Here is a 56,277-nt window from a genome sequence, read left to right as displayed (position 1 = left end):
AGCGCACGCTGTTCGTCATCGCCGCGGTAGCTGACCTGCACGTTGCGCAGCTCGATGTGGCCATCGGCGTGCGCCATCTCGAAGCTGCCCTGCGACTCGGGCGCGACCTCGTCGACCAGGATCAGCCCGCGTTCGAGCGCGGCGAGCCCGCGTGTGATCGGGCCGGCCACTTCGGCCAGGCGCCGGATCGGTGCGATCAGCATCAGCATGGCCGTGATGTAGGCGACGAATCCGCCCACGGTGAAGCCCTGCTTGCCGCTTTGCCAGAGGGCGATCATCACCACGATCGACAGCGCGAGCGAGGCCATCATCTGCGTGAGCGGCGTGGTGGCGGCCTGGGCGATGGTGGACTTCACGGCCAGGCGGTTGAGGCGCTGGCTCAGTTGCTCGAAGCGGCGTTCCTGGGCCTCTTCCGCACCGTGCAGCCGCACGACGCGGTGGGCGAGTACGTTTTCCTCGACCACGTAGGCCAGCTCGTCGGTCGCCTGCTGGCCTTGCTGGGTGAGCTTGTAGAGGCGCTTGGAGAACACCTTCATGATCCAGGAGATGCTCGGCACCAGGAAGGCGACAATCAGCGTCAGCTTCCAGTTCAGGTAGACCAGGTAGCCCAGCAACGCGATCAGCGTGAAGCCGTCGCGCGAAAGCCCGAGCAGCGCCTGCACCAGCAGCATCGCGCCGGTCTGCACTTCGTACACCACGGTGTTCGAAAGCGCGCTGGCCGACTGGCGTGTGAACAGGGCGAGCTCGGCCCCCAGCAGACGTTCGAACAGCACCCGGCGCAGCTTCTGCATGCCTTCGTTGGCGATGCGCGACAGGGCATATTGAGAGATGAATTGCGCGATGCCGCGCACGGCGAACAGCATCAGCACGGCGGCGGGCACGAACCACAGCGGCATCTCGCCGCGGGTGAAGCCGCGGTCTAGCAACGGCTTCAAGAGGGCAGCCATCAGCGGCTCGGTGATCGCTGCCAGCATGGCCCCTGAAAGCCCCACGGCCCACCATTTGCGCGAGCTGCCGAACCAGGTCATCAGGCGCGCCAGACGGCGCATCAGGGGAGGGCGCGCGTTCTCGCTGCCAGGGGATGCTTGCATGGCGGCGGATTCTACGGGCCGCCCCGGAGCGGCTTTCTTGTGGGGCTCCTGTAGGACCGCATCGCCGGATAAACGTTTTGTGACGGTGCCGCCAAACCAGTGTGTAACATGTGGCCCGTTGCGTCGGACCGAAACTTTTTGTCCGAAAACCTCTCCGAACCGCATGAACAAGCCGTTGCCAGCTCCTATCCCAACTCCTTCTTCATCGCTATTTGCACGCCGCACTCTCATTGCGGCCCTTGCTGCCACCCCCATGATTCCTGCACTTGCCCAGTTCCGGGTCGAAGTGTCGGGCGTCGGGTTGACGCAATTGCCAATCGCGCTTGTTCCTTTCAAAGGCCAGGATTCCTCGCCGCAGAAGATATCGGCCATCGTCCAGGCCGACCTCGAGCGAAGCGGGCAGTTTCGCGGCGTCGATGCTTCGGGCCAGGCGCTGGACGAGGCCTCGCGCCCCGACCTGTCGCTGTGGCGCCAGCGCACCGCCGATTCGCTGGTGGTGGGCAGCGTCACCCGGCTCGCCGACGGCCGCTTCGACGTCAAGTTCCGCCTGTGGGACGTGGTCAAGGGGCAAGACCTCGGTGGCCAGAGCTATACCGTGCCGCAGGGCGACCTGCGCCTCGCCTCGCACCGCATCGCCGACTTCGTCTATGAAAAGCTGACCGGCGAGAAGGGCATCTTCTCGACCCGCATCGCCTACGTCACCAAGGGTGGCAGCCGCTATTCGCTGTGGGTGGCCGATGCCGACGGCGAGAACGCTCAGGCTGCGCTCGCCAGTCCCGAGCCGATCATCTCGCCGTGCTGGTCGTCCAACGGGCAGCAATTGGCGTACGTGTCCTTCGAATCGCGCAAGCCCGTGGTCTACGTGCACAACGTGGCCAGCGGCCAGCGTCGCCTGCTGGCGAACTTCAAGGGTTCCAACAGCGCACCGGCCTGGGCACCGGACGGCAACTCGCTCGCAGTCACGCTCAGCCGCGACGGCGGCTCGCAGCTCTATACGATCCCGGCCGGCGGCGGCGAACCGCGCCGTCTGACCCAGAGCGCGAGCATCGATACCGAACCGGTCTACTCCGCCGACGGCGGCACGATCTACTTCGTGAGCGACCGCGGCGGCGCCCCCCAGATCTACAAGATGAGTGCCAGCGGCGGCAACCCGACGCGCGTCACCTTCAGCGGCACCTACAACATTTCTCCGTCCGTCAGCGGAGATGGCCGGTGGTTGGCCTACATCTCGCGCATCGGTGGTGCCTTCAAACTCCAGGTGATGGAGTTGGCGAGCGGCAATGTCGCGTCCATCACCGACACCACTGCCGACGAGAGCCCGAGTTTTGCCCCCAATAGCAAGCTGATCGTCTACGCCACGCACCTGCAAGGCCGCGAAGCGCTCATGACGACCACGCTCGACGGAAAAATAAAGGCACGGCTGGCGGGACAGGCAGGAGACATCAGAGAACCGGACTGGGGTCCGTTTCAAAAGCAATGATCAGGTTTATTTGAGGAGTTCGTAATGTTGAAACGCACAATTTATTCGCTGGCCATCGTGGCTCTCATCGCTGGTTGCTCGTCAGGCACGAAGCTCAACGACACACCCGTCACCGACGGCCGCGGTACCGCAGGCCAGCAAGGCGGCGCCAGCACCGTGACCCCGGTCAATGCCGACCAGGGTGCAGCCACGGCTCAAGGCCCCATCGGCGTGGAACGCATCGTGTACTTCGACTACGACAGCTATACGGTCAAGCCCGAGTTCCAGTCGATCATCGACGGCCATGCCCGCTTCCTGAAGAGCGCGCCGCAACGCCGCATCTCGATCGAAGGTCATACCGATGAGCGCGGTGGCCGTGAGTACAACCTGGCGCTGGGCCAGAAGCGCGCCGAAGCCGTGCGTCGTGCACTGACCCTGCTGGGCGTGAGCGACAACCAGATCGAAGCGGTGAGCTTCGGCAAGGAAAAGCCGGCCGTTCAGGGTGGCGGCGAAGAGGCGTGGGCACAGAACCGCCGCGCTGAAATCCGCTACACCCGGTGATGCCACGCGCTCTGTTGCGGGGCGCGGCGCTGGCTGCCGCCTTGCTTTGCGTCTCGATGGGGTCGCAAGCCGCACTGTTCGAGGATGACGAGGCGCGTCGCGCCATCCTCGATCTGCGGCAGCGGGTCGAGGCCATGCGCCAGCAAACTGACCAGCGGCTGACCGACGAGAACGGCCAACTGCGCCGCAGCCTGCTCGACCTGCAGAACCAGATCGAGCAGATGCGTGGCGACCTGGCGCGCATGACCGGCCAGAACGAGCAGCTCACGCGCACGCTGAGCGAGATGCAGTCGCGCCAGAGCACCATCGACGACAAGCTCAAGCAGAACGAGCCGTCCAAGGTGTCGGTCGACGGCCGCGAGTTCAACGCCGATCCCAAGGAAAAGGCGGACTTCGAAGCCGCGCTCGGTGTCTTCCGTTCCGGCCAATTCGCGCAGGCGCAAACCGCCTTCGCCGAATTCGTGAAGCGTTACCCCCAAAGCGGCTACAACGCGTCGGCGCTGTTCTGGCTGGGCAATGCGCAGTACGCCACGCGCAATTACAACGAGGCCATCGCGAATTTCCGCTCGATGCTCTCGCTCGCCCCCGATCACGCCAAGGCCCCTGAAGCCGTGCTGTCGATCGCGAATTGCCAGATCGAGCTGAAGGACACGCGCGCGGCTCGCCGCACGCTGGAAGACCTCGCCAAGGCCTATCCGCAGTCCGAAGCTGCACAGGCGGGCCGCGAGCGTCTCTCGCGACTGCGCTAGTGCCGGCGGAGCCCTCCGCTTGAGCGCCACCCTTCCAGCAGCGTTCACACCAGCCGCCGCGGATGTCGTCACCGACACCGCGGCGCCTGACTTTGCGCGCCGCTTCGGCGGCTTGGAGCGGCTCTACGGCGTGGCCGGTGCCGCGCGCATCCGCAATGCACATGTCCTGGTCGCCGGCATCGGCGGCGTGGGCTCGTGGGCGGTGGAAGCACTGGCGCGCAGCGGGGTGGGGCGGCTGACGCTGGTCGATTTGGACCATGTGTCGGAGTCGAACATCAACCGGCAGATCCACGCACTCGATACGACCGTGGGGCAGGCCAAGGTCGAGGCCATGCGCGACCGTATCGCGCAGATCAATCCCGATTGCAAGGTGCTCGCGCTCGACGAGTTCGTGGAGCCTGGCAACTGGGTTGCATTGCTCGATGCAGCGCAGGCCGCGAACGGCCCGGCCACCGCCGTCATCGACGCCTGTGACCAAGTGAAGGCCAAGCTGACCATGGCCGCATGGGCACGCGCATCGCGCGCCGCGTTCATTACCGTGGGTGCGGCAGGCGGCAAGCGGCAGGCGCACAAGGTGGACATCGACGATCTGTCGCTTGTCACGCACGACCCGCTGCTCGCCCAGCTTCGGCAGCGCCTGCGCAAGGACCATGGCGCACCGCGCGAGGGCCGCAAGATCGGCGTGACCTGCGTCTTCAGCCGCGAAAGCGTTGCGCCACCCGATGCGTCCTGTGCGATCGAAGGCGACGGTTCGCTCAATTGCCACGGCTATGGCTCGGTGGTGAGCGTCACGGCGACTTTCGGACAATGTGCGGCAGGTTGGGTTCTCGACAAAATCGCGAGCAACGCCACGCTATAATCTTTGGCTTTGCCGGATTCAACGTCGGCAGAAGCAAAAAATGGTTCCGGGACGTTAGCTCAGTTGGTAGAGCAGCGGACTTTTAATCCGTTGGTCACTGGTTCGAATCCAGTACGTCCTACCACCGAACCTCGCTGAATACAAAAAGCCCGCTGTTGAACAGACAGCGGGCTTTTTTTTTCGTTCCACGCCTGCGCAACTCGAGGCGTCTGAGTGGCGCCATCGGCTGTCACGGAACTGCTCACTGCGCTCGGCTTCTTGTCGATGTTTCGTCTGCACCGGAGTACAAAAGGTCTGCTGATTCAAGCCTCGGCAACCACCAGCGCGGCATCCACCCGCCGCGCCCGGTGGTCCACGTAGTAGCCACCGAACTCGGTGTACCGCATCACCAGCCGCGCGCACGCCGTGCACCGGAACACGTCGCAGCGATTGAACGGAAAGTGCGAGACCGAGATCGGCGCATCCACCGAGTCGTAGCGGGTGCCGTGCGGATGGAATTCCTCGAAGGTCGGCTCGTCGATATCTTCGGCGCGCAGCGTGCCCACGCGCTGCAGCAGGTCGGTGGGCCAGCGGTCTTCGGTGAAGCTTTCCCACGCAGCCGTGCGATGCAGCCAGCAACCGCAAATGGGCTCGGCCGAGTGTTCTGCGGCTTCGGCGAGCTGCTTCAGTTCGTGGGCGTTCAATGGCATCTTGGTTCGGGGGAAAAAAGCGGTTCACCGAATATAGGCGTCTGCGAAATTCGTTTCTTTCTACGCCGTTGGTGTCGACCGCGGACGTCGTAGAAGGTGCTGGCCTACGCCAATGCCCGCCACCGGCTGAGCAGCCGCGGCGCGCGCACAGGCGAGGCTTGAGCCCAAGATCAACCTACGAGGAAAGGCTTTCCCATGCCCGTCAACGACACCACGCTTTCCGGCCCTGCGGCAGACGAACTGACGCCGCTGGAGATTTCCCGGGCCGTTCTCGAGGCGGAGGAAAACCCGAACGAGTTGCGGGCGATCACCCCGCTGGAGCGCGCGGCCTCCGGTGAAACGAACGAGGAGCCCCGCCGCTCGCGAATCGGCCGCTTCCTGCTGAACCCCGCGGTGCTGGGCGGCGCCGCGGTGGCCGGGGTGGGACTGATCATCGCGTTGGCGTACGGAAAGAAGCCGCGGCGTCCGCAATGGCGAACGCTGCGCTCGTTCCGGACTTGAGAGCGGCGTCATCGTCCGCTCGTCTCGATGGTTGTAGGGCGTGCTCTTTTCGGCGATGAATGAATCTGTTGCGCACCACGCGCCGTATGGAAGGCAGCCGCCACGCATTTTCGTGGCGCGCCAGTCACCCAACAGGAGCACCTTCATGCACAGCAAACTTCATCGCCTCGCAGCCGTAACTCTCGCCGTCGCGCTTTCAGCCGGCGCCTATTCGGCGATGGCGTCCAGCGTCATGGTCGGTGGCGCGCCGATGCTGCCCACCAAGGACATCATCGACAACGCGGTCAACTCCAAGGACCACAGCACGCTGGTGGCGGCCGTGAAGGCGGCAGGCCTCGTCGACACGCTCAAGGGCCCGGGTCCGTTCACCGTGTTCGCACCCACCAATGCGGCCTTCGCGAAACTGCCGGCCGGCACGGTCGATACGTTGCTCAAGCCCGAGAGCAAGAATGCGCTGACCGGCGTGCTGACCTACCACGTCGTGTCGGGCAAGCTCGATGCGGCCGAGCTCAAGAAAGAGATCAAGGCCGGCAAGGGCTCCGCCGAACTGAAGACCGTCGCCGGGGGCACGCTGATTGCCAAGAGCAAGGGCGGCAAGATCACGCTCACCGATGAGAAGGGTGGCACCGCCATCGTCACGATCCCGAACGTCTACCAGTCGAACGGTGTGATCCACGTGGTGGACAAGGTGCTGCTGCCCAAATAAAGGCCAAGCCATATCGGCCCACTCTCTCATTCCAGGAGGACCGCGGAACTGGCTTTGCCAGGCCGCAGGTGTTGCCCCCGGTAGGGGGTTGGCGAAGCGACACGAACTGCGCGCAGCCCTGGGGGCGAGCAACACGCCCTTAAAAAAACAGCCCGCACGAGGCGGGCTGGAAGGTGACCTGCTGGAGGAGGGAGGATCAGAGAGGATGCAGGTCACGGGAGAGCCCTGACTATGTACCGCAAAGCTGTACACAACCTGACCTTGCGCCCGTGCTTCCAGCGCCGCTGCATGTGCTGGTCGATCTTCCATTCCACGGCGTTGGTTCAGTCCTCGTCTTCCCATTTGCCGACAACGGTGCCGAGCACGACGAAGGCGGTGCGGATCGGCTCGTGCCTGGTGTTGAGGGGCAGCAGCCAGCGGGGGCCGTCCTGCTCCTTGAATTCCTTGAAGGTGAGCCTGTTGCCCTCGGTGAGCAGAGCGATCACGCGTTCGCCGTCGTCAGGCGTCTTGAGATTGGTGTCCACGAAGATGATCGAGCCCTCGGGATAGCTTTTCAATTCGCCGCTCGCGGCGGTCATGCTGTCGCCCTCCACCCGCAACGCATAGGTTTTTTCGGGGGTGTGATGGGCGATGCAGGGAATCCAGCAGTCGGCGGTCTGCTGGCCGGCGCCATCCCAGTTGGCCGCCTGCGACCAGGAGATCAGCGGCACCGTGCCGGGCGTGCCGGGCGTGCCGGGCGCGAAGGACGGCAGTTCCGGAGGCACGCGCACGACGCGGTAGATCGCCGCAGGTTCGTTGGCGTTGTGCTGCGCCTTGCGGATCTGGACCGGGTCCCACGGCGCCGGGCCGTCGCCGGTATCCAGCCAGTTGGGATCGGCGCGGTAGACGCGTGCCAGCGCGAGCAGGCTGATCGAGCGTGTGATGTCGCCGCGCTCAATCTTCGAGATGCTGGCTTGCTTGACGCCGGAAGCGATTTCGGCCTGCTTCTGGGTCAGTTTGGCGTATTTGCGTGCGGCCTTGGAGCTAGCCGAATTGGTCCAGGCGCTGAGAGCCATGGGCCTCACGCAGAAGCAGATCCAGGAACGCACCGGAATTCCACAGCCCACCGTCAGCAAGATCGGCCTTGGACGGGTCCGCGACGTCATGTCGCGGCACTACGTGGCGCTGCTGACCGCCTACGAGCAGCAGGTGAAGGCCGACGTCCCCGGCGCGGCGCAAGCGCCCGCGCCCTTCACCTGGCCCCGCACCAAATGACCGGGCAATGCGCCGTCCTCCAGCCTCGGGCCTGTGGCTCGACTGCGCCCTGTGCGCGCTGCTGGCACTGCTGGCGGTTGCCGCGCTGGTCCATGGATTGCTGACTGGCAGCGCCCGCTTCACCGGCATGGCGATGTTCGGCCTGGCCGGGGCATTCTGGACCGCGTGCGTGCTGTTCGACGGCGCTACGCGCCAACGGGCACGTGCGGTGCGGGAGGCGCTAGACCGAGTGTGGCGCTGACGCGCACGCAGTCCTTGATGTGCTGCTCGCCCAGGGCACGCAAGGCCGCGTAGCCCAGCGCTGCAGAGACGATCTGCCCGGCGATCGGCACGTACTTGGTGGCCTGCTTGGCCGTGAGGCGCACGCCGGCGTGCTTCGCCAGCTTGATCAGCAGGTCGCGCGTCACCAGCCGGCCGACCAGCAGCGCGCCTACGGTGGTGGCGGCCTTCTGGATACGCTCTCGCTGGTGCGGCGCGAGCTTTTCGACCTGGGTGACCGAGAGCCCGAATTCGGCGCTGATCTGCGGCACCAGCCGCGAGAGCAGAGCCGCATCGGCCGCCCAGTCGATGCCGGGCAGCGGGATCGCGCTGGCCGCCGCCGCCATCAAGGCCTTGCGGCCGATCAGGCGCCGGCTGCGGTGGATGGCCGCGATGAGTTTTTCGTCACCACGGGCCAGTTCGATGGCGGACGGCATGCAGCGTGTCTCCCGGGTTGGTCAGGCAGCCAGAGCCTCCAGCTGGTCCGAGAGGGCCAGCCAGCGTTCCTCGAGCTTGGCGATTTCGTCGTTCAGGGCCTTCAGCCGCTTGCCCGCGTCGGCGATCTCGGCGGATGGAAGGGGTTGGGTCAGGCGCGCCTCCAGCGCAGTGCGCTCGGCGCCGGCGGTAACGAGGCGTTCGTCGATCTGTGCGATTTCGCGCTTGATCGGCTTGGCCTGGTCCCTGCGCTGCTGGCGGTCCTGGGCGCTGGCCTTGGCCGGCGCCGCAGCCGCTGCGGCCACCACGGCGCTCTCGGCCTCGCGCACCGCGATCTTGGCTTCCTCGCGCAGGCGCTTGGCTTCGTCAAGCAGGTAGCGCTGGTAGTCGTCCAGGTCGCCGTCGAAATCGGTGACCACGCCGCGGCCCACGAGCCAGAACTCGTCGCACACCGAGCGCAGCAGCGCACGGTCGTGGCTCACCAGCATCAGCGTGCCTTCGAACTCGTTGAGCGCCACGGCCAGGGCCTCGCGTGTGGCGAGGTCCAGGTGGTTGGTGGGCTCGTCCAGCAGCAGCAGGTTGGGGCGCTGCCAGACCATCATCGCGAGCACGAGGCGGGCCTTTTCGCCGCCGCTCATGGTGCCCACGGGCTGCTTGACCATGTCGCCGCTGAAATTGAAGCTGCCGAGGAAACCGCGCAGCGCCTGCTCGCCGGTGCTTTCCTTGACGGCGCTGCCCAGTTCGCGGGCCATGCGCACCATGTGCTCCAGCGGGTTGTCCTGCGGGCGCAGCACGTCGAGTTCCTGCTGCGCGAAGTAGCCGATGTTCAGGCCCTTGCCTTCGGTGACCTCGCCGGCCAGCGCGCCCATTTCGCGCGCGATGGTCTTCACCAGCGTCGACTTGCCCTGGCCGTTGGCGCCCAGGATGCCGATGCGCTGACCCGCGAGCACCGAGCGGCTCACGCCGCGCAGGATGGTCTTGGGCTCGGCGTCTTCGATTTCGTAGCCGAAGCTCGCATTGGCGATCGAGAGCATCGGGTTAGGAATGTTTCCCGGCTCCTTGAACTCGAAGGTGAAGTCGGCTTCGGCCAAGAGCGGCGCCACTTTTTCCATGCGCTCCAGCGCTTTGACCCGGCTCTGTGCCTGCTTGGCCTTGCTGGCCTTGGCCTTGAAGCGGTCGATGAACTTCTGCAGGTGGGCGATCTTGTCCTGCTGCTTGGAGAACGCGACCTGCTGCTGCTCCATCTGCAGCGCGCGCATTTCCTCGAACTTGCTGTAGTTGCCGCCGTAGCGCGTGAGCTGGGCATTGGCGATGTGCAGGGTGACGTCGGTCACGGCGTCGAGGAACTCTCGGTCGTGGCTGATGACGATCATGGTGCCGGGGTACTTCTGCAGCCAGGCTTCGAGCCAGACGAGTGCGTCCAGGTCCAGGTGGTTCGTCGGTTCGTCGAGGAGCAGCAGGTCGCTCGGGCACATCAGCGCGCGGGCAAGTTGCAGGCGCATGCGCCAGCCGCCCGAGAAGCTGTTGACGGGGCCGTCGAGCTCGTGCGACTTGAAACCCAGGCCCAGGATGAGTGCCTGCGCGCGCGGCACGGCGTCGTGCTCGCCGGCATCGGCCAGGTCCGTGTAGGCGTGGGCCAGTTCCATGCCGATGTCCGCATCGTCGGGGTTCTCGGTGTAGGCGGCCTCGATGGCCGCGAGCGTGGCGCGCAGTTCGGCCAGGCGGGTGTCGCCGCCGACCACGAAGTCGGTGGCCGATTCCCCGGTTTCGGGCATGTCCTGCGCCACCTGGGCCATGCGCCACTGCTTGGGCACGTAGAAATCGCCGCCGTCTTCGTGCAGCGAGCCGTTGAAGAGCGCGAACAGCGTGGACTTGCCCGCGCCGTTGCGCCCGACGAGGCCGACCTTTTCACCGGGGTTGATGGTGACGGTGGCGCCGTCGAGCAGTTTCTTGGCGCTGCGGCGAAGAATGACGTTTTTGAGAGTAATCATGGAATAGGAACCGTAGGAGCGATTATCCCGTCCGGCCCGGGGCGTCCTGGCGCGAAGGGGCAAAAGGGGACATCGCCCGATGAAGGGGACCGCAGCCAGCGCTGCAACAAATCGGCGGAAAGGGTTTGGGCGGGCGCAGCTAACGCGCGCCGGCGCCGGCCAGCACCGTCATGGCGGCGAGAGCGACGCGAGGGCCGTCCGGGTCACGAGCAGGACCTGGTCCTCGCCCGCCGAGGTTTCGAGCCACACCACCTCGAGTTGCGGGAACGCCGCTTCGAAGTAGTCGCGCTCGTTGCCGATTTCCAGCACCAGCACCGCCTGCTCGCTCATGCGGGAAGGCGCGTCGGCGAACAGCTTGCGGATGAAATCCATGCCGTCCGTGCCGCCGGCCAGCGCCAGTTCGGGCTCGGCCCGGTATTCGGCGGGCAGGGCGGCCATGCTGGCGCTGTTCACGTAGGGCGGGTTGCACAGCACCAGGTCGTACGGCCCGGGCAGGTTGGCCAAGCCGTCGGATTCGACCAGCTTCACGCGCGCATCGAGTTCGTGCCGGGTGACATTGATTGCCGCGACCTCGAGCGCCGCTACCGACAGGTCGGCGGCGTCCACCGTCACGTCCGGGTAGGTCAGCGCAGCGATCACGGCCAGGCTGCCGTTGCCGGTGCACAGGTCGAGCACGCGCTGCGTGTGCGTGCCGAGCCAGTAGTCGATGCTGCCGTCGGCGATCAGTTCGGCGATGAAGCTGCGCGGCACGATGGCGCGCTCGTCCACGTAGAAGGGCACGCCCTGCAGCCAGGCTTCCTTGGTGAGGTAGGCGGCGGGCTTGCGCGTGGCGATGCGCTCGTCGAGCAGCGCCGCGACCTTGCCGGCATCCGCTGGCGAGACGGCGGTGTCGGCCACTGCGTCGATGTCGTCCAGCGGTAGCTTCAGGCGCCACAGCACGAGCCACGCGGCTTCGTCGAAGGCGTTCGCGGTGCCGTGCCCGAAGGCGACGCCGGCTTCTTCCAGCCGCTTCGCGCCGGCCTCGATGAGTTCGATGACGGTGCTCATCGGGCCAGCGAGGCTTCGAGCCGTTCCAGCGTGCGCCTGTAGATGTTCTTCAGCGTCTCGATCTCGGCCACGTCGATGTGCTCGTCGATCTTGTGGATGCTGGCGTTGACCGGGCCCAGCTCGACCACCTGCTTGCAGATCTTGGCGATGAAGCGCGCATCGCTGGTGCCGCCGCTGGTCGAGAGTTCGGTCGTGATGCCGGTTTCGTCGGCAATGGCCGCCTGCACCGAGGTGACGAGTTCGCCCGGGGTGGTGAGGAAGGGCAGGCCGCCGACCGTCCACGCGAGCGTGTAGTCCACGCCATGTGCATCGAGCACGGCATGCACGCGCCGCTGCAGCGATTCGGGCGTCGATTCGGTCGAGAAGCGGAAGTTGAAATCGATCACCGCATTGCCCGGGATCACGTTGCTCGCGCCCGTGCCCGAATGGAAATTGCTGATCTGCCAGCTGGTCGGCTGGAAATAGTCGTTGCCCGCATCCCAGCCGCCAGCCGTGTTGATGGCCACCAGTTCGGCCAGCGCCGGCGCCACCGCATGCACCGGGTTCTTCGCCAGGTGCGGGTAGGCGATGTGCCCCTGCACGCCCTTGACCGTGAGCTTGCCGCTCATGGTGCCGCGGCGGCCGTTCTTGATCATGTCGCCGCAGCGCTCCACGGCCGTGGGCTCGCCGACGATGCAGTAGTCGATGACTTCGCCGCGCGCGGCCAGCGCGTTGCAGACGATGACGGTGCCGTCGACGCCCGGGCCTTCTTCATCGCTCGTGAGCAGAAGGGCCAGCGTGAGCTTGGGGGCTGGCGTGGCCTGCAGGAATTCTTCGATGGACACGACGAATGCCGCCACCGAGGTCTTCATGTCGCATGCGCCGCGGCCGTACAGCTTGCCGTCGCGGTGCGTGGGCGTGAACGGGTGGCTGGTCCACTGCTCGACGGGGCCGGTTGGCACCACGTCGGTGTGGCCGGCGAACACCAGCGTCTTGCTGCCTGCCGCATCAATCGGGCGGCGCACCGCCCAGAGGTTGGTCACGCGAAAGTCGGCCGGACCGCTCTCGATGGTTTCGAGTGCAAAGCCCAACTGCGCCAGCCGTTCGCCGAGGATCTGTTGGCAGCCCGCGTCGTCAGGGGTGACCGAGGGGCGCGAGATGAGTTGTTCGGCGAGCTGGAGCGTGCGGGACATCGGGAAAAAGGTTCGTTCAGAACTTCACGTCGAGCGTGATGTCGGTAAAGGTCGGTTCGTCGACCTGGTCGGTCAAGTGGCGGTCGTCGACCTGCTGCTTGGGCGCCGCACGGTTCTGCAGGCGCCACAGCAGGTTGGTGGGCGAGTCGGAGTGGGCCAGGCCTTCTTCGCGCGTCACGCGCTCCTCGATGACGAGGCGGGCGATGTCTTCCTCGAAGGTCTGCGAGCCTTCGGCCATCGACTGCTGCATGGCCTCTTTCACCGCGGAGAAGTCGCCCTTTTCGATGAGGTCGGCCACCAGCGCGGTGTTCAGCATGACTTCGAGCGCCGGCACGCGCGCGCCGGTCGGCGTGCGCAACAGGCGCTGCGACACGATGGCGCGCAGCGCGCCGCCCAGGTCGCCCAGCAGCGTGGAGCGCACTTCCACCGGGAAGAAGCTCAGGATGCGGTTCAGCGCGCGGTAGCTGTTGTTGGCGTGCAGCGTGGCCACGCACAGGTGCCCCGACTGCGCATAGGCGATGGCGGCCGTCATGGTCTCGCGGTCGCGGATTTCGCCGATCTGGATCACGTCGGGCGCCTGGCGCAGCGCGTTCTTGAGCGCGACGTGCAGCGAGGTGGTGTCGCTGCCCACGTCGCGCTGGTTCACCAGCGATTTCTTGTTGGTGTAGGTGAATTCGATCGGCTCCTCGACCGTGAGGATGTGGCCGCTGGCGTTTTCGTTGCGGTAGTCCAGCATCGAGGCCAGGGTGGTCGTCTTGCCCGCGCCGGTCGCGCCGACCATCAGGATCAGCCCGCGCTTGTCCATGATCAGCGTCTTCAGGATGTCGGGCAGGTTCAGGTCGGCAAAGCTCGGAATGACCGAGGCGATGTGCCGCACCACCACCGCATAGGTGCCGCGCTGGCGCATGGCGCTGATGCGGTAGTTGCCGGCGCCTTCGAGGGCGACAGCCATGTTCAGTTCGCCCGTGTTCTCCAGCTCCTGGATGCGGGCTTCGGGCACCACCTCGGACAGCAGCGCGAGCGGCGCCGTTGCGGGCAGCACCTGCGCATTGATCGGCACGCAGATGCCGTTGATGCGGATCATCACCGGGGAGTGAGCCGAGAGGTAGATGTCGGAGGCCTTGCGCTCGGCCATCAAACGAAGAATTCGCTCCATCATGTTCATCGGTCTCTCTCCTCGGGTCTGTTGTTTTCTAACGGGACAAAAGCAGGGGGATCAGTCGCGCAGCAGGTCGTTCAGGCTGGTCTTGGAACGCGTTTGCGCATCGACCGTCTTGACGATGATCGCGGCGTAGGTGCTGTAGTCCTGGCCCGACTTGGTCTTCTTGGGCAGGTTGCCGCTGATGACGACGCTGCCCGACGGCACGCGGCCGAAGAAGGTCTCGCCGGTGTCGCGGTTGAAGATCGGGGTGCTCTGGCCTATGTACACGCCCATGCCGAGCACCGAGTTTTCTTCGATGACCACGCCTTCGACCACTTCGGAGCGCGCGCCGATGAAGCAGTTGTCTTCGATGATGGTGGGGCCGGCCTGCAGCGGCTCGAGCACGCCGCCGATGCCGACGCCGCCCGACAGGTGCACGTTGGCGCCGATCTGTGCGCACGAGCCCACGGTGGCCCAGGTGTCGACCATGGTGCCTTCGCCCACGTAGGCGCCGATGTTCACGTACGAGGGCATCAGGATCGCGCCCTTGGCGATGTAGCTGCCGCGGCGGGCCACGGCCGGCGGCACGATGCGCACGCCCGATTCCTTCAACTCGGCGGCCGACAGGTGCGAGAACTTGGTCGGCACCTTGTCGAAAAAGCCTAGCGAGCCGGCCTGCATCTGCTCGTTGTCCTTCAGGCGGAACGACAGCAGCACGGCCTTCTTGATCCACTGGTGCACCGTCCACTTGCCGACGCTTTCGCGGGTGGCCACGCGCAGCTTGCCGTTGTTGAGCTCGGTGATCACTTGCTCCACGGCATCGCGCACTTCGGCGGGGGCGGCGGCGGGCGAGATGTTGGCGCGGTCTTCCCACGCGGCGTCGATGATTTGTTGCAGTTGCTGGGTCATGGAGAAAGTCTCGGGTGAAAAATGGGAGCCAGGGGGGAAGGAATCGGCCTAGCGCCGGCCGTCCTTGACGAAGCTGACGATGCGCTTGGCGGCTTCCACGCACTCGGCCGTTTCGGCCACCAGGGCCATGCGGATGCGGCCCCGGCCAGGATTGGCGCTGTGCGTTGTGTCTCGCGCCAGATAGCTCCCCGGCAGAACCGTGACATTGTATTGAGCGTAGAGCGCGCGGGCGAAGGCTTCGTCGTCGCCAGCCCACACTTCGGGCACGCCGGCCCAGAGGTAGAAACTGGCGTCGGGCAGGCGCACGTCGAGCACCGGTTCGAGCAGCGGGGTGACGGCGGCGAACTTGGCGCGGTACTTGGCGCGGTTCTCGATCACATGCGCCTCGTCGCCCCAGGCCGCGATGCTGGCGGCGGCCACGATGCCGCTCATGGCGCTGCCGTGGTAGGTGCGGTAGAGCAGAAACTTCTTGATGATGGCCGCGTCGCCCGCCACGAAGCCGCTGCGCAGGCCCGGCACGTTGCTGCGCTTCGAAAGGGACGTGAGGGCGATCAGGTTCCTGAAGTCGGGCCGGCCGAGCTTCACGGAGGCTTCCAGGCCGCTGAGCGGTGGCTCGTCGCGAAAGTAGATCTCGCTGTAGCACTCGTCGGCCGCGATCACGAAGCCGTGGCGGTCCGACAGGGCAAAGAGCTTCTGCCATTCGTCCAGCGCCATCACCGCGCCGGTCGGATTGCCCGGCGAGCAGACGAACACCAGTTGCGTGCGGGCCCAGATGTCATCAGGCACGCTGTCCCAGTCGACCGCGAAATTGCGCGACGGCACGCTCGGCACGTAGTACGGCTCGGCGCCCGAGAGCAGCGCTGCGCCCTCGTAGATTTGATAGAACGGATTGGGCGACAGCACCACGGGCTGCGGCGAGACGGTGGCATCGATCACCGTTTGCGCCAGCGAGAACAGCGCCTCGCGCGAGCCGTTGACGGGGAGCACCTGCGTGGCCGGATCGAGCGCAAGGCCGTAGCGGGTCTGGAGCCAGCCGGTGAAGGCGGTGCGCAGTTTGAGGTCGCCGGCAGTGGCGGGGTAGGCGGCCAGGGCGCCTAGGCTGGCGCTCAGCGCTTCCTTGATGAAGGCTGGCGTGGCGTGCTTGGGTTCGCCGATGCCGAGGCTGATGGGGGCGTATTCGGGAACGGGCGTGACGCCCGCGAACAGTTGCTTCAGCCGCTCGAAGGGGTACGGCTGCAACCTGGAAAGCAAGGGATTCATGCGCCGGATTATCGGCGACGGGGGTGTCTGCTTCACGACGCCAGGGCCTCGATCGTGCAGTCGATGAGCGCCCGCAGCCGCGCCAGGCGCCGCAGGTCGCGGTGGTAGCCGAGCCAGACGTCGCGCCCGGGTGGGGCTTCGCCGAGGTCGATGCGCCGCAGGCCCGGGGTCTGGTCGCCCAGCGCGACGGGCAACACGGCCAGGCCGGTGCCGGCGGCGCAGAGCCGGGCCTGCACCTCGCGGCTGTTGCTCGCGAAGGCAACGCGGGCGTTGGGCAGCATGCGGCGCAGCCAGACGACGTCGGGGAAGTCGCGGTAGGCGGTGTCGAGCGTGACCAGCGCGGTGCCGGTGCCATCGCCGGGCTTCGGCGCCTTTCGCCCGTCGGCCCCGAAGAGCGCGTACTCCGTGCGCATCAGCTTGCGCTGCAGGATGTAGGGCTCGTCGAAGGGCTGGATGCGAAAGACCAGGTCGGCTTCGCGCCGCGCGAGGTTCAACAGGCGCGCGTCGGTCAGCAGTTCGACACTCACGCCCGGGTGCTGGCGGATGAACCCCGCCAGCATCGGCGAGAGCACGTACACGCCGAACCAGTCCGAGGACGACACGCGCAGCGAGCCTTCCAGCCGCTGCTCGCGGCCTTCGAGCTCGCGCTGGAAGGCGAGCGCCTGTTCCTCCATGCGCTCGGCATGGCCGAGCACCGATTCGCCTTCGGCCGTGAGCACGAAGCCGTCGCTCGTGCGCTGGAAAAGTGTGAGCGACAGGCTCGCCTCCAGCGCCTTCAGCCGCCGGCCCATGGTCGGCTGCGACAGGCCGATCTGCCGGGCCGCGGCCATCAGCGTGCCGGTGCGGGCGATGGCCAGGAAGACCTTGACGTCGCTCCACTCCATGGGGGTGTCATTCATTTGTGAATGATAAACCTGCAATTCTGTCGATTTACTTGCATTTGTGTTGATCGAACAATCGCTCCATCACTTCACAACTTCAAGGATTTCCCAATGACGACTTCCTCTTCAACCATGCGTGCCGCCGTGCTCGACGCCGCCGGCCAGCCCTTTCGCAGCGCCGAACTCACGCGTCCCACGGTCGGCCGCAACGAGGTGCTGGTGCGCATCCACGCGAGTGGCGTGAATCCGCTCGACACGAAGATCCGCGCAGGCCAGGCCGCGCACGCGCAACAGCCGTTGCCCGCGGTGCTGGGCATGGACCTGGCCGGCGTGGTGGAGGCGGTCGGCCCCGGCGTGACCAGGTTCAAGCGCGGCGACGAGGTCTACGGCATGGCCGGCGGCATCGGTGGCCTGCAGGGCACGCTCGCCGAGTACGCGGCGGTCGATGCCGACCTGATCGCGCTCAAGCCGCACAACCTTGGCATGCGCGAAGCGGCGGGGATGCCGCTGGTGTTCATCACCGCCTACGAAGGGCTTGTGGACCGGGCGAAGACGCAGGCCGGGCAGACGGTGCTGGTGCACGGCGGGGCAGGCGGCGTCGGCCACATGGCGGTGCAGTTGGCGCGCTCTCTGGGCGCGAGGGTGTTCGCGACCGGCAGGCCGGAGCAGGCCGAAACCATCCGGCGCTTCGGCGCGACGCCCATCGATTTCACGACGACATCGGTGGAGGACTACGTCGCGCAGCACACCGGCGGCGAAGGCTTCGACGTGGTCTACGACACGGTCGGCGGCGCGGTGCTCGATGCGTCGTTCGCCGCTGCCCGCCGCTACGGCGGCCATGTCGTCAGCTGTCTCGGCTGGGGCACGCACAAGCTGGCGCCGCTGTCGTTCCGCGCAGCGACCTATTCGGGCGTTTTCACGCTGCTGCCCATGATCACGGGAAAGGGCCGCGCCCACCATGGCGAGATCCTGCAAGCGGCGGCGCGGCTGGCCGAAGCCGGACAGCTCGTGCCGCTCATGGAGGCGCGCCGCTTTACGCTGGGCGAGGCCACCGGCGCCCACGAGGCCGTCGAATCGGGCCAGGCCCGCGGCCGCATCGTGGTCGATATCGCTGGCTGAACGCGGCCTGGATCGCCTCAGCAGAGCGGGTGGTTGAACTGCCCGATCATGTTGGCGAAGTTCTGGTTGTAGCGGTTGGCCGAGCTGACGATGCTGGAGCTGCGCATGTGGGCCGGCATCCGGGCCATCGCGCCAGTCTCCTTGCGGGCGAATACGCCGTCCTTGATGTCCTTGACCATCGAGCGCGACTGGCCGATGAACTCGTTGATCTGCAGCATGCCGCCGCTGCAGCTCTTGCCGCTCTGGGTCGACTGCTCGGCCATCTTCTTGCTCCAGCCCGCGGCCGAGTCGGCCACCAGCGCCAGCGAGGCTTCGAAGGCGGCGAGTGCCTTCGGATCGTTGGGCGCCGCGAACAGCGTCATGGCATCGGCGTGGTTCAACTTGCCGTGGTAGATGAGCCCGGCGCGGTAGTAGGCGGCCGTGTCCTTGGGCGCCTTCTCGAAGGCTTCCTTGGTGAGCGCCTGGTCGCGGGCGCCGAGGCCCTTGTCGAAGGCGGCTTCGGCCTCGGCGACGGTGGTGAGCGCGGCCAGGTAGTCCTTGTTCATCTGGCGCGCCTTGTCGCCGTTGTCGGCGAGGTAGCCCTTGGAGTTGGCGTAGTCGTTCAACTCGCGGCTCAGGGGCGACAGGACCTTGAGCGCGGCCGAGAACGCCTTGGCCGATTCGTCGATCTCGGGCAGCGGCGCGGCGATGGCGGCGGCGCTGTCGAGCTTCTTGGCCGAACGGTCGACCAGGATGTCGTTCTGGATGCGCAGGCTGGTCAGCGGTGCCTTGGCCTGGAGCAGCGGCACCTGGTTCTCGACGTAGTTCTCGCGCGCTTCCTGGAACGAGGTGCTCAGGCTGTTGGAAACATCGACGTAGATGTTGTATTTCTCGATGAGCTGCTGCTCGTTGCTGGACTGTCCGGCGCTGACCTGGGGCTGGGCCTGCGAGGCCTTGTCCGCCTTGTCGCCGCAGCCTGCGACGAGCGCCGAGATGGCGACGAGGGTGGCTCCAAAAAGGGTCTGGTACTTCTTCATTCTTTCTTTTCCTCCGTTAAGAAAACAGCAAAGGCAAGCCGTGGCCCGGCTCGCGCGAGACATCGTGGGGGAGGGGCGCCGCTGCCTGAGGACAGCGGTCGAGGGATCAGGCGGCGCTGCGCCGGTAGAAGGCGAGCGAGCCCGCCAGCGCCAGCAGCATGCCGCCGCAGGCGCGGTCGATCCAGCGCGTGGCCGAAATCGTCAGAAGGCGAATAGCGCGGGCGCCGATGAAGGCATAGGCCAGCATCACCAGCGTGTCCAGGCCCGCGAAGATCAACGCAATGATCAGGTACTGCGGCGCCTGCGCAGCCGTCGGGTCGATGAACTGCGGCAGCAGCGCCGAGCAGAAGATGTAGCCCTTGGGGTTGGTCACCGCCACGAGAAAGGACTTGAAGAAGATGCGCCGGCTTTCGCCCGCCGTGACCGTAGCGGCGCCATCCGCGGCCGGCAGCTGGAAACCGCCCTTGGAGCGCAGCATGCGCAGGCCCAGCCAGGCCAGGTAGACCGCGCCGACCCACTTGAGCATCGAGAACCAGAACTCCGAAGCCGCCAGCAGGGCGCCGAGGCCGAGCGCCACGGCGCCGACCAGCACGAAGTCCGACAGCACCGCGCCCAGCATGCCCGGCAGCGCCCGGCGCACGCCATGGCGCGAGCCGTTGCTCAGCGCCAGCAGCACGGTGGGGCCGGGCGTGGCGATCGCGGCGAAGGCCACGATGGCGAACAGCAGGGCGGTGGTGAGCGTCATCGTGGTGTCTCCCTCTGGATGTTCTTCAGATCTTCTTGACCAGGACCATGCTCTTGCGGTCCCAGTTGTACTTGCGCTTGCGGGCTTCGGGCAACCAGTCGGGGTTGACCTGCTGGAAGCCGCGCTTGAGGAACCAGTGCATCGTGCGCGTGGTGAGCACGAAGATGCTCTCCAGGCCCATGGACTTGGCGCGGTGCTCGATGCGCTTCAAGATGCGTTCGCCATCGCCCTGCGACTGCGAGAGCGGCGAGACGGTCAGCGCCGCCATCTCGGCCGTCTTCGCCTCGGGGTACGGGTAGAGCGCTGCGCAGCCGAAGATCACGCCGTCGTGCTCGATCACCGTGTAGTGGCCCACGTCGCGCTCGATCTCGGTGCGGTCGCGCTTGACCAGCGTGCCGTCGCGCTCGAAGGGCTCGATCAGCTGAAGGATGCCGCCGATGTCATCGACGGAGGCTTCGCGCAGGCTTTCAAGCTTTTCGTCGATCACCATGGTGCCGACGCCGTCATGCACATACACCTCGAGCAACAGCGAGCCGTCGAGCGCGAACGGCAGGATGTGGTTGCGCTCCACGCCGCCCTTGCAGGCCTTCACGCAGTGCTGCAGGTAGAAGGCGGTGTCGGTGGGTTTCTGCGCGGGCGGCAAAGAGGCGAGCAGCTTCTCGGCGGCGTCCAGCGGAAGTTCGGTGTCTATCGGGTTGTCTTCGCTCTCGGGCAGCTCGCTGTCCATGCGGATGCCCGGAATCTCGGTCAGGAAGATCAGCTTGTCGGCCTGGATCGAGATGGCCACGCTGGTGGCGACTTCTTCCATCGTGAGATTGAAGGCCTCGCCGGTGGGCGAGAAGCCGAAGGGCGACATGAGCACCATCGCGCCGAAATCCAGCGTGCGGCGGATGCCCGAGGCATCTACCTTGCGCACCAGGCCCGAATGCTTGAAGTCGACCCCGTCGACCACGCCCACGGGGCGCGCGGTGATGAAGTTGCCCGAGATCACCCGCACCGTCGAGCCGGCCATCGGCGTGTTCGGCAGGCCCTGGCTGAAGGCCGCTTCGATCTCGTAGCGCAGCTGTCCGGCGGCTTCCTGCGCGGAGTCGAGCGCCACCTCGTCGGTGATGCGGATGCCGTGCGAGTAGCGCGCCTCGTGGCCCTTGGCGGCCAGCTGTTCGTTGACCTGCGGACGGAAGCCGTGCACCAGCACGATCTTCACGCCCATGCTCTGGATCAGCGCCAGGTCTTGCGCGATGTTCTGCAGCTTGCCCGCCGCAATCGCCTCGCCCGCGAGCCCGACCACGAAAGTCTTACCGCGGTGCGTGTGGATGTAGGGCGCGACCGAGCGGAACCAGGGCACGAAGGTGAAATTGAAGACGGTGGACATGGGGCGTGATTGTGCATTCTTGGAAAGCCGTTCGTACGACTCAGGCCAATGCGCGCAGCACACAGGCGCGGCCCCGGTGGGCAGGGCCGGGCCACGCCGTGCAACAGCCGCTGCGCGCGCCGATAATCGACGGTTTGCCCGCCGCGTGCCGACGACGACTGCTTTCCCTTGACGACCACGACACCCTCCGCCCCCTTGCGCATCGAGTTCCCCGAATCGCTTCCCGTCTCCGGCAGGCGCGACGAAATCATGGCCGCCATCCAGGCGAACCAGGTCGTGATCGTCTGCGGCGAAACCGGCTCGGGCAAGACCACGCAGTTGCCCAAGATCGCGCTGGCGCTCGGCCGCGGCAAGATCAATGCCGAGCCGGGCAAGGGCCGGCTCATCGGCCACACGCAGCCACGGCGCATCGCCGCAAGCTCGGTGGCCAAGCGCATCGCCGAAGAGCTGAAGACGCCGCTGGGCGACGTGGTCGGCTTCAAGGTGCGTTTTCAGGACCGCCTGAGCCGCGACGCCTCGGTCAAGCTCATGACCGACGGCATCCTGCTCGCCGAGACGCAGACCGATCCGCTGCTCAAGGCCTACGACACGCTCATCATCGACGAGGCCCACGAGCGTTCGCTGAACATCGACTTCCTGCTGGGCTACCTGCGCGAGATTCTTCCGCGCCGGCCCGACCTGAAGGTGATCGTGACCTCTGCGACCATCGACGCCGACCGCTTCGCGCTGCACTTTGCGTCCGCCAAGGGCCCGGCGCCGATCATCTATGTCTCGGGGCGCACTTTTCCCGTCGAGCAGCGCTACCGCCCTTTCGAGGAATCGCGCGAGCACGACATCAACGACGCGATTGCCGACGGCGTCGACGAGCTCTGGCGCGATCCGCACAACGCGGGCGACATTTTGGTCTTCCTGCCCGGCGAGCGCGAGATTCGCGAGGCGGCCGACCACCTGCGCCGCCACCTGAGCCATCAGCCGCTGTTTCGCAACGCCGAGGTCATGCCGCTGTTCGCGCGGCTCTCGGGGCCAGAGCAGGACCGCATCTTCGAGAGCCACTCGGGCCGGCGCATCGTGCTCGCCACCAACGTGGCCGAAACCTCGCTGACGGTGCCGGGCACCCGCTATGTGATCGACACCGGCACAGCGCGCGTCAAGCGCTACAGCTTCCGCAGCAAGGTCGAGCAGCTGCTGGTCGAGCCGATCAGCCAGGCCGCGGCCAACCAGCGCGCGGGCCGTTGCGGCCGCGTGGCGAACGGCATCTGCATCCGGCTCTACGACGAGAAGGATTTCGACGGCCGCCCGCGCTTTACCGATCCGGAAATCCTGCGTTCATCGCTCGCGGGCGTGATCCTGCGGATGAAGTCGCTGCGGCTGGGCGACGTGGCGCAGTTCCCGTTTCTCGAAGCGCCGTCGCCGCGCGCGATCGCCGACGGCTACCAGCTGCTCAACGAACTCGGCGCGGTCGACGATGCGAACGAGCTCACCGCCACCGGCGCCGAACTCGCCAAGCTGCCGCTGGACCCCCGCGTCGGCCGGATGATTCTCGAAGCCCGCACGCGCGGCGCGCTCGAAGAAGTGCTGGTCATCGCCTCCGCCCTCAGCGTGCAGGACGTGCGCGACCGGCCGATGGAAGCGCAGCAGCAGGCCGACCAGGCGCATTCGAAGTTCGACGACGAGAAGAGCGAATTCAGCGGCTACCTGCGCCTGTGGAAATGGATCGCCGACGCACGCGGTGGTCATGGCGACACGCACAAGCTCAGCAACCGCCAATACGAGCAGTTGCTGCGCCAGAACTTCATCAACATCCGCCGCGTGCGCGAGTGGCGGGACATCCACTCGCAGTTGCTCACGGTGGTCACCGAGCACAAGTGGCGCATCAACGCGGAGCCGGCCGGCTATGAGCCGCTGCACCTGTCGATGCTCGCGGGCCTGCTGGGCAACGTCGGCTGGAAGCTCGAGGACGACGAGGCTTACCTCGGTGCGCGCGGCATCAAGTTCTACAAGCACCCGGGTGCGCATCTGAAGAAGAAGCCCGGCCGCTGGATCGTCGCGGCCGAACTGGTCGAGACCACGCGGCTCTTCGGGCGCGGGATCGCCAACATCGAGCCGCAGTGGCTCGAACAGGTGGCCGGACATCTGCTGAAGAAGCAACTGCTCGATCCGCATTGGGAAAAGAAGGGCGCGCAGGTCTCGGCATTGGAGCGCGCAACGCTCTACGGCCTCGTGGTCTACAGCGGGCGCCGCGTCGACTTCACGAAGGTCGATCCGGTCGCAGCGCGCGAGATCTTCATTCGTGAAGCGCTGGTCGCCGGCCAGTGGGAAAGCAAGTTCCCGTTCCTCACCGCCAACCGCAAGCTGGTGCGCGAGGTCGAAGGGCTGGAGCACAAGGCGCGGCGGCAGGACGTGCTGGTCGACGAAGAGCTGATCTTCGCCTTCTACGACGCGCAACTGCCCGCCGATGTGGCCAGCGGCATCACCTTCGAGAACTGGTACCGCCACGCCTCGAAGGACCAGCCGCGCCTTCTGTACCTGACGCGCGAGGAGCTGATGCGCCACCAGGCGGCCGGCATCACGACGCAATCCTTCCCGGCGACGCTGCGCCTGGGCGGCGTCGATTGCGCCGCGGCGTACCTGCACGAACCCGGCGATGCGAAGGACGGCCTTACCGTCAGCGTGCCGCTGTTCGTGCTCAACCAGGTGAGCGAGGAGCGCTGCGAGTGGCTGGTGACCGGCATGCTCAAGGACAAGATCCAGGCGCTGCTCAAGAGCCTGCCGCAACGCCCGCGCTCGCGGCTGGTGCCGCTGCCCGAGTCGGCGGCCAAACTGGCGGAGGCGCTGTCGGTGCCGGAGCTGTTCGGCACGGGCTCGCTCACCGACGTGCTGCTCAAGCGCGTGCGCGACCTGACCAGCATCGACGTCAAGCGCGCCGACTTCAAGCTCGACATGCTGCCGCCGCACATGTTCATGAACCTGCGCATCGTCGACGAGCATGGCCGTCAGCTGGGCATGGGGCGCAACCTCGGTGCGCTGAAGGCCGAGCTGGGTGCGCAGGCGCGTGGGGCGTTCCAGGCATTGGCGGGGCTCAATGTGAAAGCGTCGCCCGCGCCGAAGGTCTCGGCCGCCGATGAAGGCAAGGCGCCTGCGAAAAGTGCGGCGCCCGAGAAGGCGACACCCGCGCTGCCCGCGGGCCAGCGCTACACGGCCTGGACCTTCGGCGAGCTGCCGGAGCTGATGGAAGTGCGCCGCGGTTCGCAGTCGCTCATCGGCTTTCCCGCGCTGCGCGATGAAGGCGATGCGGTGACGATCGAGGTGTTCGACGAGCCTGCCGTGGCCGCGGCGAAGCACCGCGCCGGCCTGCGCCGCCTGTTTGCGCTGCAGCTGAAGGATGCGCTCAAGTACCTCGAGAAGAACATTCCCGACCTGCAGAAGATGGCCGTGGCCTACATGCCGCTGGGCACTTCCGAGGAGCTGCGCGCGCAGATCATCGACGTGGCGATCGACCGGGCCTTCCTGCAGGAGCCGCTGCCGACCGACGAGTTCGCTTTCAAGCGCCGGCTGGAAGAGGGGCGAGGGCGGCTCACGCTGATCGCGAACGAGGTGGCGCGCCTTGCATCGACCATCCTCGTCGAATACGCAGCCGCCGCGCGCAAGATCAAGGACACCAAGATCCAGCCCGAGGCTGTGCAGGACGCCGCGCAGCAGTTGCAGAAGCTGGTCGGCAAGCGCTTCATCGCCGATTCGCCGTGGACGCAACTGCAGCACTTTGCGCGTTACCTCAAAGCCATCGTGTTGCGCCTGGACAAGTTGCGCGCCGATCCCGCGCGCGACACCGCCAAGCTGGCCGAGCTGCGCCCGCAGGAGCAGCGCTACTGGCGGCTGGTGGCCGAGCGCAAGGGCGCGGTGGACGACCGCATGCTCGAATTCCGCTGGCTGCTCGAGGAGCTTCGCGTGAGCTTCTTCGCGCAGGAACTGCGCACGCCGCAGCCCGTGAGCGTCAAGCGGCTCGACAAGGCCTGGGCCCAGCTGCAGGCTTAAAAAAAGCCCCGCCGTTTCCGGTGGGGCCTTTCTTCATTGCGGTGTGGGCGTTGCTATATGCGGCCCATGAGCACCAGGATGATGACGATCACGACGATGAGGCCGACGCCGCCGCTCGGGCCGTAGCCCCAGGAGCGGCTGTAGCCCCAACTCGGCAACGCGCCAATCAGTATCAGGATCAGGACGATCAGCAGAATGAACGAGAGGGACATGGTTTTCTCCTGGGACGTTTGTTGTTGCGAGCTTTCATGCTCAGCGTCCCGGAACGCACGGAGCGCCGGATAGCCGCCCCTTCGGCGGTCAGGACAGTCCTACTGTGGGCGTCGGCGCTTGGCGCTTGCTTCGTCGGAGAGCAGGAAGTGCATGCCGACGGCGAACGCCAGGAACACGAGGCCCAGCCCGCCGGCGATGGTTGCGCCGCCCCAGAGGTCGAAGAAGCCATCGAGCCGGGCGTCCTTCGGATCGGCGGGGTCGAAGAACACGCCCACGGCCTCTCCCTTGTCGTAGGCGGGCGGGCTGCTGCTGCTCGATGGCGCGAACTCGACGATCTCGCCGGACGGCACCTTGAAATGCACCAACGGGCGCCATGTGTCCGAGCTGTTGCGGCGCGAACTCTCCACGCGCAGCAGTTCGACCACCTCGCCTTGCGCCCGGCTGGCCGAAGCGATGAATTTCGTGGTGTTCCGGTAGAGCGACCACGCGCCGACGAGCATCGACACGCCGACCAGGCTGAAAACGATCTTGATGACGCGCGCGGAGTTCATGCGGGCCATCCTCTCAGGGCCGCATCAAGTCGGTCAACAAGGTGCCGACGGCCGCGAGCAGCAGGCCGGCGACCAGAAAGCCAGCCGCCCCCAGCGTGGACAGCAGCGCCCGTCGCCAGGGGCGCGTGCGGAAGAAATAGACCGGAATGCCCAGCAGCGGAAAGACGCCTGCGAGCAGCGCCGAGCGGCCGGGCGGGATCACGCCGCGCGCCAAGCCCTCGGCCCGGCACCACGTGTAGCAAAGCGCCGAGATCAGGAATGCATGCGCCACGTCGAGCACGCTGTAGTCCTTGCCGCGAAGGGGCGGCATGAAGGCATCGGCCACACCCACCACAAGGAACGAGAGGCCCAGCACCAGCAGGATCCAGCGCGGCCGGTTCATCGTCATCGCGGTGCCCGGGTCCTGGCGACCGTTGTCAGAGCTTCGCGAGCCGGTCCAGCGCGGCGACGAGCGTCTCGTCCTTCTTGGCGAAGCAGAAGCGCACCACGCGCTGGTCGAAGCCGTTGCCGTAGAACGCCGACAGCGGGATGGCCGCCACGCCGATCTCGCCGGTGAGCCAGAGGCAGAAGTCGGCCTCGGAGAGATCGCTCACGGCCGAGATGTCGACGCACTGGAAATAGCTGCCTTCGCTGCGCAGCAGCCTGAAGCGCGTCTTCTCGGCCAGGCCGGCGGCGAACAGGTCGCGCTTGCGCTGGTAGAAGGCCGGCAACTCGAGGTAGGGCTTCGGCTCGGCCATGTACTGCGCAAGCGCATGCTGCATCGGCGTGTTGACGGTGAACACGTTGAACTGGTGCACCTTGCGGAACTCCGCCATCAGCGGCGCAGGCGCGGCCACGTAGCCGACCTTCCATCCGGTCACGTGATACGTCTTGCCGAAGCTGCTGACGATGAAGCTGCGCGCGGCCAGGCCCGGGAAGCGGGCCACGCTTTCGTGGCGTGCGGCGTCGAACACCATGTGCTCGTAGACCTCGTCGGCGATCACGAACACGTCGGTGGGCGCGAGCAGTTCTTCGAGCTTGCGCATCTCGGCCTCGGTCCAGACCGTGGCGCTCGGGTTGTGCGGCGTGTTGATGATGATCGCGCGGGTGCGCGGGCTCATCGCTGCAGCGATCTTGTCGAAATCGGGGCGGAAGGTGCCGGGCACGAGCGGCACGCGCACCACGCTGCCGCCGGCCAGTTCGATGTTGGGCACGTAGCTGTCGTAGCAGGGTTCCAGCACGATCACTTCGTCGCCCGGCCGCACGATGGCGAGGATGGCAGTGATGATGGCCTGCGTCGCACCCGCGGTGACGGTGATCTCGGTGGCGGCGCTGTAGCTGTGGCCGTAAAGCGCAGAGATCTTGGCGGCAATGGCGTCGCGCAGCGCCGGAATGCCCGGCATCGGCGGGTACTGGTTATGGCCCGCGGCCATGGCGGCCGTCACGTCTTCGAGCAGCTTCGGATCGCAATGGAAATCCGGAAATCCCTGCCCGAGGTTGACTGCGTTCTTCTCGGCGGCCAGCGCCGACATGACCGTGAAGATGGTGGTGCCGACGGCCGGCAGCTTGGTGGTGATTTCGGGCGTGCGTGGGGAAAGCACAGTACTCATAGTTCGTAGTCTTGTTGGTGGCCGCTCAGGGCCTTGGCGATCAGGTTGCGGTCGAGCCGGTCCGAGAGCAGCTCGGCGAACTTGAAGACGAAGTTGCGCAGGTAGGCGCTGCGCTTGAACGCGACCCGGGCAATATTCTGGCCGAACACATGGCCCATCGGACGCACCACGAGGTCGGCGTTCGACTCGTCGCGCACCGCCATCTCGGCCACGATGCCGACGCCCAGGCCCAGGCGCACGTAGGTCTTGATCACGTCGGAGTCGATCGCTTCGAGCGCGATGCGCGGCGTGAGCTTCTTCTGCGCGAAGGCGTGGTCGATGCGCGTGCGACCGGTGAACGACGGGTGATAGGTGATGATCGGCTCGAGCGCCAGGTCCTCGAGCGAGATGCGCTCCTTGGCGGCCAGCGGATGGTCCTTGGGGAGCACCAGCACGTGCTGCCATTCGTAGCAGGGCAGCGTCACGAGTTCGGCGTAGCCGTCGAGCGATTCGGTGGCGATGCCGATCTCTGCGATTTCGTCGATCACCATGCGCGCCACCTGGTCGGGCGAGCCTTGGTGCAGGCTCACGTTGACCTTCGGATAGGCCTCGCGCAGGTTGGCAACGGGCACCGGCAGCACGTAGCGCGCCTGGGTGTGGGTGGTGGCGATGGAAAGGGTGCCGCTGTCCTGCGCGCTGAACTGTTCGCCGATGCGCTTCAGGTTGCCGACCTCGCGCATGATCAGTTCGATGCTGGCAATGACATGCTGGCCCGGCTCGGTCACGCGCTTGAGGCGCTTGCCGTGGCGCGCAAAAATCTCGACGCCCAGTTCTTCCTCGAGCTCGATGATGGCTTTGGAGACACCGGGCTGCGAGGTATGAAGCGCCTTGGCCGCCTCGGTGAGGTTCAGGTTGCGCCGCACGGCCTCCTGAACAAACTTGAATTGGTGCAGATTCATATCAAATTCCGTCTTATTACGGAATTCATTATGCCTTCGCAATCTATCGAAATTGCCGAATCTTCAGGATTTGGCCGCAATTCTTGCCAGCAATTCCACCAGTTCGGGCTCTTCTCCAACGATGCGGGTGAGCGAGAAGTCGATGTCGGGCCAGGTCTTGCGCAGGGTTTGGAGCTGCAGCGGCAGGTCTTCGCGGGCATGTTTGCCCATGCCGAGGAACAGGGGAACGACGCGGACGGCCTTGGCGCCCTCGGCGATCAGGCCGGCTGCGGCCGAATGCAGGTCCGGCGTGGCGAGCTCCATGTACGCGCACACGACCTGCGCGGCAGGGTCGTCTTGCAGGAGGCGCGCGGCCACCGCCTCGATGGGCTCGCGCCAGCGCTCGTCGCGCGAACCGTGCGCCAGCAGCACGATGCCCCGCATCTGCGTTGCCATGGTCATCTTCGAAGAACCAGCCAGCTGAAGGCCGTCAACGACATCACCGAATAGATCATCCCCGGCGCCGCGGCTGTCAGCCATGGCGACCAGTTGCTGAGATTGCCGAGGTAGCCGAACACGTTGTTCAGCAAAAAGAAGCTGATGCCGATCATCACGCCGCCGAACACGTAGGTGGTGATGCCGGCCTGGCGGAAGTGCAGGTAGGCGAAGGGCAGGGCGAGCACCACCATCACCAGGCAGGACAGCGGATAGAACACCTTGCGCCAGAACTCGATTTCGTAGCGCTGCGCCGTCTGGCCGTTGGCGTCCAGGTGGCGGATGTAGTCGAACAGGTCGATGGTGCTCATGCGGTCCGGTCGAAGCAGCGCCACCGACACCATTTCGGCCGTGAGCGAGGTCTTCCAGTCCATCTGCGGAATCTTGTCCGTGGTGACGCGGGCCTTGTCGGCCGCGCTGCGCGTGTCGTAGTCCTGCTTTTCGACGTCTGCCAGGGTCCAGTGCCCGTCGAAGATGCGCGCGGACTTGGCGACCAACTGCTTGCTTACGTAGCCGTTGGCATCGAACTCGAAGATGCGCGCGTTCTGCAGCGTGCCATCGCGCGAGATCGACAGCACGTTCACCGCGTAGGAGACGTTGTCGCGCTTCTCCTTGAGCCAGGCGCCGGTGTTGCCCACCAGCGTGTAGGGGGCCTGGTATCGCGACTTGAACAGCTGGCCGGTGCGCCCCGACAGCGGCGCGATGTAATCGCCCACGGCGAAGGTGAGGATGACGAAGCCCAGGCCCAGCAGCAGCAGCGTGCGCAGCGCACGCCAGGGGCCCAGGCCGCTGGTGCGCAGGATGGTGTATTCGGAGCTTTGCGCAAGACGCGCCATCACGAAGATGCAGCCGATCAGCACGGTGATTGGCAGCAGCTCGTAGAGGTGGCTGGGAACCATCAGCGCCACGTACACCAGCGCCTGCATCGGCCCGTAAGCCAAGCTTTCGGGCTTGCCGACGGACTGCAACTCGTCGACGAAGTCGAAGAAGAAGAACAGGCTCAGGAAGCCGAGCGTCACGAAGGCCACCGCCTTCAGTGCCTCGACGTAGATCAGGCGTCTTATGGTTTTCACGAAGTGGGGTCGATCTTGGGTGGCTGTGGCTTCGGGGTCGGCAGGCCGCCGGCGATCGCGCGCGTCCTTCGCTGCCCCCAGTTGTTGTTGCGCAGCACCAGCCACGTCGTACCGATGAGGAAGACCCCGCCGTGCAGCAGGAGCAGGAAGCTGCCCATGCCGTAGCGCCCGGAGCTGACCCAGCTCTGGCCGAGGTTCAGCAGGTTGTAGTAGATGACGAAGGCGAACAGCGCGAGCAGCAGGTTGCCGCTGCGTCCCACGCGGGGATTGGCGGTGGAGACGGTCAGTGCCAGCAGCACGAAGTTGATGGCGGCCAGCAGCATGCCGATGCGCCAGCCCAGTTCGCCCAGGCTTGCGTTGCTGCGATCGCGCAAGAGCGACAGGGTGGTGCGAGCACGTACCGGTGTCGCGTCGGTGGCGGCATCCGCGCTGCCACCGGCCCGGGTGCCGTAGGTCTTGAACTCGCTGATCTTCAGGCCCGAGGTCGGCAGCAGCGGGCGCTCCAGCCGCTGGCCGTTGCTGAGCATCAGGAAGCGGTTGGGGCCCACGTCCTCGATGCGGCCGCTGCGCGCCGACGTGGTGATCTGCAGCCCGCGTTCGATGGCCCAGATGAAGACGTTGGTGGCGGTGGCGCCGTCCGGCGTGTCCTTGTCGATGAAGAAGACGCGCATCCGGCCCGACGATTCACGGAATTCGCCGGGCGTGACGCGTTCGATGTCGCTGCGCTGCTCGTACTGCTGGCGCATGCCGATGGTCTGCGAGTTGGCCCAGGGCCAGCCCACCAGCGCCATCGCGGCGATCAGGAGCAGCACCGGCCAGGCGAAGCGAAACAGCGGTTCGACGAAGTCGGTGAGTCCCCGGCCGCTGGAGAACCAGATCACCATTTCGCTGTCCCGGTACATGCGCGAGAGCGTGCCGACGATGGCGATGAAAAGGCTCAGGCTCAGGATGGTGGGCATGTAGCCCAGCACCGTGTAGGCCATCACGATGAAGACATCGGCCGGATTCACGCTGCCCTTGGACGCGAGCCCGAGGGTACGGATGAGCATCATGGTCATCACGATGGTGACCAGAACCACGAGGGTCGCTCCGAAGCTGCGGGACAGCTCCTTGCGTAGGGAAGAATGGAATAACATCGTTCGAGGAAAAAAAGGATTATGGACTTTCAACTCAAGCCCCTCACCGTCGCCCAGGCCGCAGCCGAAAAATCCGATGTCCTCATCGTGCTCGTCGGCAATGCGCCTCTCACCTCCAAGGACGCTCTTTCCGTGCTGGCCGCCAGCGCCCGAAAGGCCGGCGATCTGCCCGACAAGGCCGGCAAGCTTCTCTCACTCTACCGTCCCGACGACGTCGTGGCCCCCCGCGTCGTGCTCGCGGCCATCGGCGACGGCAAGCCCGCGTCGGTGCGCAGCGGCGTGATCGCGGCAGTCAATGCGGCCAAGGCCCATCGGCCCAAGCGGGCCGTCATCGTCTTTGCCCAGCCGGCCGACGGCGCGGCCGTGGCCTGCGCCGTCACGGCAGCTGCCGACGCCAGCTACGTCTACACGACCACCAAATCGAAGGCCGAGCCGCGCAGCATCCGCCACCTGACCATCGGCGTGGCCGATGCGACCGGCGCGAACAAGGCCTTCGACCAAGCCCGCGCCACAGTGCTGGGCATCGAGCTGGCCAAGGAGTGGGGCAACCGCCCCGCCAACCACGCCACCCCCACGCTCCTGGCCGAAGCCGCCAAGGAGCTGGCCAGGCTCCCCAACATCAAGTGCGAGGTGCTCGGGCCCAAGGAAGTCGAGAAGCTCGGCATGGGCTCGTTCGCCGCTGTGGCACAGGGTTCGGCCGAGCCGCTTCGCTTCATCGTGCTGCGCTACCAGGGCGCGCCCAAGGACCAGGCACCGGTGGTGCTGGTCGGCAAGGGCATCACCTTCGACACCGGCGGCGTCTCGCTCAAGCCCGCGGCCGAGATGGACGAGATGAAGTTCGACATGTGCGGCGCCGCGAGCGTGCTGGGCACTTTCCGCGCGCTCGGCGAGATCCAGCCGGCGATCAACGTGGTCGGCCTCGTGCCGTCGTGCGAGAACATGAACGACGGCAAGGCCTTGAAGCCCGGCGACGTGGTCACCAGCATGAGCGGGCAGACCATCGAAGTGCTCAACACCGATGCCGAAGGCCGCCTCATCCTGTGCGATGCGCTGACCTATGCCAAGCGTTTCGATCCGGCCGCGGTGATCGACATCGCGACGCTCACGGGTGCCTGCGTGGTCGCACTCGGCGGCGTGCGCAGCGGCCTTTTCGCGAGCGACGAGACGCTGGCCGCGGCGCTTCAGGCGGCTGGCGAAGAATCGGAAGACCGCTGCTGGCGCCTGCCGCTGGACGACGACTACGCCGAAGGCCTCAAGAGCAACTTCGCCGATGTGGCCAACATCGCCGGCCGTGCCGGTGGTGCCATCACCGCGGCCAAATTCCTGCAGCGCTTTGCCGATGACTATCCCTGGGCCCACCTGGACATCGCCGGCACCGCCTGGAAGAGCGGCGCGGCGAAGGGCTCGACGGGCCGGCCGGTGGGTCTCCTGGTTTCCTACCTGACGACGCGCGCAGCCGACAACGCCGCTCCCGCTTCGTCCAAAGCCAAGTCCGGGCCCACGACCTCGCCACGGAAGGCCCGGTCCCCGAAGTGACGGAAATCGGCTTTCACTTCAATGCGCCCGACAAGCTGAACTACGCTTGCCGGCTCGTTCGCAAGGCGGTGAATGCCCGCGGCCTGCGGGTGGTGGTGGTCGGCGATGCGCAGATGCTCGACGCAGTGGATGCCGCGCTCTGGCAGCTGTCGCCCGTCGACTTCGTCGCGCATTGCCGCGGCGATGCACAGGCCCACGTGGTGGCCCGCTCGCCGGTGGTCCTTTCTTCGGACGGTGCCGATGCAGCGTCGTTGCCGCACCGCGAGATGCTGGTGAACCTGGGCCTGGAAGTGCCCGCCGGTTTCGAGCGCTTCGAGCGCCTGATCGACATCGTGAGCGACGAGGCCAACGACCGGCAGATCGGCCGCTCGCGCTGGCGCCATTACGCCGACCGCGGCTACACCATCCAGCCACACGATTTCGCAAGGAGCGCTTCCTGACATGGCCAGCACGCTGCGCACGCCGCCCCGGTTCGTTCCCACGCTGACCACGGTGCTCGACATCCCGGCGGAGCCCGCGAGCCCCGAGCCGTCCGATGCACCGGCGCCACAGCCCGATACGGCCACCGCGGTCGCGTTGCCGCCCGCGGTGCAGCTCACGCAGGCGGAAATCGTCAGCCTCGAAGAGCAGCTTCTGCATCGCGTGCTGCAGCGCGTCGACCTGTCGCTGGAAGAGCGCCTGAGCGATGCGGTATCCGCCGCGGTCCAGCAGCAACTCGACGACATGGTGCCCCGGCTGCGCGGTGAAATCGAAGCTGTTCTGCGCGCGCTGGTGATCGAATCGATGGCCGCCGAGCTCTCCGAAAACACAGGGTCTACGCCAGCTTCCGGCGCATAAATCCTCGGCTAAACTGCGCCGCAGGTCGGAATGGCGTGAGGGTGCCGCTGGTCCGCGGCGCGAAACTTGCGAGTTCTGCGCGCCCGGATCACACGACCGGTTTTTATTGTTTTCAATCCAAGTTCTGGAGGTTTCCCATGCAATTGAAATGGACTGCGGTCGCACTGGCTGCACTCACGCTGGTGGCTTGCGGCAAGAAAGAAGAAGCTGCCGCACCCGCCGCTACGCCGGCACCCACGGCAGCGGCCCCCGCACCTGCAGCGCCTCCCGCCGATGCGCTGATCGTCAAGATCGGTCACGTCGGCCCGACCAGCGGTCCCATTGCCCACCTTGGCAAGGACAACGAGTTCGGCGCCAAGATGGCCATTGAAGACCTGAATGCAAAGGGCCTCAAGATCGGCGACAAGGTTGCCAAGTTCGTGCTGGTGGCCGAAGACGACGCCGGCGATCCGAAGCAGGGCACGGCTGTTGCCCAGAAGCTGGTCGACGAAAAGGTCAACGGCGTGGTCGGTCACCTGAATTCCGGCACGACCATCCCCGCTTCCAAGCTCTACAGCGACGCCGGCATCCCGCAGGTCTCGCCGTCGGCGACCAACCCCAAGTACACGCGCCAAGGCTTCAAGACCACGTTCCGCGTGGTGGCCGACGACACGCAACTGGGCGGCACGCTGGGCAAGTACGCAGTCGACACGCTCAAGGGCAAGAACATTGCCGTGATCGACGACCGCACGGCCTACGGCCAGGGCGTTGCCGAAGAATTCGAGAAGTCGGCCAAGGCCGCGGGCGCCACCATCGTGGGCCACGAGTTCACCACCGACAAGTCGACCGACTTCAACGCCATCCTGACCAAGCTGAAGGCTGCCAAGCCCGACGTGCTGTTCTTCGGCGGCATGGACGCCGTTGGCGGCCCGATGCTCAAGCAAGTCAAGCAACTCGGCCTGAACGTCAAGTTCATGGGCGGCGACGGCTTGTGCACCGGCGAGCTGCCGAAGCTGGCTGGCGATGCCATCGGTGAAGACATGGTGGTTTGCGCCGAAGCCGGCGGTGTCGACGGCGACTTCAAGCAGCCGCTGGAAGATTTCAAGGCCAAGTTCAAGACCAAGAACGGCGTCGAAGTGCAGATCTATGCACCGTACGTCTACGACGCGGTCAACGTGCTGGCTGAAGCCATGGTCAAGGCCGGTTCGTCGGAGCCGGAAAAGTACCTGCCTGAAATCGGCAAGCTGCAATACAAGGGCGTGACCGGCCCGATCGCCTTCGACGAAAAGGGCGACATCAAGAACGGCGCACTGACCTTGTTCACGTACAAGGGCGGCGTGCGCACGCAGATCGCCGTGGTGCGCTAAGCGTGTTGGCAGCCGCGCGAACCGCGCGGCTTGTCCACTCAAAAAGAAAAGGGCCTTCGGGCCCTTTTCTCATGGTGCGTTGCGGACGCAATGCCGCCGGACGTCAGAGTACGGCGAGGCCCGAGGGGCGGTCGGTGTTGCAGTACTCGATGAAGGCGTCGAGGTCGCGCGATTTGTCGAACACGGCGTCGGCCCCCAGCGCTTCACAGCGGGTTCGGATGTCCGCGGTCACGTAGTTGCTCAGCACCACGACGCGCTGGCCCGCCGAGCGAGCCTTGCAGCCGGCCAGCACACCGAGTCCGGAACCTTCCTTGAGGAACAGGTCGACGATCAGCAGCTGCCAGTCGTCGGGGTGGGCCGCCAGCCACGCCAGTGCATCCGACTCGGTCTCGGCAAAGCCGACCACATGGCCATTGACCAGATCCTCGAGTGCCGGGACCAGGTTGTCTCTGATGGTCTTGTTGTCCTCGACGAGGAACGTGATGAGGGCCATGCCTTGGTTTTGCTGTGAGAACCAATAGCGTAGCGCGCGGGATGCAGTCGCGGCGTAGGAGAAGGGAGACGGACCGCGGGAACGTGGACGGAGCGTTGTTCCTGGGCCCGTCAGTCCGAGCCGTTGGCGCGGATCTTTGCCTTGAGCTTTTCGGCCAGCGCCTGGCTTTCGTCGCGCTCGGCGGTCGCTTCGAGGCGCTTCTCGATTTCTTCGCTCAGCGCGGCATTCACCTCGGCCAGCTTCTCCGCCGACTTGGCCAGCTTCTCCTCGAGCTGGCTCGTGTGCTCGATGGCCTGCGCCACCTCGCCCACCTGAATCTCGTCAGGCAGTTCCTGCTCGAGCACTGTGCTCACCACGGCGAGGTTGTCCGACGCCCGTTGCACATCGGCGGCGACTTCTTCGCTCTTCTGAAGCGTCCTGTCGAGGGAGGTCTTGCCACGCGGCGCGGTTCGGGTCTGTCCAGCCATCGAGGCTCCTTTGCGGTTCTTGCCGGCTTGAAAGTAAAACATTTGGATCGTACCGCCAGACGAATGCATCCGTGGCGTCGATCCTAGTTGTTGCCTAGCAACGTGTCATAGGACATGCCGGAAGACAAAAAAAGCCCAAGTGCTTGTGGCGACTTGGGCTTTTTGCTGTCTGCATGTTCGTGAACGGTTACGAACAATCAATCTCTGGCGGAGCAGGCGGGATTCGAACCCGCGGAGGGCTATTAACCCTCACACGCTTTCCAGGCGTGCGACTTAAACCGCTCATCCACCGCTCCTGAGCCCACGATTATAGCAGTCGCTCAACTCGGATTCGACGGCTTGCCGGCTTGGACCATGCGCATGGCCGAGGCGATGAGCGCAGCGGTCTCGCTCATGTTGCTTGGCACGATTAGCGTAGTCTTGGAGTCGGCTGCGACCTTGCCGTAGGCATCGACCGCGCGCTCGGCCACCTTGAGCTGCACGGCCTGTTCGCCGCCGGGCTGCTGGATGGCGGCCGCCACGCGTTCGATGGCGTCTGCGGTCGCGGTGGCCACCGCGGTAATGGCGGCGGCCTCGCCCTGGGCGTTGTTGATCTGGGCCTGCTTTTCACCTTCGGAGCGGGCGATGAAGGCCTCGCGCTCACCCGTGGCGATGTTGATCTGCTCCTGGCGGCGGCCTTCCGAGGCCGCGATCAGCGCGCGCTTGCCGCGCTCGGCGGTGATCTGCGCCTGCATGGCCAGCAGGATTTCCTTCGGCGGCGTCAGGTCCTTGATTTCGTAGCGCAACACCTTCACGCCCCAGTTGAGCGCGGCCTCGTCGATCGCGGCCACCACCTGGGCGTTGATGACGTCGCGTTCCTCGAAGGTCTTGTCCAGCTCGAGCTTGCCGATCACGCTGCGCAGCGATGTTTGTGCGAGCTGCGTCACGGCCACGATGTAGTTCGACGAGCCGTAGCTCGCACGCATCGGATCGGTCACCTGGAAGTACAGGATGCCGTCGACCTGCAGCTGCGTGTTGTCCCGCGTGATACAGATCTGGCTCGGCACGTCGAGCGGGATTTCCTTCAGGCTGTGCTTGTACGCCACCCGGTCGATGAACGGGATCAGGAAGTTGGGGCCGGGCGTCATGGTGCCGTGGTACTTGCCCAGGCGCTCGCGCACCCAGGCGTTCTGCTGCGGTACGAACTTGACCGACTGGCTGATGAAGATGATCGCAATGACCAGGATGATGAGGGGGACCGAGAATTCCATGGTGCTCTTCCTTTTCTAAGCTCTTGAGTTCCGACTGACTAGATCTTGTCGACGACGAGGCGGCTGCCGATCACCTCGACGACACGGTGCTCGCCCGTCGAAGGTGCATGGCCCGCGCGCTGCACGACGGTCCATTGGGCGCCGCGGTAGCGCACGGTGGCGGTGCCATCGGCGTTCCATGCATCGACATGCACGTTCTCGCCGATGTCGAGGTTCACGTCCCGGTTGGTGCCGGCGGCCGCTGCCCGCGGGCGCTTGCGCTGGATCGAGTACCAGACCAGCACGGCACCTACGCCGATCACGGCGGCGACGATCAATTGGGTGATGGTGCCGAAGCCCAGGTGCGCCGCGATGGCTGCTGCCGCGAAGCCGGCGGCCAGCAGGAGCAGGTAGACCGTGCCCGAGAGCAGCTCGACCACGATGGCGGCGCCCGCGATCAGCCACCAGATGGTGGAATTCGCCATGTCAACTCCTCTTTTTTGCTTGTTCGATGCGCGCCATTCTGAGGCATACGGCGCCAAGCGCTTGCCCCATGTAGGGGTACTGGCCCCAGGGGCGTGCCTCATGTCGGCATCGCTCGAATGTCTTGCACCAGGCCGGCCGAATTCTTCATCTGAATTCCGTACACTTCGCGCCTCATTGCCTGTCCGGAGCCCTGCTCATGAAATTCCGCTTCCCCATCGTCATCATCGACGAGGACTTCCGCTCCGAAAACACCTCGGGCCTCGGCATTCGCGCGCTCGCGCAGGCCTTCGAAAGCGAGGGCTTCGAGGTGCTGGGCGTCACGAGCTACGGCGACCTGAGCCAGTTCGCGCAGCAGCAAAGCCGCGCCAGCGCTTTCATCCTGTCGATCGACGACGAGGAATTCACGGTCGGCCCCGACCTGGATCCGGCCGTGCTGAACCTGCGCACCTTCATCGGCGAGGTGCGGCGCAAGAACGCCGACGTGCCGATCTACATCTATGGCGAGACCAAGACCGCGCGCCACATCCCGAACGACATCCTGCGGGAGCTCCACGGCTTCATCCACATGTTCGAGGACACGCCGGAGTTCGTAGCGCGCCACATCATCCGCGAGGCCAAGAGCTATCTGGAAGGCGTGCAGCCGCCGTTCTTCAGGGCGCTGATCGACTATGCGGAAGACGGCTCGTACTCCTGGCACTGCCCGGGCCACTCGGGCGGCGTGGCGTTCCTCAAGAGCCCGGTGGGCCGCATGTTCCACCAGTTCTTCGGTGAGAACATGCTGCGCGCCGACGTCTGCAACGCGGTGGAAGAACTGGGCCAACTGCTCGACCACACCGGCCCGGTGGCGGCCAGCGAGCGCAATGCGGCGCGCATCTTCAATGCCGACCATTGCTTCTTCGTGACCAACGGCACCAGCACCAGCAACAAGATGGTGTGGCACCACACGGTGGCGCCCGACGACGTGGTGGTGGTCGACCGCAACTGCCACAAGTCGATCCTGCACGCGATCATCATGACCGGCGCGATTCCGGTGTTCATGAAGCCCACGCGCAACCACTTCGGCATCATCGGCCCGATTCCCAAGAGCGAGTTCGAGCAGAGCGCCATCAAGGCCAAGATCAAGGCCAACCCGCTCTTGGCCGACGTGGATCACGAGAAGGTCAAGCCGCGCGTGATGACGCTTACCCAGTCGACCTACGACGGCGTGATCTACAACACCGAGACCATCAAGAACATGCTCGACGGCTACGTCGATACGCTGCATTTCGATGAAGCCTGGCTCCCGCATGCCGCCTTCCACCCGTTCTACGGCGCCTATCACGCGATGGGCAAGCGCCGCGTGCGGCCGAAGGATTCGCTGGTATTCGCCACGCAGTCCACGCACAAGCTGCTCGCCGGCATCAGCCAGGCCAGCCATGTGCTGGTGCAGGACTCGCAGAATCGCGCGCTCGACCGCGACCTCTTCAACGAGGCCTACCTGATGCACTCGTCCACCAGCCCGCAGTACGCGATCATCGCGAGCTGCGACGTGGCCGCCGCCATGATGGAGCCGCCCGGCGGCACCGCGCTGGTGGAGGAAAGCATCCTCGAGGCGCTCGACTTCCGCCGGGCCATGCGCAAGGTCGAGGAAGAGTTCGGCAAGGACGAGTGGTGGTTCAAGGTCTGGGGACCCGAGAAGCTCGTCGACGAAGGCATCGGCCGCGCCGATGACTGGATCATGAAGGGCGAGAAGGACGGAAAGCCCAAGAACAAGAAAAGCCCGCGCAACTGGCACGGCTTCGGCGATTTGGCCGACGGCTTCAACATGCTCGACCCGATCAAGTCGACCATCGTGACACCCGGCCTCGACCTGGAAGGCAACTTCGCCGAGACCGGCATCCCCGCGAGCGTGGTGACCAAGTTCCTCGCCGAGCATGGCGTGATCGTGGAGAAGACCGGGCTCTACAGCTTCTTCATCATGTTCACCATCGGCATCACCAAGGGCCGCTGGAACACGCTGCTCACGGCGCTGCAGCAGTTCAAGGACGACTATGCGCGCAACCAGCCGATGTGGCGGATCCTTCCCGAGTTCTGCCAGCAGCACCCGGGCTACGAACGCCTGGGCCTGCGCGACCTGTGCCAGCACATCCACCAGCTCTACGCGCGTTACGACGTGGCGCGCCTGACGACCGAGATGTACCTGAGCGACCTCACGCCGGCCATGAAGCCCAGCGACGCATTCGCCCACATCGCACACAGGAAGACCGAGCGCGTGGAAATCGACGAGCTCGAAGGCCGCATCACGACCAGCCTGATCACGCCGTATCCGCCGGGCATTCCGCTCCTGATTCCGGGCGAAGTGTTCAACAAGAAGATCGTCGACTATCTGAGGTTCTCGCGCGAATTCAATCTGCAGTGCCCAGGCTTCGAGACCGACATCCACGGCCTCGTGGCGCGCATCGACGAGACGGGCAAGAAGCGCTACTACGCCGACTGCGTGCGCAGGGCCGGCTGATCTTGTTCAGGAGTGCGGGGCGTCTTCGCGCACCCGCATGAAACGCGCGAACCGGGGCAGGCCGCTGGCATTCGTGCCGTTGAAGCGATAGGTGACCCAGGTGCCGATGGCGGGCGGGTTCTCTCGCTCGGCATCGGTCAAGCCGCTGCCGAGTTTGAAGCGTTTGCCCTCGGGCGTTTCGACGACCAAGGCGCCGAGCCGGTTGCTGTTGCGGCCCTTGCCGGTCACGTGGCCGACCACGCGCGCCTCGGCGTCGTCGTGGGGCTTGACCTTGAGCAGGTCGTTGTTGCGCTCGCCGCGGTAGAGCGAGCCGCCGCGGTGCAGCATCAGGCCTTCGCCGCCCATCTTCACCGTCTTGTCGAGCAGGGCTTGCAGTTCGGCGTGCGTGGTGGCGCGCTCCTGCGGCACCAGGACGACCCATGGCGCATCGGTGATCGGCAGCAGCTTGCGCAGGGCCCCGAGCCGGGCGGTGAAGTCGCCGGACTGGGCCGGCATGTCGAACACCATGAAGCGCATCTCGCGCCAGGCGACGTCGTTCGGTGTCTGGCTTCGTGCGGTGGAGACTGCATGTGCAAAGCGGCCGCGGCCGGCCCACAGCTCACCGTCGAGCGGCTGCTTCGGCAGCGATGCGATGAACCATGCGGGCGCCGCGACGGGTTCGCCGCCGCGTGTCCAGAGCTGCTTGCCGTCCCAGTAGCCGCGCACGCCGTCGTATTTCTCGCTGACCCAGTAGTCGGCCAGCGACATGCCGGGCCGGTAGACGTCGGCCAGCATCAATGGAGGTGCAGCGGTGCGCGCAAGCGCCGGGGTGACCAGGGCCGCGCTCAGGACGGCGAGCAGCAGGGAACGTCGATTCAGCACGATGCGATGAAATGAACAGCGAGAAACCACCGCAAGGCGGCCGTTCGCCAAGTCCGGTGGAACTTACTCCGCCATGCCCCCGACCACGTTGCTGAAGCCGCCGTCCACATAGGTGATCTCGGCCGTCACACCGCTGGCCAGGTCGCTCAGCAGGAACGCGGCGACGTTGCCCACTTCCTCGATCGTCACGTTGCGGCGGATCGGCGAAGCGTCGGCCACGGCCGCGAGCATCTTGCCGAAGCCCTTGATGCCGCTCGCGGCCAGGGTCTTGATCGGGCCGGCGCTGATGCCGTTCACGCGCATGCCCTTCGGGCCCAGCGACGAGGCGGTGTAGCGCACCGAGGCTTCGAGCGAGGCCTTGGCCAGGCCCATGGTGTTGTAGTTGGGCAGCGCCCGCTCGGCACCCAGGTAGGTCAACGTGAGCAGGGCCGACTTGTCGTTGAGGTAGGGCAGGGCGGCCTTGGCCATGGCGGGGAAGCTGTAGGCGCTGATATCGTGCGCGATCCTGAAACCTTCGCGCGAGAGGCCGTCCAGGAAGTCGCCCGCGATGGCTTCGCGCGGGGCGAAGCCGATGCTGTGGACAAACCCGTCGAACTTGGGCCAAGCCTGGGCGAGGTCGGCGAAGAGCTTGCCGATCTGGGCGTCGTCGCCCACGTCGCAATCAAAAATCAGGCTCGAGCCGAAGTCTGCGGCATATTCGGTGATACGGTCCTTGAATCGTTCGCCGACATAACTGAAGGCGAGTTCCGCGCCTTGTTCGTGGCACGCCTTGGCGATGCCGTAAGCGATCGAGCGATTGCTCAACACACCGGTGATCAACAGTTTTTTGCCGGAAAGAAAGCCCATGAAGTTGCCTTGTGAAAATCTTGGGCAGAATTCTCGCATGCGGTTTCTCTGGGTCGGCTGGTTGTTGATGTGTGCGGTTCCCGCGTGGGCGGCGCATGGATATGCACTCTGGGACGACCTGAAGTACGGCCCCGGCTTCACCGCCTTCGACTACGTCAACCCCGACGCGCCCAAGGGCGGGGAACTGCGCCTGGTCAGCAACTTGCGCGTTTCCACCTTCGACAAGTACAACCCATTCACCATCAAGGGCTCGGCGCCGGCGTACCTCGACAGCCTGATCTTCGAGTCGCTGCTGGCCGGTTCGATGGACGAGACCGCCTCGGGCTACGGCCTGCTGGCAGAAGACGTGGCGGTCGCTCCGGACCGCCGCAGCGTCGTCTTCCGCCTGCGGCCGGAGGCGAAGTTCCACAACGGCAAGCCCGTCGAGGCGGCCGATGTGAAGCACAGCTATGACACGCTGATCGGCCCCTTCACCTCGCCGGGCTACAAGACGCTGCTGCAGGAAGTGGACGGCGCCGACGTGATCGATGCGCGCACCATCCGCTTCCGCTTCAAGACGCCGAACCGCGAACTGCCGCTCACCGTGGGAAGCTTGCCGGTCTTCAGCCGCGACTGGGGAGCCGAAAACGGCAAGGCCAAGCCCTTCGATCAGGTGGTGATGGACATCCCGATCGGCAGCGGCGCCTACAAGATCGGCCCGGTGCGCTTCGGCAAGGACATCACCTACGTGCGCGACCCCGGCTACTGGGGTCGCAACCTCGCGGTGAACCGCGGCAGCCAGAACTTCGACCGCATCACCGTCAAGATCTACAAGGACAACACGGCGCGCCTGGAGGCCCTGAAGGCCGGCGAGTTCGACATGATGAGCTTCTACTCGGCCGGCGACTGGGCACGACGGGTGACCGGCAAGCGCTTCGACACCGGCGAGCTCATCAAGCACGAGTTTCAGCACAGGAAACCCGCGGGCTTCCAGAGCTACGTGCTCAACAGCCGACGGGACAAGCTCAAGGACCCGCGCGTGCGCGAAGCACTCGGGCTGGCGCTGGACTACGAATGGATGAATCGCCAGATGTTCTACGGCGGGTACCCGCGCGTGAAGGACCTGTTCGGCAACACCGACTGCGAAGCGCAAGGGCTGCCTTCGGCAGAGGAAAGGGCCTTGCTCGAGCGCTGGCGCGGCAAGATTCCCGATGCCAGCTTCGGCCCCATGTATGTGCCGCCCACGACCGAGGGCGCAGGCCAGTCACTGCGCAACAACCTGCGCCGTGCGCGCGAGTTGCTCAAGGAGGCAGGTTGGGAATATCGCGACGGCGCGCTGCGCAACGCAAAGGGCGAGGCCATGACGCTGGAGTACCTGGACAGCAAGGAAGGCGGTGTGCGCACGGTGTCGCCGTGGGTCCGCAACCTTGAGAAGCTCGGCATTGCGCTCAATTTCTCGTCCGTCGATTTCGCGCTCTACCAGGAGCGCCTGGACCGGTTCCAGTTCGACATCACCTCCATCAATTTCGCCGGTACCAACAACCCGGGCCAGCAACTGCTCGAGATCTTCGGCAGCAAGGCCGCCAAGACGGAGAGTTCGGGCAATTACATGGGCGTGTCCACACCGGCGGTCGACGCCCTGCTCAAGGCTGTCGTCGATGCCGACACCAAGGCGGAGTTGCTGCCTGCCTGCAGGGCGCTGGACCGGGTCATCATGCACAGCCACTACCTGATTCCCCAATGGACGCTGAGCTCGCACCGTGTGGTGTACGACGACTGGCGCCTGGCTTTCAAGGCGCCGATGCCGCCGTATGCCGCCGCCGAGGGCTGGATCATGGGCACCTGGTGGGCCAAGCCCCCGAAGCCGTAGAAGAGAAGGAAACAAGGCCATGCTCTCCTATGTCCTCAAGCGGCTTCTGCTGTTCATTCCCACGCTGCTGGGCGTGCTGCTGGTCACCTTCCTCGTCATCCAGTTCGTGCCGGGAGGGCCGGTGGAGCAGTACCTGGCCGAGGCGAAGACCGCAGGCGTCGGCGGCGGGGGCGGCGGCTTCGAGTCTGGCGGTGGCTCCTACCGGGGCAATCAGGGCGTCGATCCCAAGCGCCTGGAGCAGATCAAGGCGCTGTACGGTTTCGACAAACCGCCGCACGAACGCCTGTGGCAGATGCTCGGGCAGTTCGCGCGCTTCGACCTGGGCAAGAGCTTTTTCCAGAACAAGGACGTGTGGACGCTGATCCTCGAAAAGCTGCCCGTGTCGATCAGCCTCGGGCTCTGGACCTTCTTTATCAGCTATGGCGTGGCGGTGCCGCTGGGTGTCGCCAAGGCGGTGCGCGCCGGCTCGCGCTTCGACCTCATCACCACGCTGATCGTGCTGATCGGCTATGCCATTCCGGGTTTTGTGCTGGGCGTGGCGCTGCTGGTGATCTTCGGCGGGCAGCTGCAGTGGTTTCCGCTGCGCGGGCTGACTTCCTCGAACTGGGATGAACTGAGCTGGGGCGCCCGCATCGTCGACTACCTCTGGCACATCACGTTACCGGTCACGGCCATGGTGCTCGGCAGCTTCGCGGTGACGGCGATGCTGACCAAGAATTCGTTCCTCGAGGAGATCCGCAAGCAGTACGTGCTGACGGCGCGTGCCAAAGGGCTGGGTGAACGGCAGGTGCTCTGGAAGCACGTGTTCCGCAATGCGCTCATTCCGATCATCACCGGACTGCCGGCGGCTTTTATCGGCTCCTTCTTCGCCGGGTCGCTGCTCATCGAGACGCTGTTCTCGCTCGACGGGCTGGGCCTGCTGGGCTACGAAAGCGTGATCCGGCGCGACTACCCCGTGGTGCTGGGCACGCTCTACATCTTTACGCTGATCGGCCTGGTGACCAAGCTGATCTCCGATCTCTGCTATGTCTGGGTGGACCCGCGTGTCAAATTCGACTGAGACGGCCCCGCACATCTCACCCGGGCGCCGCGCCTGGATGCGCTTCAAGCGCAACCGGCTCGGTTTCTGGAGCCTGGTGCTCTTCACGCTGATGGTGGTACTGAGCCTTTTTGCCGAAGTGCTGTCCACCGACAAACCGCTGATCGTGCGCTACCAGGGCCAGACCTATTTCCCCGTTCTGCGCGACTACTCCGAGAAGACGTTCGGCGGCGACTTCGAAACGCCGGCCGACTACCTCGACCCCTTCATCCGCGAGCGGATCACCGCGGCCGACAACTGGGCGGTCTTCGCGCCCAACACGTACGGCGCCAAGACGCTGAACTATTTCGCCAAGGCGCCGAGCCCGGCCGCCCCCTCGGCCGACAACTGGCTCGGCACCGACGATCGCGGTCGCGACCTGCTGGCCCAGCTGATCTATGGCTTTCGCGTGAGCGTGCTGTTCGCACTCGCGCTCACGGTCATCGGCACGGTGCTGGGCGTGGCGGCCGGTGCGGTGCAGGGCTACTTCGCGGGCAGGATCGACCTGGCGTTCCAGCGCTTCATCGAGATCTGGGGCTCGATGCCGGAGCTCTACCTGCTGATCATCTTCAGCGCCATCTTCAAGCCGAGCGTGACGCTGTTGCTGATCCTGCTGAGCCTGTTCGGCTGGATGGCCCTGTCCGACTACGTGCGGGCCGAGTTCCTGCGCAATCGCCAGATGGACTATGTGCGTGCCGCCCGCGCCCTGGGCGTGAGCAACCTGCAGATTATGTGGCGCCACATCCTGCCCAACAGCATGGTGCCCGTCGTCACCTTCCTGCCGTTCCGCATGAGCGCGGCAATCCTGGCGCTGACCTCGCTCGACTTTCTTGGCCTCGGGGTGCCGCCGGGCACACCGTCGCTTGGCGAGTTGCTCAACCAGGGCAAGTCGAGCATCGACGCCTGGTGGATCTCGCTCTCCACCTTCGGCGTGCTCGTCGTCACGCTCATGCTGCTGACCTTCATGGGCGACGCGCTGCGCGATGCGCTCGATCCGCGGAAGGCCGACAAGTGAGCGACATGAATCCAACAACGAATCAGCCCCTGCTCCAGGTGAAGGGGCTCCATGTCTCTTTCAGCGGCAAGGATGTGGTGCATGGCATCGACTTCCAGATCGCCGCCGGCGAAAAGCTTGCTCTGGTGGGGGAGTCGGGCTCGGGCAAGACGGTCACGGCGCTGTCGCTGCTGCGGCTGGTGCAGAACGCCGAGGTGACCGGGGTCGCGAAATTCTTCGGGGCCGAGACTTCGCCGCAGAAGGAGAAGGCACGCGACCTGCTCGCCATCCCGGAGCGCGAGCTGCGCGGCATCCGCGGCAAGGAGATCGCGATGATCTTCCAGGAGCCGATGACCGCGCTCAACGCGCTCTACAGCGTGGGCGACCAGATCGCCGAGGTGCTCGAACTGCACGAGGGGCTGTCTGCCCGCGCGGCGCAGGCGGCCGCTGTCCAACTGCTGGCCGACACCGGCATTCCCGAGCCGGCGCGGCGGGCGCGGTCGTTCCCGCACCAGCTCTCGGGCGGACAGCGCCAGCGCGCCATGATCGCCATGGCGCTCGCCTGCAAGCCGCGCCTCCTGCTGGCCGACGAGCCGACCACCGCGCTCGACGTCACCGTCCGCGCGCAAATTCTCGAGCTGCTGGCCGACCTGCAGCGCAAGTACGGCATGGCCGTGCTGCTGATCACTCACGATCTGAACCTCGTGCGCCGTTTTGCCGACCGCGTGGCAGTGATGGAGAACGGCCACATCGTCGAGCACGGCGCCGTGGCGACCGTGTTCGATGCGCCGCAGCACGCCTACACCCGCAAGCTGATCGACAGCCATCCGGAGCGCGACGTGGCGGCGGTGGCAGCGCGCGCCGACGCCGCCCCTGTGCTCGAAGCCAAGGCGCTTCGAGTGAGCTATCCGGTGCCGAAGCCTGGCTTTGCCGGCTGGTTCCGCAAGGGCGAATTCATCGCAGTGCAAGGCGCCGATTTCCGCATCGTGCCAGGCGAGACGCTGGGTGTGGTCGGCGAATCGGGCTCGGGCAAATCGACGCTGGCCCTTGCTGCGCTCGGGCTCCTGAAGCATCGGGGCGAGCTGAAGGTGGATGGCAAGGGGTGGGCGGTCGACCGCGCTTCGGACCTGGCCCTTCGCCGCAGGATGCAGGTGGTGTTCCAGGACCCGTTCTCCTCGCTTTCTCCGCGCATGACCGTCGAGCAGATCGTGGGGGAGGGGCTGCGCGTCCACGCGCCGGAACTCGACACGAAGGCGCGCCGGGCTCGCTCGCTCACCGCGCTGGCGGACGTGGGGCTGACCGAGGCGCAGTTTCCGGCGCTGCTCGACCGCTACCCGCACGAGTTCTCGGGCGGCCAGCGGCAGCGACTCGCGATCGCGCGCGCCTTGATCGTCGATCCGCAACTGCTGGTGCTCGACGAGCCGACCAGCGCGCTCGACGTGACGATCCAGAAGCAGGTGCTGGGCCTCCTGCAGCGCCTGCAGCGGGAGCGGGGGCTGAGCTATTTGTTGATCACCCATGACGTCGAGGTGATCCGCGCCATGGCGCACCAGGTCATCGTGATGAAGGATGGCGCCATCCTCGAAACCGGGTCGGTCGAGCGCGTGCTCGATGCGCCGGCGCATCCCTATACGCAGAAACTGGTGGCCGCGGCGCTGCTGGAATAGAACGAAAAGAGACGAAGAAATGTCGGTAAACAGACAGGACCGTCGCGGCGCGTGGCGCGCAGCGCTGGCCTGCATGGTCACGCTGGCGGTGGCAATGGGCCTCGGGCGCTTCGCCTTCACGCCCATGCTGCCCATCATGCTGGGCGAGGGAAAGCTGGAACTGGCCGGAGGCGGCTTGCTGGCGTCGCTCAATTACCTGGGGTATTTCCTGGGGGCGGTGAGTTGCGCGGCCATCGGGATCAAGGCGTCGAGCATGGTGCGGGGCGGGCTGGCCGCGACCGCGGCATTGCTGATCGGCATGGGCCTGCTCCATAGCTTCGCGGGCTGGGGCATCCTGCGCGCGGCCGCTGGTGTGATGAGCGCCTGGGTCTTCGTCTTTGCTTCGGGCTGGGGCCTGCGGCGGCTGGCTGAGACGAATTCGCCGACGCTGGCGGGGGTGATCTACACCGGGCCGGGCATCGGGATCGCCATGACCGGGCTGCTCGGCGGGGCGCTCGGGCGCTGGGGTTCAGAAGTCGGGTGGATCGGTCTGGGGCTGCTGGCCGTGGTGCTCATAGGGGTTATCTGGCGGGTGTTCGATGACGGCGAAGCCGCGCAGGGCGGCGGAGCGAAAGCCCCCGTGCCCGCAAGCAGCCTGACGGCATCCGGCGCGGATCGCAGCGATGCGATCTGGCTGGTCGCTCTCTACGGGCTGGCAGGTTTCGGCTACATCATCACGGCCACTTTTCTGCCGGTGATTGCGCGCCAAGCGCTGCCTGGATCGTCCTGGCCTGATTTCTTCTGGCCGCTGTTCGGCGCGGCCATCATTCCGGGCGCGCTGATCGGCGCCCGCGCACCCACTCATTGGGACAATCGGCTGCTATTGGCAGCCGCCTATGCGTTGCAGGCACTGGGCGTGGTGCTTTCCGTGGCATGGCCCACGATCGGCGGGTTCGCGTTGGGGAGCTTGCTGCTGGGCATGCCGTTCACCGCAATCACTCTTTTCGCCATGCGGGAGGCGCGCCGGTTGCGCGGCAACGCGGCGGCCGGTTTGATTGGCTACGCCACGGCGTCCTATGGGGTGGGGCAGATCATCGGCCCGTTGTTCGCGGCGCCGCTGGCCCAGCGCACCGGCTCTTTCCAGCAGCCCTTGCTGGTCGCGGCGGCGGCATTGGCGCTTGGCGCGGTGCTGTTTGCGGTGGTCTGGTCGAAATCTCGTCGTGCAATGGCGCTCTGAGCAGCAATGGCCCTTCATTTATCACACGAATAGCATATAATTCGAGGCTCACGACCAAACGGGCGGGTACCAACCGCCCGTTTTTTTTGGTCTATGCATTCTCGAACATTCGTGACGTTCACTGAGATTCGGAGATCCGTGGTGGGCGGATATCGGGACTCGGTGAATTCGGTATTTATTTAGAAGGCACTTTCGAACACGTGGCATTGCAGCAAATAGTGGAACAAACCGTGGCCGGTCTTGGCTACGACCTGGTCGAGATCGAACGCTCGGCCGGGGGATTGCTGCGCGTGACGATTGATTTGCCCTGGGTGGCCCCCACCTCCGAAGCTGTGGCTGCAGGTGTGCCGGAGCCCTTCGTGACAGTCGAAGACTGCGAGAAGGTGACGCGGCAACTGCAGTTCTCGCTCGAGGTCGATGGTGTCGACTACAAGCGGCTCGAGGTGTCCTCGCCCGGTATCGACAGGCCGTTGCGCAACGAGCAGGATTTCGAGCGTTTCGTGGGCGCGGTGATCGACATCACGCTCAAGGCGCCCATGGGCGCGGCGGCGGGCGGCCAGGTGTCTGCCACCCGCAAGAAATTTCGCGGCACGCTGGAGCGTGCTGAAAAAGCAGAAGGGGCTGATGCAGCCCCGGGCTGGCAAATCGTCTGGAGCGATGCGCCCAAGCCCAAGCCGGGTCAAAAAGTGAGCAAGAAGCGCGCGCCTGCACCTTTGCATGCGCTGGGCTTCGCATTGGACGAGCTGCGCGATGCGCGGCTCGCGCCGATTGTGGATTTCAAGGGCCGCAAGGCCAAAACCCAACCGGGTTTTTCGGATATTGACGACGGAACGAACGTTCCCGACTGACAAGAGGAGTGGTGGCATGAATCGCGAAATGTTGATGTTGGTGGATGCGATCTCGCGCGAGAAGAACGTCGAGCGTGACGTTGTCTTCGGCGCGGTCGAATCCGCACTGGCGCAAGCCACCAAGAAGCTCCACCAGGGCGATGTGGACATCCGCGTCGCCGTCGATCGCGACAGCGGCGACTACGAAACCTTCCGCCGCTGGCACGTCGTTCCCGACGAAGCCGGCCTGCAGCTGCCCGACCAGGAAATCCTCCTGTTCGAAGCCAAGGAAGAAATGTCGGACATCGAAGTCGGCGAGTACATCGAAGAAGCGGTGGACTCGGTGCCGATCGGCCGCATCGGCGCCATGGCTGCCAAGCAGGTCATCCTGCAGAAGATCCGCGACGCCGAGCGCGAGATGCTGCTCAACGACTTCATGTCGCGCGGCGACAAGATCTTCGTGGGCACCGTCAAGCGCCTGGACAAGGGTGACATCATCGTGGAGGCCGGCCGCGTCGAAGGGCGCCTGCGCCGCAGCGAGATGATCGCCAAGGAAAACCTGCGCAACGGCGACCGCGTGCGGGCCATGATCATGGAAGTCGACCTGACGCTGCGCGGCGCGCCGATCATCCTGTCGCGCTCGGCGCCCGAGTTCATGATCGAGCTGTTCCGCCAGGAAGTGCCCGAAATCGAACAGGGCCTGCTCGAAATCAAGAGCTGCGCCCGCGACCCGGGTTCGCGCGCCAAGATCGCCGTGCTCTCGCACGACAAGCGCGTCGATCCGATCGGCACCTGCGTCGGCGTGCGCGGCACCCGTGTCAATGCCGTCACGAACGAACTCGCCGGCGAGCGCGTCGACATCGTGCTGTGGAGCGAAGACCCGGCCCAATTCGTGATCGGCGCCCTGGCACCGGCCAACGTGTCCTCGATCGTGGTGGACGAAGAAAAGCACGCCATGGACGTGGTGGTCGACGAGGAAAACCTCGCCATCGCCATCGGCCGCGGCGGCCAGAACGTGCGCCTGGCTTCCGACCTCACCGGTTGGAAGATCAACATCATGGACGCCAACGAATCCGCTCAGAAGCAGGCGACCGAAACGGATGCCAGCCGCAAGCTCTTCATGGAGAAGCTCGATGTCGATGAAGAAATCGCCGACATCCTGATTGCCGAAGGCTTCAACAGCCTGGAAGAAGTCGCGTATGTGCCGATTTCCGAAATGCTCGAGATCGAAGCATTCGACGAAGACACCATCAATGAGCTGCGCTCGCGTGCCAAGGATGCGCTGCTGACCATGGAAATCGCCAAGGAAGAGGGCGTCGAGGCCCAGTCGCCGGTATCGCAGAACCTGCGCGACCTCGAAGGCCTGGACCCCGAGCTGATTCCCAAGTTGGCCGAAGCGGGTGTGAACACCCGTGACGACCTCGCCGACCTCGCGGTCGATGAACTCACCGAGATCACCGGCCACAGCGCCGATGACGCCAAAGCCCTCATCTTGAAAGCCCGCGAACATTGGTTCGCCGGCCAAGAGTGACGGTCATGGAGGCACGAAACCAATATGTCCAGTACCACTGTCGCCGAGTTCGCGAACGAGCTCAAGAAGACTCCCGAAACCTTGCTTGACCAGCTCAAGAGCGCAGGCGTGCCCAAAGCGGCACCCACCGATGCACTCACCGAGGCTGACAAGCAGCGCCTGCTTGGCTTTCTCAAAGCCAGCCACGGCACTGCAGAGCCCGAGCGCAAGAAGATCACGCTGACCAAAAAGTCGACCAGCGAGATCAAGCAGGCCGATGCCACCGGCCGCGCCCGCACCATCCAGGTGGAAGTGCGCAAGAAGCGCACCTTCATCCAGCGCGACGAAGGCCATCCGGCCGAGCCGGTGCAGCAAGCCGCCGAGGCGCCCGCCGCCGCGCCGGCCGCACCCCGCGTCGACGAGGCCGAGCTGGCCCGTCGCGAGGAAGAAGCACGTCGCCAGGCCGAACTGATCCGCCGCCAGGAAGAAGAGCTGGTCGAGAAGCGCCGCCTGCGTGAAGAAGCCGAAGCCCGCGATCGCGAGCAGGCTGAAAAGGCCGAGCGCGCCGAACAGGCCGAGCAGGAAGCTGCACGCATCGCCGCCGAGAAGAAGGCCGCTGCTGCTGCCGCTGCAACGCCGGCGAAGGAAGCCGCCAAGCCGGTCGAAGCGCCTGCTGCAGTTGCTGCGGCCGCTGCTGCTGCCGCTGCCGAACAGCAAGCCGCCGACACCAAGCTGGCCGCACAGACTGCCGCCACGCAAGCCAAGGAAGACGCAAAGGCCAAGGCCGCCGCCGAATCGAAGGCCCGTGCCGATGAGGAAGCCGCCCGCGCCAAGGACCTGGACGAGCGTCGCCGCAAGGCCCTCGCCGAGGCCGAAGCCATCCGCGCCATGATGAATGCACCGGCCCGCGTGCTGGTGCCGCACAAGGCGCCAGAGAAGCCGCAGCCCGAAAAGGCCGCGGTCAAGGGCACGCTGCACAAGCCGGCCACGCCCGCTGCGCGTCCCGGCGCGCCAGCCGCCCCGGGTGCTGCCGCGGCCCCTGGCGCCGCCGGTGCCGGCAAGGAAGTCAAGTCGGCCAAGCTCTCGTCGAGCTGGGCTGGCGATCCTGCCAAGAAGAAGGAAATCAAGACCCGCGGCGATGCCAGCGGTGGTGTCGGCCGCGGCAACTGGCGCGGAGGCCCGCGCGGCCGTCGCGGCAACGATCGCGGTGGTCACGAGGAGCACGCACCGGCCGCACCGGTCGAGGCGCGCATCCTGGAAGTGCACGTGCCGGAAACCATCACGGTGGCCGAACTCGCGCACAAGATGGCCGTCAAGGCCGGCGAAGTCATCAAGCAATTGATGAAGCTGGGCCAGATGGCGACCATCAACCAGTCGCTGGACCAGGACACCGCCATGATCCTGGTGGAGGAAATGGGTCACAACGCGGTGGTTGCCGCGCTGGACGATCCGGAAGCCTTCACCGACGAGGACGTGTCGGCGCAAACGGCAGAAGCCCTGCCGCGCGCCCCGGTCGTGACCGTCATGGGTCACGTCGACCACGGCAAGACCTCGCTGCTCGACTACATCCGCCGCGCCAAGGTCGCAGCGGGCGAAGCCGGCGGCATCACGCAGCACATCGGTGCCTACCACGTCGAAACCGAACGCGGCATGGTGTCGTTCCTCGACACCCCGGGTCACGAGGCGTTCACCGCCATGCGTGCCCGCGGTGCGCAGGCCACCGACATCGTGATCCTGGTGGTGGCGGCCGACGACGGCGTCATGCCCCAGACCAAGGAAGCCATCAAGCACGCGAAGGCGGCCGGTGTGCCGATCGTGGTTGCGATCAACAAGGTGGACAAGCCCGACGCCAACCTGGACCGCGTGAAGCAGGAACTGGTGGCCGAAGAGGTCGTGCCTGAAGAGTACGGCGGCGACGTGCCGTTCGTGCCGGTGTCGGCCAAGACCGGCCAGGGCATCGACGATCTGCTCGAGCAGGTCCTGCTGCAGGCTGAAGTGCTGGAACTCAAGGCGCCGGTGGATGCCGCCGCCAAGGGCCTGGTCATCGAAGCGCAGCTCGACAAGGGCCGCGGCCCGGTTGCGACGGTGCTCATTCAGTCCGGCACGCTCAAGGCGGGCGACGTGGTGCTGGCCGGTTCCACTTATGGCCGCGTGCGCGCCATGCTGGACGAAAACGGCAAGACCATCAAGACCGCGGGTCCGTCGATCCCGGTCGAGATCCAGGGCCTGACCGAAGTGCCGCAAGCGGGCGACGAGTTCATGGTGATGGCCGACGAGCGCCGTGCGCGCGAAATCGCCACCTACCGTGCTGGCAAGTTCCGCAACACGAAGCTGGCGAAGGCCCAGGCCGCGAACCTGCAGAACATGTTCACCGACCTCTCGGCCGGCGAAGTGCAGACGCTGCGGATCATCATCAAGGCCGACGTGCAGGGCTCGCAGGAAGCGCTGGCCCAGTCGCTGCTCAAGCTGGCGACCGAAGAGGTCAAGGTGCAGATGGTGTACGCCGGCGTCGGCGGCATCAGCGAAAGCGACATCAACCTCGCCATCGCCTCGAAGGCCATCGTGATCGGTTTCAACGTGCGTGCCGATTCCGGTGCGCGCAAGCTGGCCGAGAACAACGGCGTGCAACTGAACTACTACAGCATCATTTACGACGCCGTGGACGAGATCAAGGTTGCGATGTCGGGCATGCTGGCTCCGGAGCGCCGCGAAGAGATCATCGGCTCGGCCGAGATCCGCACGGTGTTCGTGGCTTCGAAGATCGGTACGGTCGCAGGTTCGTACATCACCTCGGGCTCGGTCAACCGCAGTGCGCATTTCCGCCTGCTGCGCGACAACGTGGTGATCTACACCGGCGAAGTCGACTCGATCAAGCGCATGAAGGACGATGTCCGCGAAGTCCGCGAAGGTTTTGAGTGCGGTATCAAGCTCAAGAACTACAACGACATCAAAGAGGGCGATCAGCTCGAATTCTTTGAAATCAAGGAAATCGCCCGGACGCTGTAAGCGTTCGATGCGAGAGCGTTCATGCCCAAAAGAAAAGCAGCAGCCCCCAACCGCGCGTTCAAGGTCGCCGATCAGATCCAGCGGGATCTGACGGAGTTGATCGCGCGCGAGTTGAAGGACCCGCGCGTGGGCATGGTCACGGTCCAGGCGGTCGAGGTCACGCCCGACTATGCGCACGCGAAGATCTACTTCAGCATGCTCACGGGCGACGTCGAAGAGACCACTGCAGCGCTCAACCAGGCCGCGGGGTTCCTCCGCAACGGCCTGTTCAAGCGCCTCCATATCCACACCGTGCCGACGCTGCACTTCCTGTTCGACCGCACCACCGAGCGTGCGGCCGACATGAACGCGCTCATCGCGCAAGCCGTCGCTTCCCGCTCGAAAGACGAATAGCGATGAATGCGCCACGCACAAGGGTGCAGCGGCGCCCTGTGCATGGGGTGTTGTTGCTCGACAAACCGCTGGGACTCTCCAGCAACCAGGCCTTGCAGAAGGCCAAGTGGTTGCTGCGCGCCGAAAAGGCGGGCCATACCGGCACGCTCGATCCGCTGGCCACCGGCGTGCTGCCGCTGTGCTTTGGCGCGGCCACCAAGTTCAGCCAACTGCACCTGGACGCAGACAAGACCTACGAAGCCACGGCACGCCTGGGCATCAAGACCTCGACCGGCGATGCCGAGGGCGAGGTGATTGCCGAGCGCCCGGTACATGTCACCGCCGAAGACCTGGCCCGCGCCGAGGCGCAGTTCACCGGCCCGATCCGGCAGGTTCCGCCGATGCACAGCGCCCTCAAGAAGGACGGCAAGGCGCTCTATGAATACGCCCGTGAAGGCATCGAGATTGAACGCGCACCGCGCGACGTGGTGATCCACGCCTTGAAGGTCACACAGGCCGCCTCCGAATCTGCGGGCAACGCGATCCGCATCGTGGCCTCCGTGAGCAAGGGCACCTACATCCGTACGCTGGGCGAAGACATCGGCGAGGCGCTGGGCTGCGGCGCGCACCTCACGTCGCTGCGCCGCACGGCCACCGGCGGTTTCGGCGTGGCGCAGTGCATCACGCTCGAGGCGCTCGAGGCCATGGACGAGGAAGAGCGGCTGGCGCAGTTGTTGCCTGCCGAGTCCCTGGTCGAAGGCCACACGATCGTCACGCTCGGCAGCGAAGATGCGGGGCGCTTTTTGTCCGGCCTGCGCCGCCGTGGAACCTGGCCCGACGCCGACCACGTGGCGGTATTCGGCGACACGCCGCCAGCCTTTCTGGGCACGGCGCACATCGCTGCCAGTGAACTGATTCCGGGGCGCTTGCTGAACCCCATCGAAATTCAGCAAATTCTTTTGAACGCACAACAGACAGAAGCGACACCATGAGTACCAAGCAAATCCGCAATATCGCCATCATTGCCCACGTGGACCATGGCAAGACCACCATGGTCGACCAGCTGCTGCGCCAGTCGGGCACCTTCGCCGAGCACGAGAAGGTCGTCGACACGGTGATGGACAACAACGCCATCGAAAAGGAACGTGGCATCACGATCCTGGCGAAGAACTGCGCCGTGACCTGGGAAGGCACGCACATCAACATCGTCGACACCCCGGGCCACGCGGACTTCGGCGGCGAAGTGGAACGCGCGCTGTCGATGGTCGACGGCGTGGTGCTGCTGATCGACGCGCAGGAAGGCCCGATGCCGCAGACGCGCTTCGTGACCAAGAAGGCGCTGGCCCTGGGCCTGAAGCCGATCCTGGTCGTGAACAAGGTCGACAAGCCCGGCGCGAACCCCGACAAGGTGGTCAATGCCGCCTTCGACCTGTTCGACAAGCTCGGCGCGACCGACGAACAGCTCGACTTCCCCGTGGTGTACGCCTCGGGCATCAACGGCTGGTCGTCGCTCGAAGAAGGCGCGCCCGGCGAGCAGTGGGGTCCCGACATGTCGGCCCTGTTCAACACCATCCTGAAGCACGTGCCGGCACAGAAGGGCGACCCTGCAGCGCCGCTGCAGCTGCAGATTTCCGCGCTCGACTTCTCGACCTTCGTCGGCCGCATCGGCGTAGGCCGCATCAGCCAGGGCACGCTGCGTCCGATGATGGACGTGGTGGTCATGGAAGGTCCGGACGGCAAGGCCGTCAAGGGCCGCGTCAACCAGGTGCTGACCTTCCAGGGCCTGGAACGCGTGCAGACCACGGAAGCCGGTCCCGGCGAGATCGTGCTGATCAACGGCGTGGCCGACATCGGCATCGGCGTGACCATTACCGACCCCGCCAATCCAGCGCCGCTGCCCATGCTCAAGGTCGACGAACCGACCCTGACCATGAACTTCTGC

54 protein-coding genes and 2 tRNA genes (2 of these 56 only partly in view) are annotated in these 56,277 nt (G+C 65.6%); 27 read left to right on the top strand and 29 right to left on the bottom strand.

Going from position 1 to position 56,277, the window contains the following annotated elements; genetic code table 11:
* Positions 1-1,091, bottom strand: partial view of a lipid A export permease/ATP-binding protein MsbA gene (msbA, locus tag M2282_RS00780; RefSeq protein WP_280806907.1) — the 5' portion only. It extends 694 nt beyond the left edge of the window; the window shows 1,091 of its 1,785 coding nt (coding positions 1-1,091); its start codon is at positions 1,089-1,091; its stop codon lies beyond the left edge, outside the window.
* A gap of 253 nt (positions 1,092-1,344) precedes the next feature.
* Here msbA and tolB point away from each other — a divergent pair, with 253 nt between their 5' ends.
* From tolB to M2282_RS00755, 5 genes are all read left to right on the top strand, one after another.
* Positions 1,345-2,571 (top strand): Tol-Pal system beta propeller repeat protein TolB, encoded by a 1,227-nt coding sequence (gene tolB / locus M2282_RS00775; protein ID WP_280806906.1) that lies wholly within the window; start codon positions 1,345-1,347, stop codon positions 2,569-2,571.
* 24 nt (positions 2,572-2,595) lie between these two features.
* Positions 2,596-3,111, top strand: coding sequence for a peptidoglycan-associated lipoprotein Pal (gene pal / locus M2282_RS00770; RefSeq protein WP_280806905.1), 516 nt, complete (start codon positions 2,596-2,598; stop codon positions 3,109-3,111).
* Positions 3,111-3,860: a tol-pal system protein YbgF gene (gene ybgF, locus M2282_RS00765; protein ID WP_280806904.1), complete on the top strand. Its 750-nt coding sequence runs from the start codon at positions 3,111-3,113 to the stop codon at positions 3,858-3,860. The genes pal and ybgF overlap by 1 nt, the downstream gene beginning before the upstream one ends.
* Before the next feature lie 19 nt (positions 3,861-3,879).
* A complete protein-coding gene (locus M2282_RS00760; RefSeq protein WP_280806903.1) occupies positions 3,880-4,719 on the top strand; it encodes a tRNA threonylcarbamoyladenosine dehydratase in 840 nt (279 codons plus the stop codon).
* 48 nt (positions 4,720-4,767) lie between these two features.
* Positions 4,768-4,843 (top strand) — tRNA-Lys (locus M2282_RS00755).
* 178 nt (positions 4,844-5,021) lie between these two features.
* Here M2282_RS00755 and M2282_RS00750 read toward each other — a convergent pair.
* On the bottom strand, positions 5,022-5,402 hold the full coding sequence (locus tag M2282_RS00750) for a hypothetical protein (RefSeq protein ID WP_280806902.1): 381 nt from the start codon (positions 5,400-5,402) through the stop codon (positions 5,022-5,024).
* Positions 5,403-5,603: 201 nt separating this feature from the next.
* Between M2282_RS00750 and M2282_RS00745 the strand changes: the two genes are divergently transcribed.
* Both M2282_RS00745 and M2282_RS00740 read left to right on the top strand, forming a co-directional pair.
* Positions 5,604-5,909 (top strand): hypothetical protein, encoded by a 306-nt coding sequence (locus tag M2282_RS00745; RefSeq protein ID WP_280806901.1) that lies wholly within the window; start codon positions 5,604-5,606, stop codon positions 5,907-5,909.
* A 145-nt stretch (positions 5,910-6,054) separates the two neighbouring features.
* Entirely contained in the window at positions 6,055-6,615 is a 561-nt protein-coding gene (locus tag M2282_RS00740; RefSeq protein WP_280806900.1) for a fasciclin domain-containing protein, read from the top strand.
* Between the two features lie 323 nt (positions 6,616-6,938).
* On the opposite strand, the gene M2282_RS00735 is transcribed toward M2282_RS00740, so the two are convergent.
* Positions 6,939-7,670 (bottom strand): helix-turn-helix domain-containing protein, encoded by a 732-nt coding sequence (locus tag M2282_RS00735; protein ID WP_280806899.1) that lies wholly within the window; start codon positions 7,668-7,670, stop codon positions 6,939-6,941.
* On the opposite strand from M2282_RS00735, the gene M2282_RS00730 reads away from it, so the two are divergent.
* Both M2282_RS00730 and M2282_RS00725 read left to right on the top strand, forming a co-directional pair.
* A complete protein-coding gene (locus M2282_RS00730; RefSeq protein WP_280806898.1) occupies positions 7,669-7,869 on the top strand; it encodes an XRE family transcriptional regulator in 201 nt (66 codons plus the stop codon). The two genes, M2282_RS00735 and M2282_RS00730, sit on opposite strands and share 2 nt — an antisense overlap.
* A gap of 7 nt (positions 7,870-7,876) precedes the next feature.
* Positions 7,877-8,110, top strand: coding sequence for a hypothetical protein (locus M2282_RS00725; RefSeq protein ID WP_280806897.1), 234 nt, complete (start codon positions 7,877-7,879; stop codon positions 8,108-8,110).
* Here the strand turns inward: M2282_RS00725 and M2282_RS00720 are convergent.
* From M2282_RS00720 to M2282_RS00685, 8 genes are all read right to left on the bottom strand, one after another.
* Positions 8,055-8,564, bottom strand: coding sequence for a hypothetical protein (locus M2282_RS00720; protein WP_280806896.1), 510 nt, complete (start codon positions 8,562-8,564; stop codon positions 8,055-8,057). The two genes, M2282_RS00725 and M2282_RS00720, sit on opposite strands and share 56 nt — an antisense overlap.
* A 21-nt stretch (positions 8,565-8,585) precedes the next feature.
* Positions 8,586-10,553 carry an ABC-F family ATP-binding cassette domain-containing protein gene (locus M2282_RS00715; protein WP_280806895.1) on the bottom strand — a complete coding sequence of 656 codons (1,968 nt, stop codon included), beginning with the start codon at positions 10,551-10,553 and terminating at the stop codon, positions 8,586-8,588.
* 168 nt (positions 10,554-10,721) lie between these two features.
* Positions 10,722-11,600: a 50S ribosomal protein L3 N(5)-glutamine methyltransferase gene (gene prmB, locus M2282_RS00710; protein WP_280806894.1), complete on the bottom strand. Its 879-nt coding sequence runs from the start codon at positions 11,598-11,600 to the stop codon at positions 10,722-10,724.
* Positions 11,597-12,772 (bottom strand): succinyl-diaminopimelate desuccinylase, encoded by a 1,176-nt coding sequence (gene dapE, locus M2282_RS00705; protein WP_280806893.1) that lies wholly within the window; start codon positions 12,770-12,772, stop codon positions 11,597-11,599. Before dapE ends, prmB begins: the two co-directional genes overlap by 4 nt.
* Positions 12,773-12,788: 16 nt before the next feature.
* Positions 12,789-13,937: a PilT/PilU family type 4a pilus ATPase gene (locus tag M2282_RS00700; protein WP_280806892.1), complete on the bottom strand. Its 1,149-nt coding sequence runs from the start codon at positions 13,935-13,937 to the stop codon at positions 12,789-12,791.
* A 51-nt stretch (positions 13,938-13,988) separates the two neighbouring features.
* The gene (gene dapD / locus M2282_RS00695) at positions 13,989-14,822 is read right to left on the bottom strand and encodes a 2,3,4,5-tetrahydropyridine-2,6-dicarboxylate N-succinyltransferase (RefSeq protein ID WP_280806891.1); all 834 of its coding nucleotides are present in this window, start codon (positions 14,820-14,822) and stop codon (positions 13,989-13,991) included.
* A 48-nt stretch (positions 14,823-14,870) separates the two neighbouring features.
* Entirely contained in the window at positions 14,871-16,082 is a 1,212-nt protein-coding gene (gene dapC / locus M2282_RS00690; RefSeq protein WP_280806890.1) for a succinyldiaminopimelate transaminase, read from the bottom strand.
* A gap of 32 nt (positions 16,083-16,114) precedes the next feature.
* The gene (locus M2282_RS00685) at positions 16,115-16,981 is read right to left on the bottom strand and encodes a LysR family transcriptional regulator (protein ID WP_280806889.1); all 867 of its coding nucleotides are present in this window, start codon (positions 16,979-16,981) and stop codon (positions 16,115-16,117) included.
* Positions 16,982-17,074: 93 nt separating this feature from the next.
* Here M2282_RS00685 and M2282_RS00680 point away from each other — a divergent pair, with 93 nt between their 5' ends.
* Positions 17,075-18,082: a zinc-dependent alcohol dehydrogenase family protein gene (locus M2282_RS00680; RefSeq protein ID WP_280806888.1), complete on the top strand. Its 1,008-nt coding sequence runs from the start codon at positions 17,075-17,077 to the stop codon at positions 18,080-18,082.
* A gap of 17 nt (positions 18,083-18,099) precedes the next feature.
* Here the strand turns inward: M2282_RS00680 and M2282_RS00675 are convergent, their stop codons facing one another.
* From M2282_RS00675 to argA, 3 genes are all read right to left on the bottom strand, one after another.
* Positions 18,100-19,098 carry a DUF3829 domain-containing protein gene (locus M2282_RS00675; RefSeq protein ID WP_280806887.1) on the bottom strand — a complete coding sequence of 333 codons (999 nt, stop codon included), beginning with the start codon at positions 19,096-19,098 and terminating at the stop codon, positions 18,100-18,102.
* 106 nt (positions 19,099-19,204) lie between these two features.
* A complete protein-coding gene (locus M2282_RS00670; RefSeq protein ID WP_280806886.1) occupies positions 19,205-19,843 on the bottom strand; it encodes a LysE family translocator in 639 nt (212 codons plus the stop codon).
* Between the two features lie 25 nt (positions 19,844-19,868).
* Positions 19,869-21,215 (bottom strand): amino-acid N-acetyltransferase, encoded by a 1,347-nt coding sequence (gene argA / locus M2282_RS00665; protein WP_280806885.1) that lies wholly within the window; start codon positions 21,213-21,215, stop codon positions 19,869-19,871.
* 168 nt (positions 21,216-21,383) lie between these two features.
* Here argA and hrpA point away from each other — a divergent pair, with 168 nt between their 5' ends.
* Positions 21,384-25,247 (top strand): ATP-dependent RNA helicase HrpA, encoded by a 3,864-nt coding sequence (hrpA, locus tag M2282_RS00660; RefSeq protein WP_280806884.1) that lies wholly within the window; start codon positions 21,384-21,386, stop codon positions 25,245-25,247.
* A 53-nt stretch (positions 25,248-25,300) separates the two neighbouring features.
* Here hrpA and M2282_RS00655 read toward each other — a convergent pair whose 3' ends face one another.
* The 8 genes from M2282_RS00655 to lptF all read right to left on the bottom strand — a co-directional run bounded on the left by M2282_RS00655 (position 25,301) and on the right by lptF (position 31,221).
* A complete protein-coding gene (locus tag M2282_RS00655) occupies positions 25,301-25,459 on the bottom strand; it encodes a DUF3309 family protein (RefSeq protein ID WP_280806883.1) in 159 nt (52 codons plus the stop codon).
* Between the two features lie 99 nt (positions 25,460-25,558).
* Positions 25,559-26,011: a DUF3592 domain-containing protein gene (locus M2282_RS00650; RefSeq protein WP_280806882.1), complete on the bottom strand. Its 453-nt coding sequence runs from the start codon at positions 26,009-26,011 to the stop codon at positions 25,559-25,561.
* Positions 26,012-26,024: 13 nt separating this feature from the next.
* Positions 26,025-26,399, bottom strand: a complete 375-nt coding sequence (locus tag M2282_RS00645) for a rard protein (protein ID WP_280806881.1) — start codon at positions 26,397-26,399, stop codon at positions 26,025-26,027.
* Between the two features lie 28 nt (positions 26,400-26,427).
* A complete protein-coding gene (locus M2282_RS00640) occupies positions 26,428-27,600 on the bottom strand; it encodes a pyridoxal phosphate-dependent aminotransferase (RefSeq protein WP_280806880.1) in 1,173 nt (390 codons plus the stop codon).
* Entirely contained in the window at positions 27,597-28,538 is a 942-nt protein-coding gene (locus M2282_RS00635; protein ID WP_013541245.1) for a CysB family HTH-type transcriptional regulator, read from the bottom strand. The genes M2282_RS00640 and M2282_RS00635 overlap by 4 nt, the downstream gene beginning before the upstream one ends.
* A gap of 63 nt (positions 28,539-28,601) precedes the next feature.
* Positions 28,602-28,973 carry a sirohydrochlorin chelatase gene (locus M2282_RS00630; RefSeq protein ID WP_280806879.1) on the bottom strand — a complete coding sequence of 124 codons (372 nt, stop codon included), beginning with the start codon at positions 28,971-28,973 and terminating at the stop codon, positions 28,602-28,604.
* 2 nt (positions 28,974-28,975) lie between these two features.
* Complete coding sequence (lptG, locus tag M2282_RS00625) at positions 28,976-30,085, bottom strand: LPS export ABC transporter permease LptG (RefSeq protein WP_280806878.1); 1,110 nt, start codon at positions 30,083-30,085, stop codon at positions 28,976-28,978.
* Positions 30,082-31,221: an LPS export ABC transporter permease LptF gene (gene lptF / locus M2282_RS00620; RefSeq protein WP_280806877.1), complete on the bottom strand. Its 1,140-nt coding sequence runs from the start codon at positions 31,219-31,221 to the stop codon at positions 30,082-30,084. Before lptF ends, lptG begins: the two co-directional genes overlap by 4 nt.
* Positions 31,222-31,242: 21 nt before the next feature.
* Here lptF and M2282_RS00615 point away from each other — a divergent pair, with 21 nt between their 5' ends.
* The 4 genes from M2282_RS00615 (at position 31,243) to M2282_RS00600 (ending at position 34,940) form a co-directional block, all read left to right on the top strand.
* Positions 31,243-32,757 carry a leucyl aminopeptidase gene (locus M2282_RS00615; protein WP_280806876.1) on the top strand — a complete coding sequence of 505 codons (1,515 nt, stop codon included), beginning with the start codon at positions 31,243-31,245 and terminating at the stop codon, positions 32,755-32,757.
* Positions 32,754-33,197 (top strand): DNA polymerase III subunit chi, encoded by a 444-nt coding sequence (locus tag M2282_RS00610; protein ID WP_280806875.1) that lies wholly within the window; start codon positions 32,754-32,756, stop codon positions 33,195-33,197. The genes M2282_RS00615 and M2282_RS00610 overlap by 4 nt, the downstream gene beginning before the upstream one ends.
* 1 nt (position 33,198) lies before the next feature.
* Positions 33,199-33,594 carry a hypothetical protein gene (locus M2282_RS00605; RefSeq protein ID WP_280806874.1) on the top strand — a complete coding sequence of 132 codons (396 nt, stop codon included), beginning with the start codon at positions 33,199-33,201 and terminating at the stop codon, positions 33,592-33,594.
* 137 nt (positions 33,595-33,731) lie between these two features.
* Positions 33,732-34,940 (top strand): branched-chain amino acid ABC transporter substrate-binding protein, encoded by a 1,209-nt coding sequence (locus tag M2282_RS00600; RefSeq protein ID WP_280806873.1) that lies wholly within the window; start codon positions 33,732-33,734, stop codon positions 34,938-34,940.
* 103 nt (positions 34,941-35,043) lie between these two features.
* On the opposite strand, the gene M2282_RS00595 is transcribed toward M2282_RS00600, so the two are convergent.
* The 5 genes from M2282_RS00595 to M2282_RS00575 form a co-directional block, all read right to left on the bottom strand.
* The gene (locus tag M2282_RS00595; RefSeq protein ID WP_280806872.1) at positions 35,044-35,433 is read right to left on the bottom strand and encodes a response regulator; all 390 of its coding nucleotides are present in this window, start codon (positions 35,431-35,433) and stop codon (positions 35,044-35,046) included.
* 110 nt (positions 35,434-35,543) lie between these two features.
* Positions 35,544-35,900, bottom strand: coding sequence for a hypothetical protein (locus M2282_RS00590; RefSeq protein WP_280806871.1), 357 nt, complete (start codon positions 35,898-35,900; stop codon positions 35,544-35,546).
* 205 nt (positions 35,901-36,105) lie between these two features.
* Positions 36,106-36,196 (bottom strand) — tRNA-Ser (locus tag M2282_RS00585).
* A 24-nt stretch (positions 36,197-36,220) separates the two neighbouring features.
* Complete coding sequence (locus M2282_RS00580) at positions 36,221-37,150, bottom strand: SPFH domain-containing protein (RefSeq protein ID WP_042579791.1); 930 nt, start codon at positions 37,148-37,150, stop codon at positions 36,221-36,223.
* A 38-nt stretch (positions 37,151-37,188) separates the two neighbouring features.
* A complete protein-coding gene (locus M2282_RS00575) occupies positions 37,189-37,614 on the bottom strand; it encodes an NfeD family protein (protein ID WP_280806870.1) in 426 nt (141 codons plus the stop codon).
* 197 nt (positions 37,615-37,811) lie between these two features.
* Between M2282_RS00575 and M2282_RS00570 the strand changes: the two genes are divergently transcribed.
* Complete coding sequence (locus M2282_RS00570) at positions 37,812-40,109, top strand: arginine/lysine/ornithine decarboxylase (RefSeq protein WP_280806869.1); 2,298 nt, start codon at positions 37,812-37,814, stop codon at positions 40,107-40,109.
* A 6-nt stretch (positions 40,110-40,115) separates the two neighbouring features.
* On the opposite strand, the gene M2282_RS00565 is transcribed toward M2282_RS00570, so the two are convergent.
* On the bottom strand, positions 40,116-40,970 hold the full coding sequence (locus M2282_RS00565) for a DNA ligase (RefSeq protein WP_280806868.1): 855 nt from the start codon (positions 40,968-40,970) through the stop codon (positions 40,116-40,118).
* A 63-nt stretch (positions 40,971-41,033) separates the two neighbouring features.
* On the bottom strand, positions 41,034-41,816 hold the full coding sequence (gene fabI / locus M2282_RS00560; protein WP_280806867.1) for an enoyl-ACP reductase FabI: 783 nt from the start codon (positions 41,814-41,816) through the stop codon (positions 41,034-41,036).
* 37 nt (positions 41,817-41,853) lie between these two features.
* On the opposite strand from fabI, the gene M2282_RS00555 reads away from it, so the two are divergent.
* The 11 genes from M2282_RS00555 to typA form a co-directional block, all read left to right on the top strand.
* Positions 41,854-43,665, top strand: a complete 1,812-nt coding sequence (locus M2282_RS00555) for an extracellular solute-binding protein (protein ID WP_280806866.1) — start codon at positions 41,854-41,856, stop codon at positions 43,663-43,665.
* Positions 43,666-43,684: 19 nt separating this feature from the next.
* Positions 43,685-44,725: a microcin C ABC transporter permease YejB gene (locus M2282_RS00550; protein ID WP_280806865.1), complete on the top strand. Its 1,041-nt coding sequence runs from the start codon at positions 43,685-43,687 to the stop codon at positions 44,723-44,725.
* Positions 44,691-45,758: an ABC transporter permease gene (locus tag M2282_RS00545; protein ID WP_280806864.1), complete on the top strand. Its 1,068-nt coding sequence runs from the start codon at positions 44,691-44,693 to the stop codon at positions 45,756-45,758. Before M2282_RS00550 ends, M2282_RS00545 begins: the two co-directional genes overlap by 35 nt.
* A gap of 5 nt (positions 45,759-45,763) precedes the next feature.
* Positions 45,764-47,404, top strand: a complete 1,641-nt coding sequence (locus tag M2282_RS00540) for an ABC transporter ATP-binding protein (protein WP_280806863.1) — start codon at positions 45,764-45,766, stop codon at positions 47,402-47,404.
* A gap of 19 nt (positions 47,405-47,423) precedes the next feature.
* Entirely contained in the window at positions 47,424-48,620 is a 1,197-nt protein-coding gene (locus M2282_RS00535; RefSeq protein WP_280806862.1) for a YbfB/YjiJ family MFS transporter, read from the top strand.
* Between the two features lie 200 nt (positions 48,621-48,820).
* Positions 48,821-49,468 (top strand): ribosome maturation factor RimP, encoded by a 648-nt coding sequence (gene rimP / locus M2282_RS00530; protein ID WP_280806861.1) that lies wholly within the window; start codon positions 48,821-48,823, stop codon positions 49,466-49,468.
* Between the two features lie 16 nt (positions 49,469-49,484).
* Positions 49,485-50,978 carry a transcription termination factor NusA gene (gene nusA / locus M2282_RS00525; RefSeq protein ID WP_280806860.1) on the top strand — a complete coding sequence of 498 codons (1,494 nt, stop codon included), beginning with the start codon at positions 49,485-49,487 and terminating at the stop codon, positions 50,976-50,978.
* 24 nt (positions 50,979-51,002) lie between these two features.
* On the top strand, positions 51,003-53,963 hold the full coding sequence (gene infB, locus M2282_RS00520; RefSeq protein ID WP_280806859.1) for a translation initiation factor IF-2: 2,961 nt from the start codon (positions 51,003-51,005) through the stop codon (positions 53,961-53,963).
* Between the two features lie 21 nt (positions 53,964-53,984).
* On the top strand, positions 53,985-54,356 hold the full coding sequence (gene rbfA, locus M2282_RS00515) for a 30S ribosome-binding factor RbfA (protein WP_280806858.1): 372 nt from the start codon (positions 53,985-53,987) through the stop codon (positions 54,354-54,356).
* A 2-nt stretch (positions 54,357-54,358) separates the two neighbouring features.
* Positions 54,359-55,327 (top strand): tRNA pseudouridine(55) synthase TruB, encoded by a 969-nt coding sequence (truB, locus tag M2282_RS00510; RefSeq protein WP_280806857.1) that lies wholly within the window; start codon positions 54,359-54,361, stop codon positions 55,325-55,327.
* Positions 55,324-56,277, top strand: the 5' portion of a protein-coding gene (typA, locus tag M2282_RS00505; RefSeq protein WP_280806856.1) for a translational GTPase TypA. It continues 885 nt past the right edge of the window; the window shows 954 of its 1,839 coding nt (coding positions 1-954); it begins with the start codon at positions 55,324-55,326; its stop codon lies off the right edge, out of view. The genes truB and typA overlap by 4 nt, the downstream gene beginning before the upstream one ends.

The sequence above is a fragment of the Variovorax boronicumulans genome (genome assembly GCF_029892485.1).
GTDB classification, from domain to species: Bacteria; Pseudomonadota; Gammaproteobacteria; order Burkholderiales; family Burkholderiaceae_C; genus Variovorax; species Variovorax boronicumulans_B.
The sequence above is the reverse complement of the archived record's forward strand: the minus strand, read 5'-3'. Positions and strand labels throughout refer to the sequence as shown.

Bases quoted from the DNA above. Each gene is read 5' to 3' on its own strand.
- infB (WP_280806859.1), top strand. From the start codon at position 51,003: ATGTCCAGTACCACTGTCGCCGAGTTCGCGAACGAGCTCAAGAAGACT.
- M2282_RS00680 (WP_280806888.1), top strand. From the start codon at position 17,075: ATGACGACTTCCTCTTCAACCATGCGTGCCGCCGTGCTCGACGCCGCC.
- M2282_RS00550 (WP_280806865.1), top strand. From the start codon at position 43,685: ATGCTCTCCTATGTCCTCAAGCGGCTTCTGCTGTTCATTCCCACGCTG.
- M2282_RS00590 (WP_280806871.1), bottom strand. From the start codon at position 35,900: ATGGCTGGACAGACCCGAACCGCGCCGCGTGGCAAGACCTCCCTCGAC.
- M2282_RS00725 (WP_280806897.1), top strand. From the start codon at position 7,877: ATGCGCCGTCCTCCAGCCTCGGGCCTGTGGCTCGACTGCGCCCTGTGC.
- M2282_RS00575 (WP_280806870.1), bottom strand. From the start codon at position 37,614: ATGGCGAATTCCACCATCTGGTGGCTGATCGCGGGCGCCGCCATCGTG.
- pal (WP_280806905.1), top strand. From the start codon at position 2,596: ATGTTGAAACGCACAATTTATTCGCTGGCCATCGTGGCTCTCATCGCT.
- argA (WP_280806885.1), bottom strand. From the start codon at position 21,215: ATGTCCACCGTCTTCAATTTCACCTTCGTGCCCTGGTTCCGCTCGGTC.
- dapE (WP_280806893.1), bottom strand. From the start codon at position 12,772: ATGTCCCGCACGCTCCAGCTCGCCGAACAACTCATCTCGCGCCCCTCG.
- dapC (WP_280806890.1), bottom strand. From the start codon at position 16,082: ATGAATCCCTTGCTTTCCAGGTTGCAGCCGTACCCCTTCGAGCGGCTG.
- M2282_RS00670 (WP_280806886.1), bottom strand. From the start codon at position 19,843: ATGACGCTCACCACCGCCCTGCTGTTCGCCATCGTGGCCTTCGCCGCG.
- M2282_RS00580 (WP_042579791.1), bottom strand. From the start codon at position 37,150: ATGGAATTCTCGGTCCCCCTCATCATCCTGGTCATTGCGATCATCTTC.
- M2282_RS00640 (WP_280806880.1), bottom strand. From the start codon at position 27,600: ATGAGTACTGTGCTTTCCCCACGCACGCCCGAAATCACCACCAAGCTG.
- M2282_RS00655 (WP_280806883.1), bottom strand. From the start codon at position 25,459: ATGTCCCTCTCGTTCATTCTGCTGATCGTCCTGATCCTGATACTGATT.
- M2282_RS00635 (WP_013541245.1), bottom strand. From the start codon at position 28,538: ATGAATCTGCACCAATTCAAGTTTGTTCAGGAGGCCGTGCGGCGCAAC.
- M2282_RS00615 (WP_280806876.1), top strand. From the start codon at position 31,243: ATGGACTTTCAACTCAAGCCCCTCACCGTCGCCCAGGCCGCAGCCGAA.
- M2282_RS00570 (WP_280806869.1), top strand. From the start codon at position 37,812: ATGAAATTCCGCTTCCCCATCGTCATCATCGACGAGGACTTCCGCTCC.
- M2282_RS00535 (WP_280806862.1), top strand. From the start codon at position 47,424: ATGTCGGTAAACAGACAGGACCGTCGCGGCGCGTGGCGCGCAGCGCTG.
- M2282_RS00540 (WP_280806863.1), top strand. From the start codon at position 45,764: ATGAATCCAACAACGAATCAGCCCCTGCTCCAGGTGAAGGGGCTCCAT.
- M2282_RS00675 (WP_280806887.1), bottom strand. From the start codon at position 19,098: ATGAAGAAGTACCAGACCCTTTTTGGAGCCACCCTCGTCGCCATCTCG.
- rbfA (WP_280806858.1), top strand. From the start codon at position 53,985: ATGCCCAAAAGAAAAGCAGCAGCCCCCAACCGCGCGTTCAAGGTCGCC.
- M2282_RS00605 (WP_280806874.1), top strand. From the start codon at position 33,199: ATGGCCAGCACGCTGCGCACGCCGCCCCGGTTCGTTCCCACGCTGACC.
- lptF (WP_280806877.1), bottom strand. From the start codon at position 31,221: ATGTTATTCCATTCTTCCCTACGCAAGGAGCTGTCCCGCAGCTTCGGA.
- M2282_RS00735 (WP_280806899.1), bottom strand. From the start codon at position 7,670: ATGGCTCTCAGCGCCTGGACCAATTCGGCTAGCTCCAAGGCCGCACGC.
- M2282_RS00720 (WP_280806896.1), bottom strand. From the start codon at position 8,564: ATGCCGTCCGCCATCGAACTGGCCCGTGGTGACGAAAAACTCATCGCG.
- M2282_RS00745 (WP_280806901.1), top strand. From the start codon at position 5,604: ATGCCCGTCAACGACACCACGCTTTCCGGCCCTGCGGCAGACGAACTG.
- M2282_RS00715 (WP_280806895.1), bottom strand. From the start codon at position 10,553: ATGATTACTCTCAAAAACGTCATTCTTCGCCGCAGCGCCAAGAAACTG.
- prmB (WP_280806894.1), bottom strand. From the start codon at position 11,600: ATGAGCACCGTCATCGAACTCATCGAGGCCGGCGCGAAGCGGCTGGAA.
- M2282_RS00600 (WP_280806873.1), top strand. From the start codon at position 33,732: ATGCAATTGAAATGGACTGCGGTCGCACTGGCTGCACTCACGCTGGTG.
- ybgF (WP_280806904.1), top strand. From the start codon at position 3,111: ATGCCACGCGCTCTGTTGCGGGGCGCGGCGCTGGCTGCCGCCTTGCTT.
- tolB (WP_280806906.1), top strand. From the start codon at position 1,345: ATGATTCCTGCACTTGCCCAGTTCCGGGTCGAAGTGTCGGGCGTCGGG.
- M2282_RS00555 (WP_280806866.1), top strand. From the start codon at position 41,854: ATGCGGTTTCTCTGGGTCGGCTGGTTGTTGATGTGTGCGGTTCCCGCG.
- M2282_RS00730 (WP_280806898.1), top strand. From the start codon at position 7,669: ATGGGCCTCACGCAGAAGCAGATCCAGGAACGCACCGGAATTCCACAG.
- M2282_RS00740 (WP_280806900.1), top strand. From the start codon at position 6,055: ATGCACAGCAAACTTCATCGCCTCGCAGCCGTAACTCTCGCCGTCGCG.
- M2282_RS00545 (WP_280806864.1), top strand. From the start codon at position 44,691: ATGTCTGGGTGGACCCGCGTGTCAAATTCGACTGAGACGGCCCCGCAC.
- M2282_RS00595 (WP_280806872.1), bottom strand. From the start codon at position 35,433: ATGGCCCTCATCACGTTCCTCGTCGAGGACAACAAGACCATCAGAGAC.
- truB (WP_280806857.1), top strand. From the start codon at position 54,359: ATGAATGCGCCACGCACAAGGGTGCAGCGGCGCCCTGTGCATGGGGTG.
- M2282_RS00685 (WP_280806889.1), bottom strand. From the start codon at position 16,981: ATGAATGACACCCCCATGGAGTGGAGCGACGTCAAGGTCTTCCTGGCC.
- M2282_RS00650 (WP_280806882.1), bottom strand. From the start codon at position 26,011: ATGAACTCCGCGCGCGTCATCAAGATCGTTTTCAGCCTGGTCGGCGTG.
- dapD (WP_280806891.1), bottom strand. From the start codon at position 14,822: ATGACCCAGCAACTGCAACAAATCATCGACGCCGCGTGGGAAGACCGC.
- fabI (WP_280806867.1), bottom strand. From the start codon at position 41,816: ATGGGCTTTCTTTCCGGCAAAAAACTGTTGATCACCGGTGTGTTGAGC.
- M2282_RS00645 (WP_280806881.1), bottom strand. From the start codon at position 26,399: ATGACGATGAACCGGCCGCGCTGGATCCTGCTGGTGCTGGGCCTCTCG.
- M2282_RS00630 (WP_280806879.1), bottom strand. From the start codon at position 28,973: ATGGCAACGCAGATGCGGGGCATCGTGCTGCTGGCGCACGGTTCGCGC.
- M2282_RS00700 (WP_280806892.1), bottom strand. From the start codon at position 13,937: ATGAACATGATGGAGCGAATTCTTCGTTTGATGGCCGAGCGCAAGGCC.
- nusA (WP_280806860.1), top strand. From the start codon at position 49,485: ATGAATCGCGAAATGTTGATGTTGGTGGATGCGATCTCGCGCGAGAAG.